The organism is Azospirillum sp. CT11-132, from assembly GCF_047302835.1.
Classification (GTDB): domain Bacteria; phylum Pseudomonadota; class Alphaproteobacteria; order Azospirillales; family Azospirillaceae; genus Azospirillum.
In genome coordinates this window covers 1-55,517 of sequence record NZ_JBGLZA010000008.1, presented here as the reverse complement: position 1 = coordinate 55,517, position 55,517 = coordinate 1, and the positions used below count along the sequence as shown (strand labels likewise).

Genomic DNA, 55,517 nt, shown 5'->3' with positions numbered 1-55,517 from the left:
CCGGTCAGCCGGGCGGTGGCGCGGGAGCGGGCGGTCCATCTGCTGGAGCGGGTCGGCATCACCGCCGCCTCCTCCCGCCTCGGACAATATCCGCACCAGCTGTCGGGCGGCCTGCGCCAGCGGGTGATGATCGCCATGGGGCTGATGTGCGAACCGGATCTGATCATCGCCGACGAGCCGACCACCGCGCTGGACGTGACGATCCAGGCGCAGATCCTGATGCTGCTGCGCGACATCCAGCGCGAGTTCGGCATGGGGCTGATCCTGGTCACCCACGATCTGGGCGTGGTGGCGCGCGTCGCCACCAAGGTGGCGGTGATGTATGCCGGCCGGCTGGTGGAGACCGGCCCTGTGGAGGCGGTGTTCGGCGCCCCCAGCCACCCCTACACCCAGGGTCTGCTGCGCGCCATCCCGGTCCCCGGCCGCACCCGGCCGGGCGAGCCGCTGGGCACCATTCCGGGGCAGGTGCCGAACCTGATCGGGCCGCTGGCCGGCTGCGCCTTCCGCAACCGCTGCGACCACGCCACCGACGCCTGCGCCGCCGACATTCCGGAGCGGGATCTCGGCCCCGGCCACCGCATGGCCTGCGTGCTCGACCCCGTCGCCACCGCCGCTTGACCGCCTTCCTTGACCGGAGACCGACCATGACCGTTCCGGTGCTCGAACTCGAAAACGTCACCAAGATCTATCCGGTGCCGCAGGGGATGTTCAAACCCCGGGCGATGCTGACCGCCGTCGGCGGGGTGTCGCTGACCGTCGCCCGCGGCGAGGTGCATGCGCTGGTCGGCGAAAGCGGATCGGGCAAATCGACGCTGGCGAAGATGCTGCTGGGGCTGACCAAGCCGACCTCCGGTGAGATCCGCATCGACGGCGTGCCCATCGCGAAGACCGACCGGCGCGAGGTGGCGCGCCGCATCCAGCCGGTGTTCCAGGATCCCTATTCCTCTCTGAACCCGCGCAAATCGGTGGCCGACCTGATCGCCCTGCCGCTGGTCGCCCACCGCATCGGCACGTCGGAAAGCCGGCAGAAGGCGGTGGCGGAGATGCTGGACGCCGTCGGGCTGCCGCGCCGGATGATCGACGCCTATCCCGGGCAGATGTCGGGCGGCCAGCGCCAGCGCGTCGCCATCGCCCGCGCGCTGGTGATGAAGCCGGACGTGCTGATCTGCGACGAGCCGACCTCGGCGCTCGACGTGTCGGTGCAGGCGCAGATCCTGAACCTGCTGATGGACCTGAAGCGCGAGTTCAAGCTGACCTACTTCTTCATCAGCCACAACCTTGCGGTGGTCGAGCATCTGGCCGACCGGGTGGCGGTGATGTATCTCGGCCGCATCGTCGAGGAACGCGGGCGCGAGGCGCTGTTCACCCACGCCAGCCATCCCTATTCCCGCGCGCTGCTCGACTGCGTGCTGACGCCCGATCCGACGTTGGGCATGCCCGACACGGTGATTTCCGGCTCCTTCCCCAACCCGATCGCGCCGCCGCCCGGCTGCGCCTTCCACCCGCGCTGTCCGCGCGCCACCGACCACTGCCACTCCGTGGCGCCCGGCCCGGTGCCGGTCGCCGACGGCGTCGCCGCCTGCCATTACGCCAATTGACGACCCATCCCCCACACCCGAGTTCCGCCATGACCCAACAGCCATCGCGTGACAGCGCCATTGCGCGCGCCGCCCATCATTTCGCGTCCGGCGCCTTCCTGGCCGACCTGACGCGGCGTGTCGCCATCAAGTCGGAAAGCCAGTCGTCCGACCGTGGGGCGGAGCTGCACGCCTATCTGGACGCGGAGATGATCCCGTCGCTGGGCAAGCTCGGCTTCACCGGCACCATCGTGGAGAACCCGGTGGCCGGGCGCGGGCCGTTCCTGATCGCCGAACGCCACGAGGCCGACCATCTGCCGACCGTGCTGATCTATGGCCATGGCGACGTGGTGCCGGGCCATGAGGGGCGCTGGCGCGACGGCATTGATCCGTGGACGGTGACGGTGCAGGGCGACCGCTGGTACGGCCGCGGCACCGCCGACAACAAGGGCCAGCATTCCGTCAACATCGCGGCGCTCGCCCAGGTGATGGAAGAGCGCGGCGGCAGCCTGGGCTTCAACGCCAAGTTCGTGATCGAGATGGGCGAGGAGGCGGGATCGCCCGGCCTGCGCGCGCTGGCCGAAAGCCGTGGCGAGGATCTCTCCGCCGACGTGCTGATCGCGTCGGACGGGCCGCGGGTGATCGCGGAGCGGCCGACCGTGTTCCTCGGCTCGCGCGGCGCCATCAATTTCGAACTGACGGTGGATCTGCGCAAGGGCGCCCACCATTCCGGCAACTGGGGCGGGCTGCTCGCCAATCCGGGCACCATCCTCGCCAACGCCATCGCCTCGCTGATCGACGGGCAGGGACGGATCAAGCTGGATGCCCTGAAGCCGGCCGGCATCCCGCCGGCGGTCAAGGCCGCCATCGCCGACCTGTCCGTCGGCGGCGGGCCGAACGATCCGGAGATCGACCGCGATTGGGGCGAGCCCGGCCTGACGCCGGAGGAACGGGTGTTCGGCTGGAACGCGCTGGAGGTGCTGGCCTTCGAGACCGGCAACCCGCGCGCGCCGGTCAATGCCGTGCCGGGCATCGCCAAGGCGACGCTGCAACTGCGTTTCGTCGTCGGCACCGATCCGGCGACGGTGATCGACGCCGTGCGCGGCCATCTCGCCACCAACGGCTTCGACCGGGTGCAGGTGACGCCCAGCCGCATGGAGGCCTTCACCGCCACCCGCCTCGATCCCAACGACCCCTGGGTGGGCTGGGCGCTGGACTCGCTGGCGCGGACCACGGGCAAGAAGCCGGCGCTGCTGCCCAACCTGGGCGGCTCGATCCCCAACGATGTCTTCTCCGAGATTCTGGGGCTGCCGACCATCTGGGTGCCGCATTCCTACCCCGCGTGCTCCCAGCATGCGCCCGACGAGCATCTGTTGGGCCCCGTCGTCGAGGAGGCCCTGCGGGTGATGGCCGGGCTGTTCTGGGACCTGGGCGAGACCGGCCCCGCCATCCGGGACGCTCGCAAGGAGGCCCGCCGCGCATGACCCCGCTCGCCCAACGCGCCAGCGACTGGCTGGCAACCCGCCGCGGGGAGATGGAGGACATGCTCCAGCGCATCGTCGACATCGATTCCGGCAGCCGCGACGGCGCCGGCATCGATGCGGTCGGCGACATCATGGCCGCGATGCTGGAGGCCGACGGCATCGCCGTGACGCGCATCCCCAACGAGACCTACGGCGCCGTGCTGAAGGCCAACATTCCCGGTGCCGAGGGCGGAGCGCCGGTGCTGGTGATGGGGCACCGCGACACCGTCTATCCCAAGGGGACGGTCGCCGCCCGGCCCTTCACCCGCGACGGCGACACTGCGCGCGGGCCGGGGGTGGCCGACATGAAGGGCGGGCTGGTCGTCGACGTCTTCGTGCTGCGGGCGCTGAAGGCGGCGGGCGGCACCGGCTTTCCGCTGATCGGCCTGTTCACCGCCGACGAGGAGATCGGTTCGCCCTCAGGCCGGAAGATCATCGAGGAGGTGGCGCGCGGGGCGCGGGCCGCCTTCAACGCCGAACCGGGGCGGGTGTCGGGCAATGTGGTCACCGCGCGCAAGGGCGGGCTGACGCTGGACATCACGGTGACCGGACGGGCGGCCCATTCCGGCGTCAACCACGCCGACGGGGCGAGCGCCATCGGCGCGCTGGCGGCGAAGATCACCGCGCTGCATGCGCTGACCGACTATGACAGCGGCATCACCACCAATGTCGGCGTCATCCGCGGCGGCCGGACCCACAACACCGTCGCCGACCATGCGGAGGCGGCGCTGGACATCCGCTTCCGCTCGGTCGAGCAACTCGACGGCATCCTGGCGCGGGTGGAGGCGATCCTGGCGGCGGAAGACGTGCCGGGCACCAGCGCGTCCTATCAGCGGGGACACCTGTTCATGCCGCTGGAGGAGCAGCATTCGGCCGATCTGTTCGCCCGCTACAAGGCGGCGGCGGCGGAGGTCGGTTTCGAGGTCGATGGCGAGTTCACCGGCGGCTGCGCCGACTCCGGCTTCACCGGGGCGCTGGGCGTGCCCTCGCTGTGCGGGCTGGGGCCGGTCGGCGGAGCGGCGCACACGGAGCGGGAATGGTGCCGGCTCGAAACGCTGGTGCCGCGCGCCCAGGCGCTGGCGGTCACCATTGCGGGGTTGGAGGGGTGAAATAATCGCCCTCTCCCGTCCCGGGAGAGGGAGGGGACCCACGAAGTGGGGAGGGTGAGGGGTGATCCAAAAATCCCAAACCTCATGGTTCCTTGGATCACCCCTCACCCTTCCCATGCTCCGCATGGGCCCCTTCCCTCTCCCGGGGCGGGAGAGGGAGCTTTGATTGCTCGACTTCTCAGCCGTTGCGATAGGTATAGCTGTAGCCGTTCAGCGCCGGGGCGCCGCCGAGGTGGGCGTAGAGGACCTTCGAGCCTTCAGGGAAATAGCCCTTCTTCACGAGGTCGATCATGCCCTGCATCGACTTGCCCTCATAGACCGGGTCGGTGATCATCGCCTCGGTGCGGGCGGCGAGGCGGATCGCCTCGTTGGTCTCGGCGCTTGGTACGCCGTAGGCGGGATAGGCGTAGTCTTCGAGGATGACGATCTCGTCGTCGCGGACCTTGCGGCCGAGTTCGACCAGTTCGGCGGTGTTGTCGACGATCTGGCGGACCTGGGCGCGGGTCTGCTCCGGCGTGCCGGAAGCGTCGATGCCGATCACGCGGTCGGCGCGGTCGTCGGCGGCGAAGCCGACGATCATCCCGCCCTGGGTCGAGCCGGTCACCACGCAGACCACGATGTAGTCGAACTTGAAGCCGAGGTCGGCCTCCTGCTTGCGGACCTCTTCGGCGAAGTTGACGTAGCCGAGACCGCCATACTTGTGGACCGAGGCGCCGGCCGGAATGCCGTAGGGCTTGCCGCCGGCATCCTTCACCGACTGGATGGCGTCCTCCCAGCTGCGGCGGATGCCGATGTCGAAGCCGTCCGGAACGATGCGGCTGTCGGCGCCCATCAGGCGGGTCAGCAGGATGTTGCCGACGCGGTCATAGACGGCGTCCTCGTGAGGGACCCAGCTTTCCTGGACCACCACGCACTTCATGCCGAGCTTCGCCGCGGTCGCCGCCACCATGCGGGTGTGGTTCGACTGCACGCCGCCGATCGACACCAGCGTGTCGGCGCCGGCCGCGATGGCGTCGGGAACGATGTATTCCAGCTTGCGCAGCTTGTTGCCGCCCATGGCGAGGCCCGAGTTGCAGTCGTCGCGCTTGGCGTAGATCTGGACCTTGCCGCCGAGCGCCTCGGTCAGGCGCGGCAGATGTTCGATGGGCGTCGGGCCGAAGGTGAGCGGATAACGTTCGAAGCGATCGAGGCGCAGCATGGCGGGGCTCCACTGTCTAGGTGAAGGGACGGTATCACCGCTGAAATGAAAGGTGCTCTCGAACTTCGCTGGAGAATTGCCGTCAAAAGCTTTTAAACTGCCATCGGATAAGGCATTTTTTGCAAAAAGCCGGGGCAAAATGAGAGAAACCGTCACCACAGATGAACTGAGCCCCACGGATCGCAAGATTCTCCAGCATCTTCAACGGGATGGCCGGATGACCAACGCCGATCTGGCGGCGGCGGTCAATCTCAGCCCGGCCACCTGCCACCGCCACACCCAGCGCCTGTTCGCCGAGGGCTACATCCGCTCCGTCCGGGCCGAGATCGAGCCGGCGAAGGTCGACCGCGGCACGCTGGTGATGGTCGGCGTCGAACTGGACCGCTCGACCCCGGAGAGCTTCGCCGAGTTCGAGCGGGCGATCCGCAAGCTGCCCTTCGTGCTCGATTGCCATCTGGTCGCCGGGGATTTCGATTTCTTTCTGAAGATCCGGGTCAGCGACATCGCGGACTTCAACCGCCTGCACGGGCAGGAGCTGATCGCGCTGCCCGGCGTGCGGCAGACGCGCACCTTCTTTGTCATGAAGGAGGTGATCGACAATGCGATGCTGGATTTCTGAGCGCGTCAGGACGAACGCGCCAGCAGTCCTTCGGCCAGGAAGCGGAATGCCTCGACGGCCTTGGCGAGGACATCCTGCGGATCGTCGCTGGCCGCCACCCAGAGGGCGGCGTTCAATGCCGCGCCATTCAACAGCCGGGCGGCCGCTTCAGGATCGAGAGGCCTGACGATTCCCTGCGCGATCAGCCGCTCCACCGCCAGCCGGGTGGTCTCCAGGCAGCGGTTCTGGCTTGGCCATTGCGAGGGATCGCCGAGGAAGGCCGGGCCGTCGAGCAGCACGATGCGCTGGACCTCGGGTTCGAGAGCCATCTCGATATAAGCGACGCCTTCCGCCAGCAGCCCATCCCAGTCATTTCCGGCTTGGGTTCCGATGTCGTGTGCGCGCGTCGCCATTTCCGCGTCGAGCTGGTCGACCACCGCCTGGAGAAGGCCGCGCTTGTCGCCGAAATTGTGATACAGGGCGCCGCGCGTCAGCCCGGCCTCGGCCGTCAGGTCATCCATCGATGCGGCGGCGAAACCCTTTTCGGCGAAGGCCTTGCGCGCGGACGCGATCAGCTTGGCGCGGGTTTCTTCCATCATTTCAGAGCGTCGCTTGCCAGCCATCGCCTTCTCCACTGATTTCGCATACGCCTCGTATATGAGTTGACATACGGAACGTATGTGTGTTGGCATTCACATACGTGGCGTATATCAACTCGCGCCCGCAGTGTGAAGCCCGAAGCCGGTCATCCCGGCGACCAAAGAGGAAGACGACCATGGCTCAACGCGAAGCGATCACTCCGGCCAATCGGCATGCGCTTTATGACAATCATCGCTATTCGGCGGCGATCCGCTCGGGCGACCTTCTGTTCGTGTCGGGACAGGTGGGCAGCCGTGACGACGGATCGCCGGAACCCGACTTTGAACGACAGGTTCAGTTGGCCTTCGACAATCTCACCAATGTGCTGAAAACTGCCGGCTGCACTTTCGGCGATATCGTCGACATCACCACCTTCCACACCGATCCGGCAAACCAGATCGAGACCGTCATGGCGGTCCGGGAAAAGGTGATCGGCGATTCTCCCTATCCGAACTGGACAGCGGTCGGGGTGACCTGGCTGGCGGGATTCGACTTCGAAATCAAGGTCATCGCCCGTATTCCGGAGGGGGCATCCGCCGCGTGACGGCGACTGCCTGAGAGCCTGACCACTTATCGGTTTTCGATCCTACCTGTGGTGTAGGCCACAGCGGGCGGCAGGCGGTTGCGGCAGGATGGGCGTCTTCCCGGCTCCGGCCCTTTTCGTCGAGGAAACGCCCGATGCGCCGCCTTGCCGCCGTCATGCTTTGCCTGTCCGTTCCCGCGGCGTTTTCCTCCGCCGTCCGTCCGGCCTCCGCGTTCGAGGTGCAGTCCGGCGGCATCCCGCTGTCGGCCGCCGCCGTCTCCATGCTGGCGAACCGGGTCGGCGCCGGGCAGCCGACCGCTGCCGGTGCCGGCGGTGCCTTTCCGCCCTGGATGGGCGGCGGCCGGAGCGAGGCTGCCGGCGCCGGGCTGCCGGGAATGAAGGGTGTCGGCTTGCCGCCGTCGGGCCGGGCGGCAGCTCCGGCGGGCGCCGACCGGGCGGCGATGAACGAGCAGCTGTTCGGGATCCGGCGCTGAGCGGCGATGGCCGCAATGATGGGGAAGGCGGCCGCATTTCTCCGCCAATTCGGAAGAAGGCGCCGCAGATCCGCTTCGTTTCGAACGGGATGGGATTACCCAATAATTCGGGGGGACCCTGCTTCCCGGCGGAAGACTAAGATCGACGTCATCGGACAAAGGGCAATGAAGAACACAGGGGGACATCATGCTGCGGACTGCCATGATCGCAGTCGGCGCCCTGCTGCTTCTGCCGCTGTTTCTGGCTGGGCAGGGATTGGCCGACCGGGCGAAAGCGCCCGAAGACGCGCGTGCCTACATCCTGTGGCCTCCCAACGGGGCGGTCATCAATGGCGGGAAGCTTTGGGTGCGCATGGGGCTCCAGAACATGGGGGTGGCGCCGGCCGGCATCAGCCATGCAGACACCGGACACCATCACCTGCTGGTCGACACCGACCTGACGAACCCGGACGAGCCGATCCCCAACGACAAGCAGCACCTGCATTTCGGCGCCGGCCAGACCGAGGCGCGGCTTGAGCTTCCGCCGGGAGTCCACACGCTGCAGATGGTGCTGGGCGACGCCGAGCATGTTCCGCACAACCCGCCGGTGATGTCGGACAAGGTGACCATCACCGTCCGCTGACCGGTCCCATCCGGTTCATGTCCGCCAGGGAGGGCATCATGAAGACAGGATTGCCAATTATTGCGACCGGTCCCGCACCGTGCGCCGCCCGGATGGCGGTGCTTTGGGCTGCGCTGGCGGTCGCACCGCTGGTCTGCGCGGCGACCCCGGCGGCTGCCGAAGAAGCGTCCGGCGCACACAGTGCCGATCATAAGGCCGATCAGAACGCCACCGCCACTCCGCAGCGGACGCCCGGCCGCAAGGATGCCTGGCTCTACATCGGCTGGCCCAACAACGGCGAGGTGGTGGGAACACGGTTCAAGGTGTGGTTCGGGCTGCGCAATTTCGGCGTCGCGCCGGCCGGCGTGCGCAAGGACGGCACCGGGCACCATCACCTGCTGGTCGACACCGACCTGAAGAACTTCGACGAACCGATTCCCAACGACAAGCAGCACCTGCATTTCGGCAAGGGCCAGACCGAAACGGTGCTGGAACTGCCGCCGGGACGGCACACGCTGCAGCTGGTCCTGGCCGACGCCGACCATGTGCCGCACGACCCGCCGATCATGTCGAAGAAGATCACCATCACGGTCCGGGCCGATCGCGGCCAGCAAGTGTCGGAGCGGTGACGGTCCGAAGCCGCAAAGCGTGAAACCCATGGCGGGGACCGGACGCACCAACCCAGAGGAGATAGCGCCGATGAGCATGGTCGGGTTCCTTGGTTCCGCCGTGGTTTCCGTCGGCCTGACGCTGACGCTGGGCGGCTGCTTCACCTCCGGCGAGATGGCGCGCGTGGTGCAGCAGCCGAAGACCCCGGCGGTCCGCACCATCAGCAGCTTCAGCGAGGCGCTGCGCTGCATGGACAGGCTGCTGTGGACCCACGGCAAGCGCGACATCTACATCACCGCCAACGGCCTGCCCGACGCCACCGGCCGGGTGGCCGGCGGCACCAAGGAGATGCTGATCACCGCCGTCTCCCGCATGTCGGAGACCTCCAACGCCTTCCGCTTCGTCGATTTCGAACCGGCGCTGGACGACGTCAATGCGCTGTACTGGATGATCGGCGTGCAGCCGAACTTCCGCGCGCCGTCCTACTACATCCGCGGCGCCATCACCCAACTGGATGACAATGTGGTCAGCGAGGCGGCGGGGGCTGGGCTGTCCCTGCCCAAGCTGGACATCGGCGTGTCGGCCGATCAGGTGGTGTCGATGGTCTCGGTCGACCTGAATGTCGGGGAGCTGGTGACCCGCCAGATCATCCCCGGCATGTCGGCGTCCAACACGCTGGCCGTGGTGTCGTCGGGGCGCGGGGCGGATGCCGGCGGGGTGATCGGCAAGGCCGGCCTGTCCTTCAACATCTCGCTGAACCGGTCGGAAGGGCTGCACCAGGGCGTGCGCACGCTGGTCGAACTCAGCACCATCGAGGTGCTGGGCAAGCTGACCCGCGTGCCCTACTGGCAATGCCTGGGCATCGACCAGACCAACCCCGCCTTCATGGCGGAGGCGCGTGGCTGGTTCGACGGCATGGCACCGGCGGAGCGGGTCACCTTCACCCAGCGCGCGCTGTCGGCGCAGGGCTATTACGATGGGCCGGTCAACGGGCAGCTCGACCAGCGGACCGCCGAAGCGGTCGGGCGTTTCCAGGCCGACCATGACCTGATCGCCACCGGCCGCATCGACTTCGACCTCTACCAGCGCCTGCTCGCCAAGCCGCCGGCCGAGGGCGGGGCGCCGCCGGCCCGGCTGCAAAGCGTCAGCAATGCCGGCGGCGAGGGGTTGCCGCGCGCCCAGCCGTCGCCGGCCCGGCTCGACCTGCTGTTGTCGTCGGACCGCGGGCCGGCACCGCGCTACCGCGCCGGGGAGGCGCTGGTGGTGCGGATGCAGCCGACGGCGGACGGCTTCGTCTATTGCTATTACCGCGATGCAGCCGGCACGGTCTCCCGCATTTTCCCCAACCGCTTCCAGCCCGACGCCTTCGTCGAGGCCGGCCGGCAGGTGGAGATCCCGCCCGGCGTGCAGAAGCCCTTCAACCTGCGCATGGACCGGCCGGGGGCGGAGGAGACGGTGGCCTGCGTTCTGTCCCATGACGAGATCGGCCTGCGCATCCCGGAAGCGTTCAAGAGCGAGGATCTGCAGCCCATTCCCGGCGCCGCCCTGGACGACGTCATCAACGCCTTCGCCACGGCGAAGGGCAGCGACGCCCGCGCCAAGCGGCTGACGGTGAAGGTGCTGCCCGGCACGCTGGCGCAGGGGGAGTGAAGCCCAGGCCATTTTGGAAAACGGGGCCGACTGTTGGCCGGCTCACAGCGCGGGGGAGGGGGTGGCGCTAGAACCAGGGGCAACGCCGTTCCTTCTCCTGCCCATGGAGCCTCAAATGACCAAATCCACTCTGTTCCATGCTGTGGCCGCCACCCTGCCGATGCTGGCCGTCTGGGCCGGTCCGGCATCCGCCCAGACGGTGGAGGGCTCCGGCCAGTCGAAGGTGATGATGTTCGACCGGCCGCCCAGCGTGGAGGAACTGCGCGAGGTGGTGGCACCGGAACCGAAGATCCGCACCCGCAGCATCGAGATCATCGGCGGTGCGGCCGGTGCCGCCGCCAAGCGCCCCCGCCCCATCGACGAGATCAATTACGGCACGGCCCCCCTGCCGACGGCGGCGCAGCCGGCCCCCCAGGCGGAGATGCAGCCGGCCACCCAGCCCGCTCCGCAGCCGGCACCGAGCCGTCCCGCGCACAAGCATCGCCGCCAGGAGGTGCGGATGGAGGCAGCCGCCGAACCCGCCCCGGCCCCGGCCGCCGAGCCGGAGGCGGCGCCGCAGGCCTTCGGCTTCCGCATCAACTTCGCCCTCAATTCGGCCGAGATCCCGGCGGAGTCCGCCTCCTACATCGACTCCGTCGGGGCGCTGATGAAGGAGGATCCGAGCCTGGGGCTGACGGTGGAGGGCCACACCGACGCCAGCGGCAGCCTCGCCTACAACATGCTGCTGTCGCAGCGCCGCGCGGTGTCGGTGGGCGAGTATCTGGTTCGCGTCCACCAGATCGATCCCAAGCGCATCACCGTCGACGGCAAGGGGCCGACCGCGCCGCTCGCCGCCAACCCCTATGACGGCCGCAACCGGCGCGTCGAATTCAAGCCGACGCATTGAGCGGCTGCCGGAACGGAGGGGATGCCATGAAACACGCCTTGCTCCTCGTGGTCTGTCTCGGTCTTGCTGCTTCCACCGGGGCCGATGCCACGGTGGTCCGCAAGAAGGATGGCGAAACCTCCGGAGCGGCGAGCGGCGGCGTCGATGTCGCCCCCGCCGGCAAAAAGGTCCGCGTCCAATGCTGGCAGGACGGCCACAAGATCATCGACGAAGCGGACCTTGCCGTCGTCTCGCTCAGCATCGCCAGCCAGATGAACGGGCTTCGCTTCCGTCGAAACGGCGCGACGGACGGGGCGGTGTCGGTGGTGACGCAGTCGCGCACCGCCTGCCTGCTCTCCCCCGACGACGGACGGGAGCGCAGCCGCGACTGATCTGCCCCCCAACCAGGCCCCCCAACCAGAAGGTGACAACCATGTTCAAGCGATCCATTTCCCATGCGTTCGGCGCCGCCGTTCTTGCGCTGGGCTGCGGCCATGCCGCCGGGGTGCGGGCGGAGGCCGTGGTCGTGTCGTCCAGCGCGCCCGGCTTCGTCCAGGGCCAGTTGGTCGCCGAAGGGCAGGCCTTGCGGCTCCCCGATGGGGCGAATGCCACGCTGCTGTTCGCCAATGGGCGGCTGCTGCGGCTGCGCGGTCCCTATGACGGTGTGCCCGACGACAGGGCCGACAGTGCGGTTTCGGCCCGTGCCGGCCCCGGCGACGACCGCTTCATGCAGAGCGACCTGGGGGCGGCACGCGCCCTTGGGAACCCGCTGGACGCGGCGCTGGAGCGGGCGCTGGCGATCGACCCGTCGGCGTCCGGCGTCCAGTGCGTCAAGGCGGGAAGCCCGCCCGCGCTGCGCCGCCCGGCCGAGCCGGGGCTGGACCGCCTGATCTTGCAGGACATGGCGGGTGGGGAGCGTGCGACGGTCAATTGGGCGAACGACGGTCCGGCGCCCTGGCCGCGGTCCCTGCCGCTGGCGGACGGGACCGACATCGGCGCGCTGCGGCCGGATGGAACCCTGGTCGGCACGGTGCGTGTCCGCATGGTCGGAGCGACGGGCGGGGCGGCGCTGGCGGTGGGCATGGCCTCGGCCGGCTGCGCCGGGCAGATCGCCGCGGCGATGGCGGCCCTGCGCGACGCGACTGTGCCGCTCGACCTCTTCCTCTCGACGGATCACGGCGGCGGACCCGCCTACCGGCCGGGCGAGGACATCCGCCTGCTGGTCCAGACCGACCGCGACGCCCATCTCTATTGCTATCTGCGCAACGCGCGCGCTCAACTGATCCCGATCTTCCCGGCCGGCGCCGCGATGAGCGCCCGGGTGGCGGGCAATGTGCCGCTCAGCCTGTCAGGCGACCGCATGCCGCTGCGCGCCGGGGAGGGGCCTGCCGATCTGGAGGTGCGCTGCATCGCCGCCAGCCGCAACCTGGACGACGAGATGCCCGGCCGCTCCGCCGCCTTCCGCCCGCTGTCCGAGGAGGCCGCCGTTCAGCTCGACCGTGCGGTGTCGCGCCTGCGCGAGACCGAAGTGGCCTCCGCCCAACTGTTCCTGAAGGTCCGGTGAGGGGCGCATGGACGGTGCGCCGGCGACACCGCGGGGAAGGCCGCAAGGGAGGCGGCAGTCCTCCCCTATCGCCGGGCCGGCGGCGGAGGATCGGCCGGCATCCGGCCGGCACCGCTGGCCGGGAGGCTGGCTGGCCCTGGCCATCGTGCTGGGCAGCGCCCTGCTGGCGCTCGCCGCCGCGCGGCTGGTGCCGCCGTTGCGCACCGCCGACGAGAGTTTGGCCGACCGGATGATTGCCACGGCGGCCCCGCCCCAGCCGCAGCATCCGGCCATCGCGCTGGTTCTGTTCGGGGAGGACAGTTTCGCCGGGCTTGCCTGCCGGTCGCCGGTGGATCGCGGCATGCTGGCCGACATCATCGGCGTGCTGGAGGCGGCCCGGGTGCGCGCCATCGGCATCGACGTGCTGTTCGACCAGCCGACACTGCCGGCCTTGGACGAGCGGCTGCGCCGCGCCATGCTGGGCGCGACGGTCCCGGTGGTGGCGATCACCGCACTCGACCAGACGCCGTTGACCGAGCGGCAGCGCCGCTTCCTCGGCGAGTTCACCGACGGGCTGCCGCGCGGCCACGCCAATCTGGCGAAGGACCGGCTGGACGCCGCCGTGCGCTGGCACGTTCCCTTCGGCGGCGACGGCACGCCCAGCCTGCCGGTGCAGCTCGCCCGCCTGGGCGGCGCGTCCGGGGTTCCGGCGGAGCCGTTCCGCATCGACTGGCACGGCCGGCCCGATGGCGCCACCACCCCGTTTCCGATCTATCCCGCCGAGGCGGTCGCCGTTCTGCCGAAGAGCTGGCTGACCGGGCGGACGGTGTTGGTGGGCACGGCGCTGGCCGGCATCGACCAGCACCGCACGCCGCTGTCGTCCGCCGGGGCCTCGACGCCGGGCGTGGAGATCGAGGCGCATGTGCTGGCCCAACTGCTGGACGGCCGGAGCAGCCCGCGGCTTCCCTTCACGGGGGAGGCGGCGCTGGCTCTGCTGATGGCGGCGGCGGGGGTGGCGCTGGCGATGGCCGGGTTGCCGCTGGGGCTGCTGGCGGGGGCTGGGCTGCTGGTGCCGGCCGGAGCCTGGGCCGGTGCGGCGGCGCTGTTCACGGCGGGCGGGCCGCTGGTGCCGCTGGTGGCACCGTCGCTGGCCTGGGGCGCCGGCATCGCCGCCATGACCGTGCAGATGTCGCTGCGCGAACGGGCCGACCGGCGCGTCATGATGCAGCTGTTCGCCAACCATGTCTCCCAGCCGGTGGCGGAGGAGATCTGGCGGGAGCGGGCGACCTTCATGGCCGGCAACCGCCCGCGCCCGCAGCAGCTGACCGCCACCGTGCTGTTCTCCGACATCGAAGGCTTCACCACCATCTGCGAAGCGCTGGAGCCCGAGCCGCTGATCCGCTGGCTGGAGGGCTATCTGGATGCCATGGTGCGCATCGTCACCGCCAACGAGGGGGTGGTGCTGCGTTTCGTCGGCGATGCGATCCTGGCGGTCTTCGGCGCGCCGGTGGCCCGCACCACCCAGGCGCAGATCGACGCCGACGCCGCCCGCGCCGTCCGCTGCGCCCTGCAGATGGGGCGGGAGCTGGTGGCGCTGAACCACCGGTGGCGGGCGGAAGGGCTGCCGCCGGTGGGGATCCGCGTCGGCCTGTATACCGGCCCCCTGGTGGCCGGCAGCCTGGGTGGGCTGCGGCACAGCGAATATTCGCTGCTGGGCGACACCGCCAACACCGCCGCCCGGCTGGAGGCCTATGGCAAGATGGTGGATGCCCGGTCCTCCCACCATGCCCGGATCATCGTCGGCGATCCGACGTGGCAGGCGGTGCGCGACCGCTGCAAAGCGCTGCCGGTGGGGGAGGTGGCGCTGAAAGGCAAGGTCAAGGCGGTGCGGATTTGGCTGTTGATCGACGATGAGGACGCCGATGGCTCCTAGTGATAATCGTCAGCATTACCCCTCGATACAGGAAGTAATCACTTCGGCCTGCTACCCCCTCTTTTGCCGGGTTTAGGCGGAAGGGGCGGATTGGCAATTGCCTCGTCCATGGGTATGCTTCTTCCAACCATGGCGGGCTGCCGGCAATTTCCGTAAATTCAGCCAAGTTCGTCCGCCATGCGTCGCAAGCCTTTCCGGCGGACCCCCGTGGTCGAGGGGGCCTCTTTGCTCGGGGACGGAGGCGGGGATGATGGGACCGGTCGGACCCTGCCGGACGCTTTTCGCGGTGCTGCTGCTCCTGCTGGTGGTCGCGGTGCCGGGTGGCTTTGCGCATGCGGCCCGTTCGGCGGGCGGCGGGCCAGGGCCGGGGTCCGGCGCGGCGGAAAGCCGGCTGGCGCTGGTGATCGGGGTCAGCAAATACAGCAACGCGCCGGAACTGCTGAACCCGCGCAACGACGCCCGGGCGATCGGCGAAGCGCTGCGAGGGCTGAATTTCACAGTGGACGAGGAGTACGACCTCGACGCCCGCGGCTTCGCCACCGCCCTTCGCCAGTTCGGCATCAAGGCATCGCAGGCCGACGTGGCGGTGATCTTCTATGCCGGGCACGGCATCCAGGTGAACGGCGTCAATTACCTGCTGCCCGCCGACGCCCAGTTGGAGCGCGAACGCGATCTGGTCTATGAGGCGATCCCGCTGAACCTGCCGATGGGGGAGCTGGCCGGGGCGCGCAAGCTGGGCATCCTCATCCTCGACGCCTGCCGCAACAATCCCTTCGTCGACCGCCTGACCCGCAGCGGATCCAATCGCAATCAGGCGCATCCCGGCTTCGGCAGCGTCGACGACACGCCGAGCGACACGCTGGTGGCGATGGCGACCCGCGCCGACCAGCTGGCGGAGGACGGCACCGGCGACCACAGCCCCTTCAGCGCGGCGCTGCTCCAGCATCTGCAGACGCCGGGACTGGAGCTGAGCCTGTTCTTCCGCAATGTGCGCGACACGGTGAAGCAGGCCACCAACGGCCGGCAGGAGCCGTTCGTCTATGGGTCGCTCGGCGCCACGCCCTTCTACTTCAACCCGCGCCCGCCCAACCGGCCGCCGGTGCTGGGCGAGTTGCGGGCGCTGACCGTACTCGACCACGCAGGGCCGGAGCCGCTGGGGGCCGGCAAGCCGACCGACCCTGACGACGACCAGATGTACGCCCGCGTCACCGGGCTGCCGCGCGGCGGCACCGTCCGCGTCGGGGAACGCAGCGTCTTGATCGGCGACTATCTGACGGTGGAGCAGCTGGCGGCGACCAGCTTCAAGCCCGACGGCAGCTTCCGCGGAGAGGCCGGCGCCTTCGAGTTCCTGGTGGCCGACGGCCGCGGCGGCATGGTCACCGGCACCATCCCGGTCACCATCAAGCCGAGCAACCAGCCGCCGGCCGTGGTGGCGGAGCGCAAGCTGCGCGTCGCCGGCAATCCGATGGGGATCGACGCCCCGGCCGACCCGGACGGCGACCCGCTGACCGTCACTGTCACCGCCGTGCCGGACCGCGGCAGCGTCCATGACGGCACGGCGGTGGTGAAGCCGGGCGACCGACTGACCGTCCAGGCGCTGACCGCGCTGACCTTCGACCCGGAGGCCGCGGCCCCCGGACCGGCCGGAACCCTGCGCTACAGCGTCGATGATGGGCGCGGCGGCACCGCCACGGCGAGTGTCAGCGTGGAGATCGCGCCGCCGGGTACACCGCCGGTGGCGGAACTGGAGGACAGCCTGTGGAAGCGCGTGCAGTCCAGCAGGGAGCCCGGCGATTACCAAGCCTTCCTGCAGTTGTTCGGCGGCAGCGGCTATGCCCCCATCGCCCGCCGCCAGCTGGAAACGCTGACCCTCGCCCGCAAGCGGGCGGAAGAGCCGCCGAAGGCGGAGACCAGGCAGGAGGCGGCGAAACAGGATGCGACGTTGGGACCCGGTCTGGAGCCGGCGGAACCCGGACGCTACACCGCCACGGTGGACGGCGTGCTGCGGGCGGCGCCGGCCAACAGTGGCGCGCGGGTCGGCCGGGTGGCGCGCGGATCGGCGGTGCAGGTGCTGGGCCGCGTGCCGGACGGCGGGTGGTATCGCATCGCGCTGGAGGACGGCACCCAGGGCTTTATTGCCGCCAGCCTGTTGAAACACGAACCGCTGCCGGCACAGGCGGCGGCACCTCCCCCGGCGGCACCGCCAGCGGAACCCGTGGTGGAGGCAGCCATCAAACCGCCACCGCCCGAGCCCTCCAAGGTCGAGCCGCAGGTGGCGGCCACCGCGCCGCCCGCACCGGCGCCGAGCAACGGCACGGCGCGCAACCATGGCAACGGCAACAGCTTCCAGGATTGCCCGACCTGTCCGGTGCTGGTGCGGGTGCCGGCGGGCAGCTTCATGATGGGGAACGACAAGGGCGACCCGTCGGAGCGGCCGGTCCACCGCGTCACCATCGCCAAGCCCTTCGCGCTCGGCATGTATGAGGTGACGGTCGGCGAATGGCGCGCCTGCATCCAGGAAGGCGGCTGCACCGACATGCCGCGCATGGTCAACCCCACCGACGGCACGCCCGTCCACAATCTGCATTGGCAGGATGCCCGGGCCTATGTGGCGTGGCTCAGCCGCAAGACCGGACAGCGCTACCGCCTGCCGAGCGAAGCGGAATGGGAGTTCGCCGCGCGCGCCGGCACAACGACGCCCTACTGGTGGGGAGGGGAGAGCGGGACCCATGCCGACTGCGACGGCTGCGGCGGCCCGCACGAGCATCTGACCCCGATCGCGGCCGGCAGCTACAAGGCGAACCCCTTCGGCCTGCACGACATGAACGGCGGCGTGGCGGAATGGGTGGAGGATTGCTGGAACAAGAGCTATCACGGCGCGCCGGACGACGGCAGCGCCTGGACCCGCGGCGACTGCCGCAAGCGGGTGCTGCGCGGCGGCTCCTGGCGGGACAAGCCGGAGGCGATCAACGGCACGGTGCGCAACAGCTACGACATCGACGTGCGCTATCTCACCAACGGCTTCCGGGTGGCGCGCGAGGTGAACTGACGGCGTTCAGCGCTGGACGGTGACGGTGGTCTGGGTCGCGCGGTTGCGCGTGCCGACCGCGGTGTTGGTCACGGTGTTCACGTTGTTGAACTGCACCCCGCCATGGGCCAGCGCCGTGGGCAGGTGCGGCAGTGGTCCGGCGGTGCTCATCAGCAGATCCAGCGTCGACGGGCCGGCGGGCTTGGCGGACGGCGCGGGAGCGGGGGCCGGGGCCGGTTCCGGCGCTGGCGCCGGCGAGGCGGGGGCGGCGGTCTCCACCGGGCCGGCGGCGGCGCCGTCGCCGAGCTGCTGCTGGCTGACGTTGCCGTCGCCGAAGGCGAAGTTCAGCGCGCTGTTGAAGTTGTTCACGATGAAGGGCGCGTCGATGATGGTGAAGCCGGGGTCGGGCTGCACCGGTGGCTGGCGGCTGGCGGCCAGCGGCTGGCCCTTGTTGAAGCCGGCGAGATAGCCGGCGTCGCCGCGGATGCGGGTGATCGCCTGCTGGTTCACGGAAGACCGGCGGACCGACGGGTTGGTCACCATCGCGCCGGGGGGTGCGCCACGGGGGGTCGGGTTCACCGACACCGGCAGGCGCGGCGCCTGGGAGAAGGCCTGCGCCATCGCGGCGCCGGGGATCGGGCCGGGCGGAAAGGCGATGCCGCCGGTGACCTGGGCTGCAGCCGTCCCGGCGGTCAGCAGCAGAGCGGCGACCGTGGGAAGAAGGGTGGTACGGGACGACATCGTCATGGGCTCCCTCCGGATCGGCTGCCGGCGCTGGTGGCCGGCTATGGGGAGCAGGGTAGGGCGGATATCTGGGCCGGCGCTGTGGCGCGGCTCACAGGATGGTGTCGATGGGGCGCTTCAGCCGCAGGATTCTCCGATCTCGTCCAGCGCGCGGGTATCGCGGATGACGATATGGCCGGCATCCATTTCGATCACGCCGGCACGCTGCCATTCGTTCAGCAGCTTGTTGACGCTCTCCCGCGACACGCCGACGAGGCAGCCGAGCTGCTGCTGCGACAGCTTGATGTCCAGCCGCAGCCCCTGCGGCCCCGGCTTGCCGAAGGCATCGCCCAGCCGTTTCAGCGCGCGGGCGAAGCGGGAGGACGCTTCCAGGAACAGCGTGTCCTCCAGATGCTCGCTGGTCGTGCGCAGCCGCTTGCACAGCACGCCGATGATGCGGAAGGCCAGATCGGGCCGCGCCGTCAGCACCGGCATCAGCTGCGACCGGTCAAGGACCAGCAGGTCGGTCTCCTCCAGCGCCACCGCGTCGGCGGTGCGCGGTTCGCCGTCCAGAAGCGCGATCTCGCCGAACAGGCCGCCCTTGTTGATGATGCTCAGAACCAGCTCCTTGCCGTCCATGGAGTGGCAGCAGATCTTCACCCGGCCGCGGATGACCGCCATCATGCTGTCGCCCGGGTCGCCCTTTTGGAAGATCATGGCGCCGCGCGGGTGGTGGGACAGCCGGGCGGTATTGGCCAGACGATGCCGTTCCTCCCGCTCCAGATGCTTGAGCAGGAAATGCCCGGCGAGGACGAGATCCTTGTCGAAGTTGATCCGTATCGCGGTCATGGCCGCCACCCCCTGGCTGACATCGTGGCTGACATCGCGGGCCGCTTCTCCAGCCAGGGAATGGTACGCCTGCAACCGGGCCGCCTTACTCCGTCAAAGGCGGTACGCCGTCGTTGGCGCTGCTGCTCCGTCCGTGCGTGGGACGGACACGAAAAGGGCGGCCGGCGCTGGCCGGTCGCCCTTTGGTTGGAAAGTCAGGGGTTAGCGGAAGATCGCCTTCGGCGGCAATGGCTGCGGGTTCAGAGCACGGTCGCCGCCATAGGTGGGACCCGGTGTGAACCCCGGCAGGATCCGCGTTCCGCAGGTCAGGCAGGGCGGCGGCTTCGGAATGCCGGGGGCCGGCTGGAGGATCAGCGGGCCGAGCGAGGTGGCCCGTGTGTAGGACAGGGTCGGCGTCGCGGCGAACGCCGGTGCCGTGGCGATGGTGGCAAGCGCCAGCGACAGGGTCAAAAGGCGGGACATGGCGGTGTCTCCGGTTCGGTTGCGGTGAAGATCAGTCGATGTCGGGGTCGTCTTCGTCATCCTGTTCGAGGGATCGGGCCTGATGGCCGAAGGGGAAGCCCCGGCGGTCGAAGAGGCCATGCAGGTCGGGGGCGACCGGGCGGGGGAGCAGAAGGGCTTCCGCATCGGGAACGACCTCCGACCGCGGGTCCGACGGCGTGGCGGAGCAACGGGTCAGGCCGTCGAGCGTCACGCAGCTCAGCGTTCCCGACCCCCGCATGCAGACGGTCTTGCCGTTGACCGTCTGGCAGGCGAGGGAGCCGGCCTGCACCGGGGCCGACAGGGCCGCGAACAGCAGGATGGGCGCGGTGATGGTCAGGATTGTCGGGAATTTGAGCGGGAGCTTCGGCATCGGTGGCCTCCCGGGTGAGAAGGTAGGGGGTGGGTGTGGGGGATCAGCGGCGCAGGCCGGTCAGCGATTGGCTGGCGCTGTTGCCGAGGCCGGCGGTGACGTTGGTGCCGACACCGACATTGGTGCTGACCAGAGGCCCGCGGCCGCTGAAATTCAGCCCGACCTGTACGCCGCTCCCTTGGGCATTGCCCTGGAAGCCGAGCAGCCTCTGGCCGGCACTGTTGCCGATGCCGGCGGCGACGTTGGTGGCGGTTCCGACATTGGTGCTGACCAGCGGGCTGACGCCGCGGATGGGCGCACCGCCGCCGCCCTGGAGGACGGCGCCCTGCTGCTGCGCCGAGTTGCCGATGCCGGCGCCGACATTGGTGGCGTTGGCGACGTTGGTGTTGACCAGTCCGGGAACGGCCATCATGGAGGGGAAGCCGGGGCCGGCAGCGGATTTGGGCTGCGCCAGGGCGGGGGTGGCGAGCAAGGCGGTGGCGAGAGCGCCCAGAACGATATTGCGGATCATGGCGTGGGTTCCTTCGATGGGGGGTGAGGCTTCGGGCTTCCGCGCCCCGGCTTTCTTGAAGGAAGCTTAGTGAAGTGCCCGGCAGGCTTCTGTGAGCTGACCCACAGTTGACCGGCGTTTTCCGGCAAGGCTCCGGCGGGGCCAAGCGGGCAAAAGAATGCTCCGGCCGGGAACCGGCCGGAGCGAGGTCTGGGGAGGAAGCCTGGAAGGAGTGGGTCCGTTGTCAGCGCTGCTTGACCAGGGCGCTCTGTCCGGCAAAGTTGCCGACGCCGGCCGACAGGTTCTGCATGGAGCTGTGGTTGAAGGGGCCGAGCAGCCCGCCGGAGCGCTGCAGCACGGTACCGTTCTGCAGGGCGGTGTTGCCGATGCCCGCCGCCGTGTTGCCGACATTGGCGACCGAGCCGCCGCTCAGCAGGCCGCCGCTGCGCTGCATCACCGTGGCCATCTGGCCTGCGTTGTTGCCGATGCCGGCGGCGGTATTGCCGATGGTCGCGGCCGAGCCGCCGCCCAACACGCCGCCGCTGCGCTGCTTCACGAAGGCGCCCTGGTTGGCCGTGTTGCCGATGCCGGCGGCGAGGTTCGACACGGTGGCGACGTTCGGCCCGGCGAAGGGACCCTTCGACTTCTGCATGACCAGCGCGCTCTGGTTGGCGGTGTTGCCGATGCCGGCCGCGGTGTTGGAGATGTCGGAGATGTTCTGAGCCATCGCCGGGGCGGCGAACAGGGCGAGCGAAGCGAAGCCGGTCAGCAGGGAGGTGCGGATCATGATCTGGTCTCCTGTCTCGGGGCCGCGGGATGCGGCGTGTTGCCGATGGACAGACCCTACCCAAGACCCGGATTCCGGGATGTGAGCCGCACCACAAACTGCGGACTTTTGTCGATCGGCGCCATTTTGCGTCTGGAGGCGCCGTCTTCGGGGCTCCGCAATCGCGATCCTCAGGCCGAAGCGAGCGCCACCGCGTCGGCACCGGCGGCAAGGCGCATCGGGCAGGACGGATCGGTCGCCGCGCGCCACACCGCTTCCGCGACATCTGAGGCGTTGGTGACCGGACCCGGCTGCTGCCATGCCGTGAAGACGCTTTGCGCCAGGGGCGCATAAGCCTCCGGAATGGCGTCGCGCATGCGGGACCGGGCATTCTCGCCGAAGGAGGTGTCCGGCGCCCGGCCGGGAAGGACCAGATGCGCCCGCACATGGAACGGCTCCAGTTCCAGGGCCAGCGATTCGGTGAAGGCGTTCACCGCCGCCTTGCTCGCCGTGTAGACCGAGAGCAGATGCAGCGGTTTCAGTGTCACGCTGGAGGTGACGTTGACGATGACCCCCGACTTCCGCGCCCTGAATTGCGGCAATAGCGCCTGCGTCATCGCCATGGTGCCGAAGGTGTTGGTCGCGAAGACCTCGCGTACGCTGTTCATCGTCACACCTTCCAGCGCGCCCAGCAGGCCGATGCCGGCATTGTTGACCAGCACATCGACCGATCCGGCCTCTTCCACCGCGCGGCCGATGCTGTCCGCATCGGTGACGTCGAGGCGGAGGATGCGCAGGCGGTCCGAGCGCGGCAGAACATCCTCGCACGGGGTGCGCATGGTGGCGATGACCGTCCAACCGCGGTCGAGGAAATGACGGGCCGTTTCCAGGCCGAAGCCGGACGAGCAGCCGGTGATGAGGATGGTTTTCATGGAATGGCTCCTGGCGAAATGGTGCGAAGCGGAAGATAGACCGCGACGGCTGGACCATCTACAATCGGAAATCCGGAATTCATTTGCAGGAGTCCGAACATGGTCGATCCCCTGGCGCAGGTGGTCAGCCTGCTCCGTCCGAGCGCCTCGTTTTCGAAGCTCACCTATGGGGCCGGCTGCTGGCGGGTCCGGCGGACGGAGGCCGGGCGGCCATTCTACTGTGTGGTCCTCGACGGCTCGTGCCGGCTGAGCCTTGGCGGAGGCGATCCGATCACCCTGGAGGCGGATGACTTCGTGCTGATCCCCGCCGCCAACGAGTTCACGGTGGCGAGCATCGAACCGATGCCGCCCGGGGCCGCCGATACCCGTCCGGTCGAACTGCGGCCGGGAGAGTATCTGCTGGGCAGTCCCGACCGGTCACCGGACGTCTGCAATCTGGTCGGTTACTGCGCCTTCGCGTCGCCCGACGCGGACCTGCTGGTGTCGCTGCTGCCACAACTGGTGCATGTCCGTGGCGAGAAGCGGTTGAGCGCGCTGGTGCGGATGGTGAACGAGGAATCGCGCGCGCTGCGGCCGGCACGCGAGATGATCCTGGCGCGCCTGCTGGAGATTCTGCTGATCGAGGCCCTGCGGTCCACGACGGTGTCCACGGGATCGCCGGGGCTGCTGCGGGGGCTGGGCGACGACCGGCTCGCCGTCGCTCTCCGGCACATCCATGAACGGCCGACCGCGCCCTGGACGGTCGCCCAACTGGCAAAGGAGGCGGCGCTGTCGCGTTCGACCTTCTTCGAGCGGTTCCGGCAGGCGGTCGGCGTCGCCCCCATGGAATATCTGCTGCAATGGCGCATGGCCCTGGCCAAGGACATGCTCCGCCGGCGCGACGGCGGGATCGCCGATGTCGCCGAGCGCGTCGGCTACAGCTCCGCCAGCACGTTCAGCGTCGCCTTCACCCGCCATGTCGGCGTGCCGCCGAAGGTCTATGCGCGCCGGCAGGAGGAGGGGGAGGCAACGCCTGCCGGGGCCGCGATGGCCGGCACTGTGCCGTGAGGATGGCGCCTTATGCCGGTGCGCCGTCGCGGGTCCGCAGCATGCGCAGGGGGTTGTAGGTCAGGACGACGGTTCCGTCCTGCCGCGTCACGCGATTGAGCGTGCGGATCAGGCCGCGGCCCGGCTTCGAGGTCGGGCGGGCTTCGATCACCTCGCAGGCGACATGGATGGTGTCGCCGACGAAGGTCGGCGCCTTCACGTCGATTTCCGCGTTGAGAAAGGCGAGGCCGGTGCGTTGCATGCTGGCGGTCAGCAGGCCTTCGGAAAAGGAATAGACCAGGGCTGCGGGCACGACCCGGCCGGCGATCGCCATATGCTCGCGGTCGGCGGTATTGGTGAACAGCTCCTCGGTGAACCAGCTGAGATTCACGAAAGCGGTGAGGTCGGATTCGGTGATCGTGCGGGCGACCGTGCGGAAGCGCGTGCCGACGGGCAGATCCTCGAAATGGAAGCCGAGCCCGATGGTGGGGCCTTCCGGATTTTGGCTGGCAGTCATGGTGTGTCCCCTTTTGCGGTGATGGCGGTTCCGGCCCGCAGCGGTGGCGGGGCCGGGATCGCTCCGGCAATCGCCGGGCTGAGAAGGAAGGGCAGGGGAGCCGCGCTGATGGCGGCGGCGGCCACCACCAGCGAGGCCCCATATCCCTGCGTGATGTCGTGCAGCAGACCGGAAAGCCATGCCCCCAGCGCCGCGCCGATCGACATGGTGGCGTAGATGCTCCCGAAGATGGTCGCCGAGCCGCCGACAAAAATCCGGCTGGTCAGGGTGGAGACGATGGGACCGCGTGCCCCCTGGGCGATGCCGAACAGCAGCGTGTAGCCGGCAAGCAGGATGGGGCTCGGCCGCCCATACAGCCCGATCAGACAGAGGATGCCGGCCAGCGTGCCGGCGAAGCTCGCCAGCGCCGTGGTGCGGAAGCCGATGCGGTCGCACAGGCCGCCGGCGGCGATCACCCCGGCGACCGACAGCATGCCGGCGGAGCCGAAGGCCGCCGCCGCCTCGATCGGCGGATAGCCGCTTTCCACCAGCATCGCCACGACCTGGACGATGACGATGTACATGCCGAAGGCGGTGAAGAACAGGACATGGACCAGCCCCCAGAAGGGCAGGGTGCGCATGGCCTCCGGCAGGCGCCATCCGGTCCCGGCGCGGCGGACGGGGGTGGCGCCGCCATTCTCCTGCTCCGCCGGACGGCCGTCGGCCAGCCGGCGCCACGGCAGCAGAAGCACCGGCAGGGCGAGCGCGGCGAGCAGCAGGCCCATCGCCTGATAGGCGCCGCGCCAGCCGAGCCTGTCGATCAGCAGCTGCGCCAGCGGCGCGATCACCAGGATGCCCGACCCGAAACCGGCATAGGCGATGGCGATGGCTGTGCCGAGATGCCGGCGGTGCCAGCGGCCGATCAGCGCCGCCGCCGGAATCATGCCGATGGCGGCGACCCCGAGCCCGGTGACGATGCCGAGACAGAGATAGAGCTGCCAGCGCGCCTCCAGCATGCTGCCGCCCAGCGTGGCCAGCGCCAGCAGGACGAGACCCGCCGGGTAGACGACGCGCGGGCCGAACCGTTCGAAGGCCATGCCGCTGATGGGAGCGGCGAGGCCCTGCACCAGCATGTAGAGCGCATAGACGCTGGTCAGGGTGCTGCGCGGCCAGCCGGTTTCCTGTTCGATGGGAACCAGGAAGACCGTGTAGGCATCGGCAACCCCCCGCGCCACGAAATTGAAGAGGAAGGCGAACAGGACGACGAGCAGCGCCGGCACCAGCGTCGGGCTCCGTCGCGGACCCCCGCCGATCCGGTTGCCGAAGGGCAAGGCTCAACCCTCCGCCGCGGTGGCGGCCGGAGAGGGGGATACCGCTGCGGGGCTTCGCGTGATGCCGCGCGCCAGAAGGTCGGCGATCCGCTCCTCGTCGTATCCGGCTTCGCGCAGCAGTTCCACGCTGTGTTCGCCCAGGCGCGGGGCTTGGCGGACGGGTTCCGGACGGCGGCCGGACCAGCGGGTCGGCACGCCGATGGAGCGCACCGTCCCCTCATGGGGATGCTCGACCGTCCGCAGGAAGCCGGTCGCCGCATGGTGGCTGTCGTCGATCAGGCTGTCGGGCGTGTGCAGCGGCATGACCGGGATGTCGGCCTTCGTCAGATCAGCCAGCCAGTCCGCCGTGCTGCGGGTGGCGATGGCGTCGGCGACCAGCCCGTACAGCTCGTTGATGTGGCGGGTGCGGCTGCCGATGTCGGCGAAGCGGGGATCGCTGTCGAGTTCCCCCTCCCGCCCGATCAGCGTGAAGAAATTGCGCCATTGCTTGTCGTTGTAGATCACCACGCAGATGTGGCCGTCGCTGGTGCGGTAGGGGCGGCGGTGGCGGGCGAGCAGCCGGGGATAGCCGGTGGGACCGAGCGGCGGTTCGAAGGTCATGCCGCCCATATGGTCGCCGAGGACGAACTCGGTCATCGCCTCGAACATCGGAATTTCGATCTCCTGCCCCTCGCCGGTGCGCTCGCGGTGGAACAGGGCGGCGGCGACCGCATAGACGGCGTGCAGCCCGACGGTGCGGTCGGCCATGGTCGCCGGCACATAGCGCGGATCGCCGCCGGAGGAGTCGGCGATCAGGGTGGGAATCGCCGCCGCGCCCTGGATCAGGTCGTCGTAGGCCGGCTTTTCCGCATAGGGGCCGTCCTGGCCGAACCCGGTGACCGCCGCGTAGATGATCGACGGGTTGACCGCGGCGAGGTCGTCGTAGGACAACCCGAGCCGTGCCATCGCGCGCGGCCGGACATTGTGGATGAGGACGTCGGCGTTACGGGCCAGATCGAGCAGTGCCTGCCGCCCGTCCGGCGCCTTCAGGTCCAGCACGATGCTGCGCTTGGAGCGGTTGGCGTGCAGGAAGATGGCCCCCATGCCGGGATGGCGCATCGGCCCGATGCCGCGGACATTGTCGCCGGCCGGGGATTCGACCTTGAGGACATCGGCGCCGAGATCGCCCAGGATCTGCGTCGCATAGGGACCCACCAGAACCGAGGTGAGATCGAGGATCCGAACGCCGTTCAGCGGGCCGTTCATGCCGGGCCTCCGTGAGGGGGGAATTTGGACGGGGTCGGAGCGGCAGCGCCGGCTCCGATTTCCGCCAGGATGGCTTCGGCGTCGCCGTTCAGGGCCGGCGCCGGTGCATGCAGGGGAGAGGTCCGCCCGGCGGCGCGGACGGGAAAGCCGACCTGCCGCCCGTCGGGACCGGTGACCGACAGGCCCAGCGCCTCCGCCTGGGGAGAGGCGGCGGCCTCATGCGGAAGGCGGCAGATGTCGGCCGGCACGTCGGCCTCGGTCAGCCTTGCGATCCAGCGGTCGGCGCTGTCGCCGGCAATCACCTCCGCCAGGAGGGTGGCGAGCCGGTCGCCATGCTCCTGACGGCCGGAATGGCTGTCGAATGCCGGCTCGGAAAGCGCCTCCGCAGCTTGGCCGGACGGCTGGGTCGCCACCGCGGCGCGGAAGCGTCGCCAGAAATGGTCCTCCATCAGGCCGAGCGCGATCCAGCGGCCGTCGGCGGTCCGGTAGATGTCGTTGGCCGGGCTGAGATGGGCGCGCGGATCCTGCTGCGGCTCGGTGCCATGGCGCAGGCCGGCGCAATAGAGCACGGCGCCGAACAGGCTGGCGTCGAGATGCCGGCCGTGTCCGGTGCGGTCGCGCTCCGCCAGCGCCGCGGTGATGGAGGCGGCGGCCAGCGCCCCCGCCGCGAAGTCGCCGACGGGAATGCTGGGGCGGGACGGCGGGCGGCTCCAATGTCCGGGAAGCCCGAGCGCGCCGGCTGCCGCCATGATGTTGATGTCGTGGGCCGGACGGTCCCGCGCCGGTCCCGACTGGCCGAAGCTGGAGACGGAGCAGTAGACGATCCGCGGGTTCAGGGCGCTGAGCGTCGCATAGCCGATGCCCAGCCGGTCGGCGACGCCGGGCCGGCTGGATTCGATCACCACGTCGGCCCAGCCCGCCAGCCGCGCCACGATGGGCTCGGCTGACGGGTTCTTGAGGTCGAGGGCCAGGCTACGCTTGCCGCGGTTGACCGCCGCGAACATCGCCGGCTGATAGCTGCGGGCGCTGTCGCCGCCGGGCGGCTCGACCTTCACGACGCTGGCGCCCAGATCGGCCAGCACCGTGGAGATGAAGGGACCCGGCAGCAGGGCTGAGAAATCGACCACCCTGGTGCCGGCCAGCGGACACCAGATTCGGGACGACTGGTCGGATGTCATCGGCTTTCCTGTGAAGCGGGGCGGGGATCAGGTCCAGGGCAATCGCATTCGAGATCACAGGTTCCCGGACAGGGACTTCCGTCATCCCCGCGAAGGAGGGGATCCAGAAAACGCTTTTGGAAAGCGGCTTAGATGGCTGGATTCCCGCCTTCGCGGGAATGGCGGGCTTCCCTGGACAGGATCGGGTTTCCCAAATGCGATTGCCGTGGGATCAGGTCCGGGCGATTATTTCCCGTCCTTCAGCGCCTGCTGGAAGGCGGCAAGCACCTCGCTGCCGGGCAGGCGGCGCTTGTCCAGGTTGGCCGCCCATTCCTTGCTGACCGACGACAGCATGTCCTTCAGCTTCGCGCTTTCCGCTTCCGGCAGATGGACCATGGTCACCCCGGCCTTCTTCAGCCGTTCGATGTCGTTGGCCTCGTCGTGGTCGGTCTTTTCGCAGGCGTTGTGGTTGATGGTCTCGGCGGCCTTGTCCATGGCGTCGCGGACGTCGGCGGGCAGCTGGTCCCATTTGCGCTTGCTGATCATGTAGGTGATGACGAAGCTGCCCAGATTCTCGCCGACGGTCGCCGACTTCACCGTGTTCTGCAGGTCGTATGACAGCACGCTGGAATGGGGGAACAGCATCCCGTCGACGGTGCCGCGCGACAGCGCCTCCATCACGTCGGGGGTCGGGATCTGCACCGGCACGGCGCCCATCTTGCGGATCGCCAGTTCCTTCGCGGCGCCGGTGGTGCGGATCTTCTTGCCCTTGACGACGTCGATGCCCTCGATCCCGGTCTTGCCCATGTAAAGCTGGTAGGGCGGCAGAACCATCGTCCACAGCACCCGCATGCCCGCCGGCCCGATCTCGCGCTTGTCGAGGATGCCGCCGGGCTTGACCAGCTGCCAGTAGGCGTTGGTGCCGGCGCAGGACGAGCTGAAGGCCTCCGGCAACTCGGCCACGGTGGACAGCGGCAGCTTGTCGGTCACGAAGGCCGGCGCGACATAGCCGATGTCGGCCACGCCGTTCTGCGTCAGGGACAGCAGGTCCTTGGCCTTGCCCAGCTGTTCGGCCGGGTAGTATTCGAAATCGACCTTGCCGTTGGTCAGGCGCTTGATCTCGTCCATCCAGGGCTTGGTGCCGTATTCGACGACATAATGGCCGGCGGGGAAGGAATCGGCGACGCGCAGCTTCGTCTGCTGTGCCGCCGCGGGCGCCGCCGAGACGGCAAGCGCGACGGCGGAGACCATGGGAAGGGCCAGGGGAAGGGTGCGCGCGAACAGGGCCGTGACGGTGGTCGGCTTCATGGGTTTCCTCCGGAATTTCAGCGGGTTGTTGTCGTTTGGCCGCGGGTCAGTAGCGCATGGTGGACGGCAGCCATGTGATGATCTGCGGAAAGGCGGTCAGCACCGCGATCAGGATCAGGTGCGCCACCACATGGGGCATCACGCCGGCGAAGATCTCCTCCAGCGGCCGGCCGGTGTAGCGGGCGACGACGAAGACGTTCAGTCCCATCGGCGGGGTCACCATGCCGACCTCCGCGGTGATGACGACGATCACGCCGAACCAGACCGGGTCGAAGCCCAGCGACAGGATGACCGGCAACACCACCGGCACGGTCAGGATCAGGATGGCGATCTGGTCCATGACGCAGCCCAGCAGCACATAGCCGAACAGGATCAGCGCCATGATCACCCACGGCGACACGTCGAGCGACCCGACCCAGTGGACCAGGTCCTGGGTGATCTGCGTCAGGGTGAAGAAGGTCCCGAACACATGGGCACCCAGCATGATCATGAGGATCATCGCGGTGGCATGGACCGCGCGGACCAGGGCGGCGCGCAGGGTCGCGGCGGTCAGGTTGCCCGAGCGCAGCGCCAGCAGGAACGCGCCGAAGGCGCCGATGCCCGCCGCCTCGGTCGGGGTGGCGATGCCGGCATAGATCGTCCCGGTGACGCCGGAGAACAGCAGGATCATCGCGCCGCACACCTTGAGCGAGGCGATCTTCTCGCGCAGGGTATAGCTGCGGCCTGCGGGAGCGCGGCTGCGGTCCTGGATGACCAGCAGATAGACGGTCAGCACGATGGTCAGCGTCACCAGGATGCCGGGGATGATGCCGCCGACCAGCAGCGCGCCGATGCTGACGTCGGCGATGATGCCGTAGAGCACCAGCGCGATGCTGGGCGGGATCAGCATCGCCAGCGTGCCGGAGATCGCCACCACGCCGCCGGCCAGCTTCGGCTCGTAGCCCTGTGCCAGCATGGCCGGGATCGAGGTGGAGGACAGCGTTGCCGCCGACGCCGTGCTGGAGCCGGAGATGGCGCCGAAGCCGGCCCCGGCCACCGCCGTCGCCATGCCCAGCCCGCCCGGCACCCGGCCGACCCATTTGGCCGCGGCGGCGAACAGGTCGTTGGCGACCCCGCTGAGGATCACGAACTCCGCCATCAGGATGAACATCGGGATGGTGATCATCTCGTAGGAGTTGGCGGTGGAGAAGGGCACCGTTTCGAGGATGCCCATCACCATGTCGACGCCGCCGATCATCAGCAGCCCGGCCGCGCCGGACACCGCCATGGCGAACGCCACCGGCAGCCCGAAGGCCAGCATCAGGAAGAGGATGGAGATTCCGCCGAGCGCCACCATCAGATGCGTTCCTCCAGATTGGGTGTGGAAACGTGCTCGGCGCCCTGGGCGCCGCCGAAGGCGTCCCGGAGGTGGGTCGCGGTCAGCAGAAGATTGCGGAGCGTCAGCAGAACGCCGCCGATGACGACCGGCACCAGCGCGATCCAGGTCGGCCACAGATAGGCGCCGGACAGCGCCTCGTCGTTCTGCCAGGCGGAGAGGGAGCGCTGGAAGGCAAGCCAGCCGATCGCCGCCGTGACCATGGCGGACAGCAGGAAACCGGCGGCCTCGCCGATATGGCGCATTGGGGCCGGCATGCTGCGCTGGAGGATGTCGATGCCGATATGGCCGTTCTCGCGCAGGGTGTCCGACACGCCGAAGAAGAACATCCCGACCATGAGGTACAGGGAGATCACGTCGTAGGACCATGCCAGCGGCATGGCGAAGAAATACCTCAGGACCACGTCGGCCACGACGACCAGCATGATCAGCATCATGCAGGCCGCTGCGACCAGAGAGAAGACGTGGTCGACGGCGTCGAGGATGCCCGTCGGTCCGCGTGTCTTGTTCATGGCTGGCACCTCCCTCGATGTTTTATCGGCCGCCGTCCTGGACGAGCAGCACCGTTTTTCCCTTGTGCCGGCGGGCCAACAGGTCCGCGGCGGCGGCCGGCATTTCCGCCCACGGGCGCCGGACGGCGATCTCCGCCGCCAGCCGCCCCTCGGCGACCAGAGCCAGCAGCAGGGACAGGCCGCGGGCGGCCGGCTCGCCGCTCTTGATCTCTTCGAAGACCGCGAGGCCGGTCACGGTCCGCGATCCGCTCATGTAGAAGGCGCGGGCGTCGATGGTGGTCTCGGCGCCGCCGGTGACGCCGAAGACGACGCAGAGGCCGCCGGGCGCCAGCATGCCGAGCGACCGCGCCAGGGATGGTCCGCCGACGGATTCGACGATCAGGTCGAACGGTCCGAGGTTTGCGGCCTCGCCCTGATCCTCCTCCATCACCGCGGCATGGTGGGCACCGAAGCCGAGCGCCCGCGGCACGTCCCCGGCGGTGCGGACGATCGCGGTGACCCGCGCTCCGGCCTGCCGGGCCAGTTGGCAGGCGAAATGCCCGACGCCGCCGGTGGCGCCGGTGACCAGCACGCGCTTGCCCAGCAGGTCGCCGCCCCGCTTCAGCGCATACAGTGCCGTCAATCCGGCGACCGGCAGGCAGGCGGCCTGTTCCGTCGCCACCCCGTCGGGGATCGCCGCCAACTGGCGGACCGGCACGGCGGCCAGTTCGGACCATGCGCCCGACGCCAGCAGCCCGGCGACCCTGGTCCCGGCGGCGGGGCCGGAGCCGTCGGCCGCCTGCCGTTCCACCACGCCGGCAAGATCCCAGCCCGGCCTCGTGCCCGCCCGGGCGGACAGCGCCCGCGTCGCCTCGCCACGGTTGAGCGAGATCGCCTCCACCCGCACCAGCGCCTCCGAGGGCTTCGGTTCGGGGGGCGGCACGTCGTGCAATGCGAAGACCCCTCCCGCCTCCATGACGATCGCTTGCATGGCCCTATCCTCCCGTTCGGCGGTTTCCGGTGCGCAAGGGTGCGGGTCAGCGGCCGGTGAAGTGCGGGTCCCGCCGCTCCAGCAGGCTCGCCACGGCCTCGCGGTGATCGTCCGTCGCATGGGCGAGCGCCTGCATCGCGGCCGACATCTCCAGCAGGCTGTCCAGGTCGGCGTTGCGGCCCTGGCGCAGCAGGCGCCGCGTCATCCGAACGGCATGCGGCGGGTTGGCGGCGATGCGGGCGGCGAGCGCCCGCGCCTCCGCCAGCAGGTCGGTATCGGGCACGACGCGGGAGACCAGCCCACAGGCCAGCGCCTCCCGCGCGTCGATGGCGTCGCCGGTCAGCGCCATCTCGCAGGCCTTGGAGAAGCCGACGACCCGCGGCAGGAACCAGGCGCCGCCATCGCCGGGCACGATGCCGACCTTGACGAAGCTTTCGGCGAAGCGGGCGCTTTCCCCGGCGATGCGCAGATCGCACATGCAGGCGAGGTCGCAGCCGGCACCGACGGCCGGCCCGTTCACCGCGGCGATGGTCGGCACCTCCATCGCCTCGATCAGCAGGGGAAGGCGCTGGATGCCGCGGCGGTAGTTCAGCCGGGTCTGCGCCGGCAGCGGATCGTTGAGTCCACCGGACGCCCCCATCTTCTTGAGGTTCCCGCCGGAGGAGAAGGCGGAGCCTGCACCGGTGATGATGATCGCGCGGGTGGCGTTGTCGGCGTCGAGCCGGGCCAGCGCGGCGATCAGCGTTTCCAGCACATCGTCGTCGGAGATGGGATTGCGCTGTTCCGGCCGGTTCAGGGTCAGCGTGACGATGCCGTCCGCATTCTCTTCAAGCACCGCGTCGGTCATGGCGGTCGGGTCCTTCCTGTTGTGTTTTCTCCGGCCCTGCGTGTTCGCGCCGACAGTGGGTCAGCGCAGGCCGAGGCCGCGGGCGATGATGCCGCGCAGGATCTCGCGGGTGCCGCCGCGCAGCGAAAAGGCCGGGGCGTTGAGGATGGTGTGAGCCAGGACGGCGGCCAGTTCGGTGTCGGCCTGCAACGACGGTTCCACCGACACGACGCCGCGGACGATCTCGGGGATCTCCTGCTCCACCAGGGCGCCGAGATCCTTGACCAGCGCCGCCTGCAGCGCCGGGTTCTCGCCGTTCTGGAGCATGCCGGCCACCGAGCGGGACAGCCGCCGCAGCGTGACGATGTGCGCGGTCAGCCGGCCGACGGCTTCCCTGGCGCGATCCGACGGGTCGTCGCCCAGCGCGCGCACCAGTTCCACCAGCAGGGTGAAGGAGGACAGGAAACGCTCCGGCCCGCTGCGTTCGAAGGCCAGCTCGCCCATCACCTGAGTCCAGCCGTCGCCCATCCGGCCGATCAGGGCGCTGTCCGGGATGAAGGCGTCCTCGAACACCACCTCGTTGAAGTGATGCTCGCCCGACAAATCGGCGATCGGGCGGACGGTGATCCCCGGCGTGTTCAGATCGACCAGCAGCTGGCTGGTGCCGCCCTGCCGTTCTTCCTGGCTGCCGGTGCGGCAGAACAGGATCATGTAGTGGGACTTGTGGGCGTAGGTGGTCCACAGTTTCGTGCCGGTGACGCGGAATCCGCCCTCGACCGGGGTGGCGCGGGTGCGCACCGCGGCAAGGTCGGACCCGGAATCAGGCTCGCTCATGCCGATGCAGAAGAAGCATTCGCCGGCGGCGATGCGCGGCAGGATCGTGTGGCGCTGCTCCTCGGTCCCGACCTTCAGCAGCAGCGGGCCGCTCTGGCGGTCGGCGATCCAGTGGGCCGCCACCGGCGCTCCGGCCGCGAGCATCTCCTCCAGCACGACATAGCGTTCGAGCGCGCTGCGTTCGTGGCCGCCATAGGCCTTCGGCCAGTTCATGCCGATCCAGCCGCGCTCGCCCAGCTTGCGGCTGAAGTCCGCGTCGAAGCCGCTCCAGGAGCGGGCACGGTCGCGCGGCTTGCGGGCGGCCAGTTCGGTGGCGAGGAAGTCGCGGACTTCGGCGCGCAGCCCCTCCACATCGGCGGGCGGAGGCGCGGGGAAGGTGAATGCGGTCATCGTCGGGTGTCTCCGCTGCTCAGGCCGCCGTGATCATCGGCCACAAGCCGTCGGCGCCCGCGGCAATGGCGGCGTGTCCCAGGCGGCGGGACCATTCGGCGTCGTTGCCGAACTCGTCGCGCCAGGACCACAGGCGCCGGGTGAGGTGGTGGAGGCTGTGTTCGTGGGTGAAGCCGATGGCGCCATGGACCTGATGGGCGATGGCCGCCGCCACGCTTGCGGCCTCGCCGGTGCGCGCCTTGGCGACGGCGATGCGATGGTCGCCGGCGGGCGCGGTGATGGCCTCCGCGGCGAGATCGGCGGCGGCAGAGGCGGCGGCCGTCTGGCCGGCCAGCACCGCGAGGGATTGCTGGATCGCCTGGAACTTGCCGATGGGCCGGCCGAACTGCGACCGCTCGTTGGCGTACTGCACCGTCATCTCCAGAACCCGCGCCAGCGCCCCGGCGATCTGGATGCTGCGCAGGGCGGCGCCGGCGGCGTGGAGGCCTTCCGGCGTGACACCGGCGGCGGGCGCCACCTGCGACGGCTCCAGGATGCAGTCGAAGGACAGGTCGTCGCGCGGCTCTCCGGCGAGGTTGGTGCCGGGCGCCACGTCGAAGCGGCCGGCGGGAACCAGCGCGACATGCGGCACGCCGGCGGCCTCGGCGACCACCACCACGCCGGACACCTTGCTGCCCCAGGGCACGCGGCGCGCCACCCCGGTCAGCCGCCAGCCGCCGTTATCCGGCACAAGGGCGAGGGGATGGGCCGTCCGGCCGGCGGTGGTGGTCGGTGCGACCGACAGCGCACCGCCCGGCGCGTCGATGCCGGCACCGGCCAGCAGGCGGTTCGCCAGCATCGTCTCGCCCAGCGGAAGCGGCAGCGCGAAAGCGGCGGCGACGCGGACCGCCGCCAGCGCTTCCACCGGGTCGATGCCGAAGCCGCCCTGGTCCTCCGGGACCAGCGCCAGCGGCAGGCCAAGCTCCTCCACCGCGTTCCAGATGTCGCCCGGCCACTCACCCGCTTCGGCGCGGGCCAGTTCATTGGGCGTGACGATGTTCTGGAACAGTCTGGTTGCCGTATCGACGAGGATCCGACCGGTTTCGCTCATCTTCGTCCCCCCAGCTTTGCCGGTTCAAGATCGTTTCACTGTATGAAACGCCTTTTCATTACCAAAACCGTACAGGGGGATGGTTTGGTTGGCAACCAAATTTGTTAGGGTCACCACCAATTGCCTGGGGCAGGCGGAGGCTGGGTGCTGCATATCCGAGCATGCAGGTGGCGGCATGCAGGCAAGGGGAGGCCTGCCCGACTGGACTGATAAGCCGGTGGAAAAGGGCGGGCCGGATCAGCCCTGGGCGCGGAAAACCTCGGCGAGGCGGGCGGCGGTCGCCTTCAGCGGCTCCAGCAGGCGGTCCACCGCCATTTCGTAGGACATGGCGTTGCGCAGCATCAGGATGTTCACCGATGCGCAGGCGCGCTCGCCGTTCATCACCGGGACGGCGATGGCCCAGACGAGGCCCTCATACTCGCGGTCGCTGTAGGTGCTGTCCATCACGGAGAATCCGCGCTCCCGCACCTCCGCCAGTATGGCGTCGGCCTTGCTCAGATCGACGCTCTCCGCATTCGGGCGGGCGGCGATCTGGGCAAGGATGGCCTGCCGCTCCTCGTCCGGGCAGAAGGCCAGATAAGCGCGGCCGAGCGAAGTCGACAGGATCGGCGCCTGATAACCGGGCCGGCGGTTCAGGGACAGCGGCCCCTGTTCGCGGCTGGTCTGGACGACGATCATGGCGCCGCGATCGCAGATCGCCAGATCGGACGGCCAGCCGATGGACTTGCGGAAGTCCGTCAGGATCGGTTCCGCCGCCGCCCCCAAACTGCGCTGCAGGTCGTAGCCCTGGCTGAGCTGCAGGGTGCGCCAGGAGGGAACATAGGCCGGCCGGCCGGCGACGCGCACGATGTAGCCGGCATGTTCCAGTGTTTCCAGCATCCGCACCACGGTCGCCTTGTCGAGCCCGGTCGCGGCATGGACCGATCCGACCGTCGCCTCCCGCGATGCATTCACCGCCTGGAGGACGTCCAGACCACGCAGCAGGGCGACCACGGGCTTAAAGGACGGCATCTCGGTTCCTCCAACTCATGGGCGATGACGAATCATGGCCATCCGTGCGGCCCGGCGGGGGCCGGGGACGTTAGCCGGACCGCGCGGGATTGTACAGGCGGCCGATTGCCTTTCCGTTGAGCATTGTAACCCAGCCGACGGCACGCTACCATCAATATGAAAAGCCATTTCGCACAGTGAAACGATAGGCGCCGGAGTGGCGCCTGCCGACCAGACGGCGACCATCGGACAGCATTCAAGCCGGGACGATCATGAGCACAGAAAACCACGAGGAGTCGCATGGTGGCGCCGGAGCCGGAGCAGAAGGCGGCGGGGCGCTGGCCGGCATCCGCGTCCTCGACCTCAGCCGGGTGCTGGCGGGTCCCTGGGCGTCGCAGGCGCTGGGCGACCTCGGCGCCGACGTCATCAAGGTGGAGCATCCCGGCCATGGCGACGACACCCGCGCCTGGGGACCGCCGTTTCTTTCGGCGGATGGGGCGGCGGACGGGGCGGATGGCGACGTGGAGCGGCTGAGCGCCTATTACCTGTCCTGCAACCGCAACAAGCGGTCGATCGCCATCGACATCGCCAAACCGGACGGGGCCGACATCATCCGCCGGCTTGCCGCGGACTGCGACGTGGTGATCGAGAATTTCAAGGTCGGCGGCCTTGCCCGCTATGGGCTGGATTATGCCGCCTTGTCAGGCATCAACCCGCGTCTGGTCTATTGCTCCATCACCGGCTTCGGCCAGACCGGGCCGCTGGCTCCGCGTCCCGGCTATGATTTCCTGATCCAGGGAATGAGCGGGCTGATGAGCATCACCGGCCAGACCGAGGGAGAGCCGGGCAGCGAGCCGCTGAAGGTCGGCGTCGCCGTGTCGGACGTCTTCACCGGGCTTTACGCCACGATCTCGATCCTGGCCGCGCTGCGTCATCGCGACCGCACCGGGCAGGGCCAGCACATCGACTGCGCGTTGCTCGACACCCAGGTGTCGGTCCTCGCCAATCAGGCGATGAACTGGCTGGTCGGGGGGATGGTTCCCGGACTGATGGGCAACAAGCACCCGAACGTCGTGCCATACCGCACCTTCAAGGCCCGCGACGGACATGTGATCGTCGCCACCGGCAATGACGGCCAATTCCGGGCGCTGTGCCGGCTGCTGGGGTTGGAGGAGGTGGCGGCGAGCCCGCGTTTCGCCGACAATGCCAGCCGGCTCGCCCTGCGCGACGAGCTGGAGGGGCTGCTGGCCGACGCCATCGCCAAATGGGATCAGGCGGCGCTGCTTGCCGCCATGGCGGAGGCCGGCGTGCCCGGCGGGCCGATCAACCGGATCGATCAGGTCTTCGCCGAGCCCCATCTGGCCGAACGCGGGCTGGTGCGGGAGATGACGCTGGAGGACGGGCGCAAGGTGCCGGTGGTGGGCTACCCGGCCCGGCTGTCGAACTCCCCCGCGACCTACCGCCGCCCGCCGCCCCGGCTGGGACAGCAGACCGCGGAGGTTCTGGAGGAGATGCTGGGCTACAGTCCCGACCGGGTCGAGCAGTTGCGGTCGTCCGGCGTGCTGGGCGGATAAGGCCAGAGGGGCCCCGATCACCCCGCCGCCGTCACATCATCCCGGATGCACGACACCGAATGCCCCGGCGCCACCTGCCGCAGTGCCCGGGCCTCCGGCTCAGCACAGGCTGGCAGGGCGAAGGGGCAGCGGGTGCGGAAGACGCAGCCGGACGGCGGGTTCATCGGGCTCGGCACGTCGCCGTCCAGCAGCATGCGTGACTTCGGCGCGTCGGGATCGGGGTCGGGGGCGGCCGACAGCAGGGCCATGGTGTAGGGATGGCGCGGGCGCTCGTAGAGGGAGTCGCTCGGCGCGATCTCCATCAGGCGGCCGAGATACATCACCGCCACCCGGTCGCTGATGTAGCGCACCACCGCCAAATCATGGGCGATGAACAGCACCGCCAGCCCCAGCTCGCGCTGCAGGTCGCCCAGCAGATTGACCACCTGCGCCTGGACCGAGACGTCGAGCGCCGACACCGGCTCGTCCGCCACGATGAAGTCGGGCTCCACCGCCAGGGCGCGGGCGATGCCGATGCGCTGGCGCTGGCCGCCGGAGAATTCGTGCGGGAAGCGGTCCATGGCGTCGGCGGTCAGGCCGACCTTCTCCAAAAGCGCGGCCACGCGGTCGCGGCGGTCGGCGCGGCTGCCGATGTCGTGGATCACCAGAGCTTCGCCGATAACGTCGCGCACGCGCTGGCGCGGGTCGAGGCTGGCATAGGGGTCCTGGAAGACGATCTGCATGCGGCGGCGCTGCGCCCGCATCTCGGCCGTCGGCAGACCGGTGATCTCCTGTCCGTCGAAGCGGATGGAGCCGCCGGTCGGCTCGATCAGCCGCAGGATGCTGCGCCCGGCGGTGGTCTTGCCCGATCCGGATTCGCCGACCAGCCCCAGCACCTCGCCGCGGTTCAGGTCGAAGGACAGATCGTCCACCGCCTTGACCCAGCCGACCGGCCGTTGCAGCAGCCCGCCGCGCACGGGAAAGCGCTTTTCCAGATTGCGGACGCTCAGAAGGGGCTGTTCGGTCGAAACATCGGAAGTCATGGCAACGGCGCTCATTGCACGTCTCTCCAGCGGCGGCAGCGGGCGGAATGGTCGGGGCCGACCGGCTCCAGCACGGGTTCGGCGGCGGTGCAGGCCGGCTCGGCCAGCGGGCAGCGCGGGGCGAAGGTGCACCCCAACGGGCGGTTCACCGGGCTGGGCACGCTGCCGGGGATGGCGTGCAGCCGGCCGCCGTCGCCGCGGCGCTGGCCCAGATGCGGCATACAGGCCAGAAGCCCGCGGGTGTAGGGGTGCTTCGGCGATTTCAGCAGGGAGCGCACATCGCCTTCCTCGACGATGCGGCCGGCATACATCACCACCACCCGGTGCGCCACCTCTGCCACCACGCCCAGATTGTGGGTGATGAACAGGATCGAGGTGCCGGTCTCCTCCTGAAGCCGCCGCATCAGGTCGAGGATCTGCGCCTGGATGGTCACGTCGAGCGCCGTGGTCGGCTCGTCGGCGATCAGCAGGGTGGGGCGGCAGGCCAGCGCCATGGCGATCATCACGCGCTGGCGCATGCCGCCCGACATCTGGTGCGGATACTCGTCCAGCCGACGCTCGGCCGCCGGGATGCCGACCTTCTTCAGCATGGCCAGCGCCTCCGCCCGCGCCGCCCGGCGGTCGAGACCCTGGTGGTAGCGCAGCGCCTCGCCGATCTGGTCGCCGACGGTGTAGACCGGATTCAGCGAGGTCATCGGCTCCTGGAAGATCATGCCGATTTCGTTGCCGCGGACGCTGCGCATGGCGCGCTCGCTGAGGCGGGCGAGGTCGCGCACCTGGCCGTCGCGGCCGCGGAACAGGATCTCGCCGCCGGCGATGATGCCCGGCGGCGACGGGATCAGCCGCATCGCCGACAGGCTGGTCACCGATTTGCCGCTGCCGGATTCGCCGACGACGGCCAGCGTCTCGTTGCGGCGCACGGCGAAGGACACGCCATCCACCGCCTTCGACACGCCGGGATCGGCGGTGAAGTGGGTTTGCAGGTTGCGGATGTCGAGCGTGAGGTCAGCGTCCATGACGGGATCCTGGATTTGCCGATAATCGCCCTCTCCCGCCCCGGGAGAGGGAGGGGACCCACGAAGTGGGGCGGGTGAGGGGTGGTTCGAGAATCCCGAACCGCATGGCTTCGTGCCCGACCCCTCACCCTTCCCATGCTCCGCATGGGCCCCTTCCCTCTCCCGGGGCGGGAGAGGGAGCTGAACGCGATTGCCCGGAGGGGCAGGTCAGCGGGTGCAGCCGCGCGCCGGCACCGGCCAGTCGCCGACGACCTCGCCGTTGCGGGTGATCGCCATGCGGTCGTGCAGGTTGGTCACCACGCAGACATGGTTGGGCAGGATCATCACGCGGTCGCCGATCTCCGGCCGCTCCGTGCATTTGCTGAGGTCGACCACCGCATGCTCCTCGTTCACGCGGACGATCACCGCGTCGGGGTAGTCGAGGATCAGGCCATAGCCTTCGCCGACCGATGGGGCGACGCGGTCGCTCGACAGCGTCTTGCTGCCGCAGTCCAGAACGGCGCGGTCGGCGGTGGGGCGGCTGACCACGGTGGCGTGGACATGCACGGCGCACTCGTCCAGCGTCGCCACCCCGGCGCCGACGGTGGCGCGGTCGTGGTAGATGTAGGTGCCGACGCGCAACTCGGTCACGCCGGGAAGCTCATGGGTGTCCCAGCAGCCGGGGGTGCCGCCGACCGACACCGTCTCCACCGCGATGCCGGCGCCGTCCAGCAGGGCGCGGGTCTCGGTGACGAAGGGCACGGTGCGGGGACCACGCGGGTAGGTCATCAGGCCGCGGAAGCGGGTCAGCCCGTTGCCGGCGGCGCGGCGGGCCAGCGTCAGCACCTCGTCGGGGGTCTGCACGCCGCAACGGCCGTCGCCGCTGTCGAACTCCACCAGGATGCCGATTTCGACGCCGGCCTCGGCAGCGGCGGCGGCCACGGTGTCGAGGGCGACGGCGTTGTCCAGCGCCACCGTCAGCTTGGTCTTGCCGGCCAGCTCCGCCAGCGGCTTCACCTTGGCGGCGCCGACGATGGGGTAGGTCAGCAGGATGTCTTTGCAGCCGGCTTCGGCCATCACCATGGCTTCGCTGATCTTCTGGCAGGTGATGCCGACGGCGCCCAGCTCGATCTGGCGGAGCGCGAATTGGGGAAGCTTGTGGGTCTTGATGTGCGGGCGCAGCGCCAACCCGTGCCGGTCGCAATAGGCCTGCATCTTGGTCAGGTTATGCTCGACCCGGTCAAGGTCGATGACGGGGACGGGGGTGTCGAGTTCGTCGACGCGCATGGGACCGCTCCGGAACGCAGATTTGGGAAAGAGGCCGATCCCGGCGGTGAAGCGGCGGGATCGGCCATGTACTTAGGATCTTACGCCGTCGGCAGGACGGCGATGCAGTCGATTTCGACCTGGATGTTGTTCAGCTGGCAGCCGATGGTGGTGCGGGCCGGCGGCTCGTTGGGGAAGAACTCCGAATAGAGCGCGTTGTATTCCTGAAAGCGGCCGAGGTCGCTGAGGTAGCTGTTGACCTTCACCACATGGGCGAGGTCGGTACCGGCGGCCTTCAGGATGATCTCCAGGTTGCGCAGGGTCTGGCGCACTTCGCCGGCGAAATCCTCGGGCAGCGCGCCGGTCTCCGGATGGTGCGGCCCCTGGCCCGACACATAGACGAAGCCGTTCGCGACGATGGCGTGGCTGTACTGGCCGGCGGGCTTCGCACCCTTTTCGGCGAAGATCGGCTTGCGGTTGCTCATCGGGTCCTCACTGGTTTTGAAACTGTGTTCTTGACGGATCAGGCGCGGGCCAGGGCCTTGCCCGGACGCGCGCCGGTGTGCCCGCCGTCGCGCTGGACGAACTGTCCGGCGACGAGCACGTCGGTGATGCCGTGGGGCGGGCGCGTCGGATCCTGGAAGGTCGCGCGATCCGCCACGTCGGCGGTGAACAGGGTCAGGTCGGCCATCATGCCCGGCCGGATCAGCCCGCGGTCGGACAGGCCGAAACGCTGCGCCGGGACGGCTGTCATGTGGCGCACGGCATCCTCCAGCCCCAGCCCGCCTTCGCCCCTGATCGCGCGGCCGAGATAGCGCGGGAAGCTGCCGAAGGCGCGGGGATGCGGCTTGCCGGTCTCGCGCGGCAGCCCGTCGGAGCCCAGCATGTGCAGCGGGTGCGACAGCGCGGTCTCCAGATCGGCCTCGGCCAGCTGGAACATGACGATGTTGGTGCGGCCACGGTCGGCGCGGATCAGGCGGACCAGCGTGTCGAAGGGCTGCTCCTTCGCCACCCCGGCAATCTCGGTCAGCGACAGCCCTTCCAAGTCGCGCAGGTCGTCCGCCGAAACGCCGCCGATGCGGACATTCTCCCAGCCGATCAGGCGGATCTTGGATTCCCAGCCGGCATCGTTCGGCGCCTCGCCGTCCTCCACCGCGCAGCGCAGAGCGGCCAGCCCGTCGGCATCGGCCATGCGCGCCAGCAGGGCCTCCACCCCGCCGGCCAGCGCCGACGGCGGCAGAAGCTGCAGGATGGTGCTGGAGCCGGCCGGGTAGGGGTACATGTCGAAACTGACGTCGGTGCCGCCCTTGCGGGCGATCTCCAGCCGCTCCACCGCGCGCGGCAGGCTGCCCCAATAGGGCTTTCCGGCGGCTTGCAGGTGGGAGAGCAGGCCGCTCGCCCCGCCGGCCTTCAGCAGATCGAGGAACTCGTCCACCGAGGCGATCAGCCCGCCCTCGTAGGAACGCACATGGGCGGTCAGCAGCGCGCCATGCTCCGCCACCACCTCCGCCAGCCGCACCAGCTCGGCGCGGTCGGCCCAGGCGCTGGGCGGATAGACGAGGCCGAGCGACAGGCCGTGCGCGCCCTGGCGAAGCTGCTCCGCCAGCAGGGCCGCCATCGCCTCGCGTTCCTCGGCGGTGGCGGCGCGGTTCTGCCAGCCCATGACGGCGAGGCGCAGGGCCGCATGACCGACCAGCGAGACGAGGTTGATCGCGGTGCCGCGACCGTCGAGCGCGGCGCGGTAGCCGGTGAAATCGGCGAAGGTCTCCTGATCGGACACTGTGCCCAGCAGATTGCCGAAATGCTCGCGCAGAGGGCCGCTGCTGTCCGGGTTCTGCGGGTAGAGGCCGAAGGAGCAGTTGCCGACCACCACGGTGGTGACGCCCTGCGCCACCTTCTCCGGCCGGCCGGGCTGGCGCAGCTGGATCAGATCGTCGTGGCAATGGGCGTCGATGAAGCCGGGGGCGAGGAAGCGGCCCGCCGCCTCCAGCGGCTCGGCGTCCGGCGCGTCCAGCATCGGGCCGACGGCGGCGATGCGTCCGCGTTCCACCAGCACGTCGGCCGGGAACCAGGGGGCGCCGGTGCCGTCGATGACGCGGGCGCCTTTGATGAGGAAGGTGGCACTCATCTCATTTCGCCTTCTGGAGCCGGGGGTCGAGCGCGTCGCGCAGCCCGTCGCCGACGATCTGCAGCGACAGCACGGTCAGGACGATGGCGCAGCCGGGGAACAGGATCAGCCAGTCGGCCTGCTGGAAATACTGCTGGGCGCTGGCGATCATGTTGCCCCATGTCGGGGTGGTCGGCGGCACGCCGACGCCGAGGAAGGACAAGGCCGCCTCCGTCAGGATGGCGTAGGCGAAGATGAAGGTGGCCTGCACCAGGATGGGCGACATCAGGTTGGGCAGGATGTGCAGGAAGACGATGCGCGGGGTCGAGGCGCCGAGAGCCGTTGCCGCCTCGATGAAGGGCATCTCGCGCACCACGAGGCAGGCGGCGCGCACCACGCGGGCGACGCGCGGCGTGTAGACGATGCCGAGCGCCAGCACGACATTGTAGAGCGACGGCCCCAGCGCCGCCATGAAGGCGATGGCGAGCAGGATGTCCGGGAAGGCCATCAGCGCGTCGGTCAGCCGCATCAGCAGGCCGTCCAGCGGGCGGATATAGCCGGCGGCCAGCCCAAGCAGCGTGCCGAGCAGCGTCGCCACCACCACCACCAGCAGGCCGACCAGCAGCGACAGCCGGGCGCCCAGCATCACGCGGGACAGCACGTCGCGGCCATACTCGTCGGTGCCGAACCAGTGGGCGGCGGTCGGCGGCTTCAGCCGGCCGAGGATGTCCATCTTCATCGGGTTGAAGGGGGTGATCCACGGCGCCAGCAGCGCCACTGCCAGGATTGCCAGCATGATCAGGAAGGACAGCACCACCAGCCGGCGGCGGAACAGCTGGCGCATCAGCAGGGCGGCCGGCGACCGGCTGTTCCTGGCCTTGGCGGAGGAGGGAAGGGGGACGCTGCCGTGACCGGCGGGGACGCTTGCCATGGAAACCCTCCCTCTCAATAACGGACCCGCGGATCGACCACGGCATAGAGCAGGTCGACCGTCAGGTTGATCAGCACATAGATGGCGGACACCACCAGCAGGGCGCCCTGGATCACCGGATAGTCGCGGCGCAGAACGGCGGAGACGATCAGGTTGCCGACGCCGGGCAGGCCGAACACGGTTTCCGTCACGATGGCGCCGGCGATCATCACCGCGGTGGTCAGGCCGATCACCGTCAGGATCGGGATCATCGCGTTGCGCAGCGCATGCTTCAGCACGACGACCAGCGGCGGCAGACCCTTGGCCCGCGCGGTGCGGACGTAATCATGGCTCATCACGTCCAGCATGCTGGTTCGGGTGAAGCGCAGGATCAGCGCCGAGTTCGGGATGCCGAGCGCGATGGCCGGCAACACCAGATGACGCATGCGCTCCAGCAGATCGGCTTCGGGAGGACCATAGCCGGCAACCGGGAACCAGGCATGGTCGACCGCCAGATACTTGATCAGGGTCAGCCCGATCCAGAAGCTGGGAATGCTGGCCGCCAGCATGGCGAGCCCGACCGCGATCTGGTCGATCAGCCCGCCGCGCTTGGCCGCCGACAGGATGCCGACCGGCACGCCGATCAGCATGGCGATTCCCACCGACATCATGGTCAGCAGCCCGGTCAGCTCCGACCGTTCGGCCAGCGCCTGCGCCACCGGACGATTGAGGAAGATGGACTCGCCCAGGTCGAAGCGGATGATCTGCCCGAGATAGAGCAGGAACTGCGTCAGCAGCGGTTCGTCGAGCCCGAGCCGACCGCGCAACGCCGCGATGTCCTCCGGCGTGGCGGCGGATCCCAGCATGACGGCGGCGGGATCGCCCGGCACCACGCGGGCGATCACGAAGACCACCATGGCGACGAGCAGCATGACGACCATCATGCCGGCAAACCGGCGGACGATGTAAACGAGCATGGTTGCGGTCCCGGACCGTGGAGATATCCCAAAGAAACGATCCCCTCTCCCCCCTGGGGAGAGGGTTAGGGTGAGGGGGGCGCGCGTCGTGAATTTACAAGAATTGCGACGCTCTGATCGTCCCCCGATCCACCCTATGCATCCCCCTCACCCCGGCCCTCTCCCCGGGGGGAGAGGGGGTATAACGGGGAGGTGTCGTAACTCCACCCTCTCAACCCTTCAGGTCGGTGTTCCAGAAGAAGGGCCAGGGCGTCGGCGTGTAGCCGGTCAGCTTGTCGCTGCTGGCGGCGAGGTTGTAGAAATCGCCGACCTTGATGCTCGGCACCTCGCTGTAGAACAACGTCTGCAAGGTCACCCACTTCGCCTTGCGGGCGGCCGGGTCCATCTCGCGGTTGAAGGCGGCCAGCGCCTCCCGCTTGGCCGGGCTGTCCCACCAGCCGGGATAGCTGGGGTTCAGCACGGTGATCAGCGACGGTTCCGGAACGAAGGTGTGATAGGTGAAGAAGGCGTCCCACGCCTTTTCGTCGCCGCGGCGCTGCAGCAGTGTCGCCCAGTCCAGCACCTGCAGATCGACCTTGAAGCCGGCCATTTCGAGCTGGGCCTGCGCCACCATGCTCATCTTGTACAGGAACTCGTACTGCACCGAGGTCATGATGCGGATCGGCTCGCCCTTGTAACCGGCGGCCTTCAGCAGGTCCGCCGCCTTGCCGGCGGCATGGTCGCTGTAGGGCTTGGCGCTGGCCGCGTCGTAATAGGGCGTGCCCTGGGCGTAGATCGACCCCTCCGCCTGGACGAAGGCGGGGTCGCCGAAGCCGGCCAGCAGCATGTCGTTCGGCTCCAGCGCCGCCAGCACCGCCTGACGGATCTTCTGGTTCGCCATGACACCGGTCTTGGTGTTCATGATCATCAGCGGGAAGCCGAAGGGCTTCACGATCACCGGCTTGACGCCGGCCGCGTCCTTGATGCGCGGCAGGGTTTCGGCCGGCAGGCTGTCGGCGAACTGGTACTGGCCGGCCAGCACGCCCGACACCCGGGTGGCGGCGTTCGGCACCGGGACGAAGCGCACCTCGCCGATGACGGCCTTGCGGCTGCCGGCATAGCCGCTGGGAGCGCCGGCGGGGGAGGCGTAGCCGTCATGGCGGACCAGCCGGATATACTGGTCGGGCTTGTGCTCCAGCAGCTTGTAGGGGCCGGTGCCGATCAGCGACTTCAGCGCGCCCGGCCCGTCGATCACCGATTTCGGCACGATGGCGGCGGCGCCGTTGTTCATAGCGAGCAGCGCAGTCAGCGGGGCGAACGGCTCCTTCAGCGCGATGACGACGGCGTCCGAGCCCTTGGCGGCGATGCTCTCCACCAGCGGGGCGACGGTCTTGCCGCGCGGCGAGGCCTTGGTCCAGTGGTCGAGCGAGGCGACCACGTCGTCGGCCGTGACGGTGCTGCCGTCATGGAAGGTGACGCCGCTGCGCAGCGGGATCGTGTAGGTCTTGCCGTCCGCCGACACCTGCGGCAGGGCCGACGCCACCAGCGGGGCCAGCTTCCACTCGCCGTCAAAGGTGAACAGCGTCTCGAACATATGCTGGGTGATGATGCTGACGAGGTCGGACGTGGTGCCGACCGGGTCCAGCGTCGGCGGCTCGCCGATGGTGGCGACGGTGACGACCGATGCGCCGCCCTGCTGGGCCTGCGCCGGCGTGGTCCAGGTTCCGAGGATTCCGGAGGAAAGCCCGCCGGCGGCCAGTGTCGTGCCGAGGGCGGTGTTGAACAGACGTCGCGTGATCCCTGTCATTTCTGCCTCCCCGACCGTTTGTCCGAAATATCGGACATCGGTCTTGTATTCCAGACAAGCAAACGGTATATCGGACAAACACCACTGGCAAGCTGAAAATCCGCGTGGTAATCGGTTGTGGGACGGCAGGGAGCGCGGATCGGATGAAGAGCGGCGGCGTGTTGGAAAAGCAGACAGAAGAGAAGTCGACGGGCCGCGCCCGCGGCATCGACCGCGTCATCGCGCTGATGGACCATCTGCACAGCCGGCGCGCCCCGACGCGCATCGCCGACATCGCGCGCGACACCGGCACCCCGCGCTCCACCATGTACGAGCTGGTCAACACGCTGGTCGAGGCGCGCTGGCTGGAACTGCGCGACGGCGACGGCACGGTCTATTTCGGGCCGGCGATGCATTATTACGGCAGCGATTACCTTGACAGCGTCGACCTGATCCGCAAGGCGCGGGTGGAGGTCGCCCACATCGCCGAGACGGTGGGGGAGACGGCGCAGTTCTGCACGCTGGACGGCGACAAATATCTGGTCGTGCTGAATGAACCGGGCCGGCGCATGTTCCGCATCAGTTCCGAGATCGGCATCAAGGTGCCGATACCCTGGACGGCGTCCGGCCGGCTGCTGGTCGACCACATGGATGCGGACGAGATCCGGCGCTTCATCCCGTCCGACGATTTCGTCCTGCCCGACGGCCGCCGCATCGCCGAGGACGAGTTCCTGGAGGACATCGGCCGCGCCCGCACCCAGGGCTATGTCCGCACCACGGCGCTGGTCGACCGCTTCACCACCTGCCTCGCCGCGCCGGTCCGCGATCCGGCCGGCCGCTGCATCGCCACCATCTGCTTCGTCGTCCCGGCCGACACGACGGAGGAGGCGCAGCAGGTGATGATCGACACGCTGAAGGCCAGCGCGGAGAGGCTGTCGCCCGGTCGTCCGTGACCGGTCGTCCGCCGAGACCCTTGTCCGCTCGGACGGTATCGTTCGGCTTGCCGTGACTCCGTGATCCCCGGTGTGGAATTTGTCGTTCGGCCGCGTGCTGGTGACGAAAATGTTCTAGACTGTATTGGCAGGGGAACCCCCTTGGATGGTGATCTGCGCATCCCGATGATTCCCGGGCTGTTTCATCACCCTTGAGGCGCCCGCCAAACCTTCTGAACGCGAGGCCGCAATGGACGCTCCGATCAATTCTGACTTCCCTCTCCGGCCAATCGGCACCGCGGAGGAACTCATGGATGTCGCCGTCGGGATGGAGCACGAGGCGGCTCTGCGCTACGAGCAGCTTGCCGCGATGGTCGCTCGGCAGGGGAAAACGGAACTCGCCACCCTCTTCGGGCGTCTGGCCGAATTGGAAAAGACCCATGAGGACCAGTTGTCCCGCTGGGCTCAGCGCGATGGCCTGCGCGCACCGCAGCCGGTGCAGTTTTCCTGGCGGATGCCGGAGACCTTCGATCAGGCGGAGGGTGCCCAAGTGTTCGGCCCCTACGAGGCCCTGGCGGTTGCCGTGCGCAATGAGGAGCGGGCCTTTGCGTTCTACACCTACGTCGCCGCGTCGGCACTGAACGAAGAGGTCCGCCGCCGCGCCGAGTCGATGGCGCGTGAAGAGTTGGAGCACGTAAGCCTGTTGCGCCGGTGGCGCCGCGAAGCCTTCCACGCTTCCCGGCAACCCAGACGTCGCAACCCGCGCACGCTGGAGGAACTGTTTGCGCTGTCCGCGGCCATGGAGGTCGCATCGGCCGAGGTCAACGATGCGGCCGCTGCCGCCGTCGGGGCCTCCGGTGCCGTGGAGGCGGCGGCCGTGCTGCGCCGGCTGGCCGACAAGGCCCGCGGTCACGCCGGTGGGGCCGCGCCCAATGTTCCGGGAAGCGATGCCGCCGAGGGCGCTCGGGCTGCCGGACTGCTTCGTCCGGGCTCGCTGACCGCGGAGAAGGCCGTGCGCCTGTCGATCCAGGACGCCGAGGAGATCCTCGACACCTATCTCGCCGCAGCCGAGCATGCCACCGAGGAGACCCTGCTCAACGAAGCCCAGAAATTGGCCGAGCAGTCGTTGGGCCGCCTTGCACTTACCCGGTCTCTGCTGGCGAATCCGGACAGGGCCTGAAGGAACGCCGAAGTTGCGCGCCGGCGGCTGGTGTCAGGTGGATCCTGGCACCGGCGCCCCCGGTCCGTCGGGTGACTATTCGCCCTTCGGCTCGAAGCGGTAGCGGAAGTCGCAATGGTCGGCGCCCTGCATGATGGTCTGCGTCCGCTCCATCGTGATGCGGGGATCGTAGCCGGTGCAGAAGGCGGCGTCGCGGTTGCAGGACAGCAGGTGCCCGATCGACCCCAGCCCCATCTCCCGGTACATCTCGGCGTAGCGGCAGCGCGTGACGTTGTAGTCGAAATGGGTTTCGTCCTGCCGCTTCACCTCCAGCCGCAGGGCGTCGTCCTTGGTCCACAGCGGCTGAAGATCGGCGAAGCTTTTCAGGCTGGTCCCCTCCGGCTCGGTCGCGGCGAAGGATTGGGCGGCGGCCAGGGCGGCCTTGGTGATCGCGGCGCCCAGGATCTCCTGTGCCGTGGCCTCGCCCAGCCGGGCGACCATCTCCTCATAGACCGGCTTCAGGATTTCCGCCTCGATGCGGCGGCGTTCCAGAATGCCCAGGGTTTGGGTCCCCTTGGTTTCGGTCATGACAGGCTTCCTTCTCTGAGGTGGCGTCAATGGGCATGGCCGCCGAGGTAGGCCTCGGCGATGCGCGGGTCGTCCCGCAGCTGGGCGGCCGGACCGGCCAGCACGATGCGGCCGTCCTCCAGAACCGCGGCGTGGTCGGCGATGCGCAGGGCGGCGCGGGCGTTCTGCTCGACCAGCAGGATCGACACCCCCTCCGCCCGGATGCGGCCGATCAGGTCGAAGATCTGCGCGACGATCTTCGGCGCCAGCCCAAGAGAGGGCTCGTCGAGCAGAAGCAGCGTCGGCTTTCGCATCAGGGCGCGGGCGATGCACAGCATCTGTTGTTCGCCGCCGGACAGCGAACCGGCATTCTGGCGCAGCCGCTCGCTCAAGATCGGGAACATCGCCAGCACGCGGTCCAGCTCGCCCAGCCCGACGTCGCCGCCGCCGAGCACCAGATTCTCGCGGACATTCATGTTGGAGAAGATCTGCCGCCCTTCCGGCGCCTGGGACAGGCCGAGTTGGACGATGCGGTGGGCCGGCATGTTGGTGATCGGATGGCCGCGGAAGGTGATGCAGCCTTGGCGGGCCCGGTAGATGCCGGACACGGTGCGCATCAGCGTGGTCTTGCCGACGCCGTTGGAGCCGAGCACGGCGACGATGGCGCCCTCCGGCACCTCCAGGCGGACGCCGTGCAGGATCTCCTGCGGCCCCATGGCGACATGCAGGTCCGCGATCGAGAGCAGTGGGGCTGTCATTGGCGGCGCGGTCATTCATCCACCCCAAGATAGGCTTCGAGGACGGCCGCGTCGTTGCGGATCGCGTCGGGCGTGCCGTCGGCGATCTTGCGGCCGGAGGCCAGCACCAGGATGCGCTGGCAGATGCCCATGACCAGCGTCATGTCGTGTTCGACCAGCATGATGGTCAGGCCCTGTCCGTGCAGCCGCTTGATGAAAGCTGCCAGATCGCGCGTTTCGGTGTCGTTCAGCCCGGCGGCCGGCTCGTCCAGGATCAGGAAGCGCGGCCGCATGGCGAGCGCGCGGGCGATCTCCAGATATTTGCGCTGGCCGTAGGGCAGGTTGGCCGCCAGCTCCGCCGCGACGTGGGTCAGGCCGACCGCCTCCAGCGCCTCCCAGGTGCGGTGGCTGATCTCGGCGGAGTGGGCTCTGCCGCCCCTGGAAAAGGGGCCGAACAGGGCGCCGAACGCCCCCTGCGGCAGCGCGCCCACCGCGCCGACCGACACGTTGTCGAAGACCGACATGTTGGGGAAGATGCGCAGGTTCTGGAAGGTGCGGCTGATGCCCAGCCGCGCCACCTGATTGGGCTTCAAGCCGCTGATGGTCCTGCCGGCGAAGGCGACGGTTCCGCCGGACAGCGGGGTGAAGCCGGAAATCAGGTTGAACAGCGTGGTCTTGCCGGCACCGTTCGGTCCGATCAGGCCGACCAGTTCGCCCTCGTCGACATGGGCGGTCACGTCGCCGACCGCCTGCACGCCGCCGAACCGGCGGCTGACGTTGCGGATTTCAAGAAGATGGGTCATCGCCAGCCGATCCCTTCGCCCTTCCGTTCACCGTCGCCGCTGTTGCGCCACGCCGCGCCCAGCTGCCGGCGCACCAGCCGCAGGGCGGAAACCTCACCCAGCAGCCCCTTCGGCAGCAGCAGGATGGAGAGGAACATCACCAGCCCGACCATGATGTTGCGGAAATCGCCCAAGGCCCGCAGGCCCTCCGGCAGCAGGATCAGCAGCAGTGCGCCGATGATCGCCCCCGGCAGGCTGCCGAGGCCGCCTACCACCACCATCGCCAGGATCAGGATCGATTCCGAGAATTTGAAGTCGCCCGGCGAGATGTAGCCGGTCATGTGCGCCCACAGGCTGCCCGCCACCCCGGCGAAGAAGGCCGACAGGGTGAAGGCCTCCATCTTCAGCCGCACGGTGCGCACGCCCATGGCGTCGGCGCACTGGTCGTCCTCGCGGATCGAGCGCAGCGCGTTGCCGTAATAGGAATGGCTGAGCCGGCTGATCGCGACGACCGACAGCGTCACCACCGCCGCCACGGTGTAGTAGGTGGCGAGACGGCCGGACAGGCTGAACCCGAACAGCTCGAACCCCTTGGTGACGATGATGCCGTTCGGTCCCTTGGTGAAATCCACCCAGTTCAGCATGACCAGATACAGCATCTGCCCGATGGCGAGCGTCGCCACGGCGAAATAGATGCTGACCAGCCGCATCGTCGGCAGCGCCACCAGGAAGGCGACCAGCGCCGCCACCAGACCGGACAGCGGCAGCGTGACGGTGAAGCCCAGCCCCAGTTTCGAGGTCAGCAGCGCCGCCGTATAGGCGCCGACGCCGTAGAAGGCGGCGTGCCCCAGATGCAGCAGCCCCGCCACCCCCGTCACCAGATGCATGGAGGCCGAGAGCAGGACGAAGATCAGCGCCAGATTGGCGATCTGGTAGAAATAGCCCCGGTCGAAGCCGGCCAGCAGCGCCGGCAGGGCGGCGAAGACCAGCAGCAGGATCAGCGCCGGAACCAGCAGGCCCCGGCGCCGGGTCAGGCCATCGGCGGGGGCCACAGTCTCAAACGCGTTCACGGCGCGCTCCGAACAAGCCGTTGGGGAAGAAGATCAGGGTCAGGATTAAGAACCCGTAGGCCACCATGTCCGACCAGCCCGACGAGACGAAGGTCGTCGCCATGCTTTCCGAAATGCCGAGGATCAGCGCGCAGATCACGGCACCGGGGATGGAGGACAGGCCACCCATCACCATGGCGACGAAGGCCTTGATGCCGGGGGTGAAGCCCATGGCGGGGAAAACCGCGCCGTAATAGAGCCCCATCAGGATGCCGGCCGCCGCCCCCATCATCGACCCGACGACGAAGGTGGTGATGATGGTGCGGTCGGTGTCGATGCCGACATATTTGGCGCCCAGCGGGTTGTTGGACACCGCGCGGATGGCCAGCCCGACGCGGGTGCGCGTCAGCAGATACTGCAGGCCGATCAGCATGGCGGCGGCGACGCCGAAGATGATGAAGTCGCCGGTCACCAGGATCACCGGGCCGACGCGCACCGGCGTGTTGATCAGATACTCGAAGGGGATGGAGCGCATCTGCGACCCGAAGACGATCTCCAGCGCCTCGCGCACCACGATGGACACCGCCAGCGAGGAGAGCAGCGTCGATTCCCGCATCGCCCGCGACTTCAGCGACGCCTCGTCGGTGAAGCGGCGGAACGGCTTGAAGGCCAGCCGCTCCAGCGAGAAGCCTGCCAGCGCCCCGATCGCCAGCGCGCCCAGGATCACCGCCACGATGGGCGGCGCCGTGGCCGAGATCAGGACCAGCCCGGCGAAGGCGCCCAGCGTGTAGATCTCGCCGTGGGCGAAGTTGACGACGTTCAACACGCCGAAGATCAGCGTGAAGCCGATCGCCATCAGCGCATAGGTCATGCCCAGCGACAGGCCGATGGCGAGCTGCTGGAGGTAATAGGGATCGAACATGCGGGCTCTGTCGCTAGAGATCGGGGCGCTGGGGGAAAGGGCGCTGGAGATCGGGTGCCGGGGTCCTTAGTCGGCGACCGGAACGAAGGCGCCGCCCTTGACCTGGACCTTCACCAGCTCCTTTTCGGCCTCGCGGTCGGCGCTGAAGCTGGTCTTGCCGGTCACGCCGGGGAAGTCCTTGGTCTGGGCCAGCGCGTCGCGCACCTTCTCGCGGGTCGGGTTGGGCGAGGCCTTCTCGACTGCCGCCAGCATGATGCGCACCGCGTCATAGGCCTGGGCCGGGAACTGGCCGGGGACGGCACCGTCCGAGCGCTTCTTCCATTCCTCGACGAAATGCTGGACGTTCGGCGACGGGTCGGTCGGCAGGAAGTTGGAGGTCAGGTGCATGCCCTCCGCCGCCTCGCCGGCCAGTTCGATCAGCTTCGGACTGTAGGCAGCCGAGGTCGAATAGACCGGCGTCTTGACGCCGAGCTGGTGCAGCTGCTTCAGGAACTGCGCCCCGTCTTCATAGAAGAAGCCGGTGTAGATCGCGTCGGGCTTCGCACGCTCCAGCTTGCTGATCAGCGAGCGGTAATCCTTCAGGCCGCGGTTGAAGAACTCCGAAAAGACGACCTTGCCGCCGTCGGCCTTCACCGCGTCGGAGAAGCCGCTGACCACCGACTGGCCCCAATCGGTCTGCTCGGCGATCACCGCGACGTTCTTGAGGCCCTTGGACGCCATCCATTTGGCGTTGTAGGGGCCTTCCTGCGCCTGGGTGGCGATGTTGCGGAACTGGTACTTGGAGATCTTGGTGTAGTCGGGGTGCGAGGCGGTCTGCGACAGCTGAGGCATGCCGGCCTCCTTGTAGACCTGCGCCGCGGCCATCGACACGCCCGAGGTGAAGTCGCCAAGAACGCCGACGATCTCCTTGTCGTCCACGAACTTGCGGGCGATGTTCGTGCCTTCCTTGGCGTCGGACCGGCTGTCCTCGAAAACGATCTCGACCTTGAACGGCTTGCCGGCGGCGTTGAACTCGGTCAGCGCGATCTCGGCGGCCTTGCGGAAATCCTGGCCGTACTGCGCGGTGTCGCCGGTCAGCGGCAGCTGGTAGCCGAGCTTGACCGTATCGGCGGCGAAAGCCGAACCGGCGATCCCGGCAGCGGCAAGCGTCGTGAGCGTGAGGAGGCGGAGTTTCATGGCGGAGACACCCTCTTCTTCCGTTTGGCTTCTTATGCTTTGCAGCGCGTGGACTTATTCGGCGGCTTTGGCGCCCGGCAGGACCTTCAGCCGGCAGCAGCCCTCGTCGCCCGGCTTCCAGGTTTCGCCCTTGAAGACGAAGCCGGCCGCTTCGAACAGCCCGCCGTCGATGGCGCCTGCCATCTTGCAGAGCAGTTCCAGATCGGTGTCGGAGCGACCCTGCGCCTGCCAGGCTTCCTTCAGCGGGCAGCGGTGGAAGTGGATTTCCAGCGCCTCGCCGTCGCACCGCTTGATCTCGGGCGCGAACATGCTGTCGCGGTTGGGAATGCCGTCGAGGAAGGCATGGCAGAGGCCGGTCAGGTCGTCCGGACCATGGCCGGCATACTTCGCGCCCATCGCCTCGCCGAGGCGGCGGGTGGCTTCCTGGCCGACCTCCAGCGCCGTTTCGGTGCCGAACCGCTCGCGCAGCACGTCGAACATATGGGCGTAGGACGCCGCGCGCATCGCATAGGCGTTGCGCAGAAGGGTGGGGTAATCGGGGGTATCCGACATGCCGGGCGTCTCCTTGATTAGATTTCGCGGGCGTCGTTCCAGCGGTATTGCAGGATCTTCAGCGGACCGACGCGTTGCAGCAGGGCATTGAAGGGCAGGGGAGTCGGCGGGGTGAAGGGCAGGGCGAGGTCCTTCGGATCCTGGCCGATCGCCGCCCGCGCCAGTTCCCGACCGAGCGAGATCGATAGCGCCACGCCGCGCCCGTTGCATCCGGCCCAGGCGAAGCCGTTCGGCCCCAGCCGGTGGACGCGGGGAAAGTAATCGGTGGTCATGGCGATTCGCCCATTCCACACGTAATCGAAGCTGACGCCGCTCAGCGCCGGGAACATCCCGGCCAGACGGTCGCCGACGATGCGCTTCAGCCGTTCCGCCCCGTTCACCGGGATCAGCAGCGCGCCGCCGGTCACCAGCCGGTTGTCGGCGGTGTAGCGCATGAAGCGCAGATCGCCATGGGTGTCCGACATCGCCTGACGGCCCGGCAGGATGGTTTTGCGGACATTGTCGCCCAACGGCGCGGTTGCCATCTGCCAGGACAGCACCGGCACCACCTCCGTCCGGACATCATGGAAGACGGCGGCGGCATAGCCGTTGGTGCCCAGCACCAGCGCGTCGGCGGTCACCAATCCCTGCGGCGTGCGGGCGACCCACATGTCGCCGCGGCGTTCCACCGACAATGCCGGGGAGTTGACGTAGACCGCCGCCCCGGCCTCGACGGCCTTGGCGGCAAGCCCGCGCACCAGCGCCAGCGGGTTGATGTGCCCGCCGGTCCGGTTCATCCAGCCGCCGTAATAGGCATCGGTGCCGAGAAGGGCGGAGACCGCGGCGCGGTCCAGCAGTTCCACGTCGGCGCCGTACCGGCCCCATTGGGCGGCCCGGCGCTCGGCGATCTTGATGCGGCCCGGCGAATGCACCGGCTGAACCCAGCCGGTCTGCTCCGCCGCGCAGTCGATGCCGAGACGGCGCACCAGATCG

Annotated in this window: 56 protein-coding genes (1 of these 56 running past the window's edge); 19 read left to right on the top strand and 37 right to left on the bottom strand. The window is 69.0% G+C overall.

Features of this window, described 5'->3' with window-relative positions:
* The 4 genes in view from ACCD06_RS28915 to ACCD06_RS28900 are tightly spaced (at most 29 nt apart) and all read left to right on the top strand, a layout consistent with a single transcriptional unit that may run on beyond the window.
* A protein-coding gene (locus ACCD06_RS28915) for an ABC transporter ATP-binding protein (protein ID WP_413345379.1) crosses the window boundary here: on the top strand, positions 1-618 show its 3' portion. The gene continues 360 nt to the left of window position 1, outside the view; the window shows 618 of its 978 coding nt (coding positions 361-978); its start codon lies off the left edge, out of view; its stop codon occupies positions 616-618.
* 26 nt (positions 619-644) lie between these two features.
* Complete coding sequence (locus tag ACCD06_RS28910; protein ID WP_413345377.1) at positions 645-1,598, top strand: ABC transporter ATP-binding protein; 954 nt, start codon at positions 645-647, stop codon at positions 1,596-1,598.
* A 29-nt stretch (positions 1,599-1,627) separates the two neighbouring features.
* The gene (locus ACCD06_RS28905) at positions 1,628-3,061 is read left to right on the top strand and encodes a M20 family metallopeptidase (RefSeq protein ID WP_413345375.1); all 1,434 of its coding nucleotides are present in this window, start codon (positions 1,628-1,630) and stop codon (positions 3,059-3,061) included.
* Positions 3,058-4,209: a M20 family metallopeptidase gene (locus tag ACCD06_RS28900; RefSeq protein WP_413345373.1), complete on the top strand. Its 1,152-nt coding sequence runs from the start codon at positions 3,058-3,060 to the stop codon at positions 4,207-4,209. The genes ACCD06_RS28905 and ACCD06_RS28900 overlap by 4 nt, the downstream gene beginning before the upstream one ends.
* Before the next feature lie 178 nt (positions 4,210-4,387).
* On the opposite strand, the gene ACCD06_RS28895 is transcribed toward ACCD06_RS28900, so the two are convergent.
* Positions 4,388-5,407 carry a 1-aminocyclopropane-1-carboxylate deaminase gene (locus ACCD06_RS28895; protein ID WP_413345371.1) on the bottom strand — a complete coding sequence of 340 codons (1,020 nt, stop codon included), beginning with the start codon at positions 5,405-5,407 and terminating at the stop codon, positions 4,388-4,390.
* Between the two features lie 139 nt (positions 5,408-5,546).
* Here ACCD06_RS28895 and ACCD06_RS28890 point away from each other — a divergent pair, with 139 nt between their 5' ends.
* The gene (locus ACCD06_RS28890; protein ID WP_109156830.1) at positions 5,547-6,026 is read left to right on the top strand and encodes an Lrp/AsnC family transcriptional regulator; all 480 of its coding nucleotides are present in this window, start codon (positions 5,547-5,549) and stop codon (positions 6,024-6,026) included.
* Positions 6,027-6,031: 5 nt separating this feature from the next.
* On the opposite strand, the gene ACCD06_RS28885 is transcribed toward ACCD06_RS28890, so the two are convergent.
* Entirely contained in the window at positions 6,032-6,640 is a 609-nt protein-coding gene (locus ACCD06_RS28885) for a TetR/AcrR family transcriptional regulator (RefSeq protein WP_413345369.1), read from the bottom strand.
* Positions 6,641-6,780: 140 nt separating this feature from the next.
* On the opposite strand from ACCD06_RS28885, the gene ACCD06_RS28880 reads away from it, so the two are divergent.
* The 10 genes from ACCD06_RS28880 to ACCD06_RS28835 all read left to right on the top strand — a co-directional run bounded on the left by ACCD06_RS28880 (position 6,781) and on the right by ACCD06_RS28835 (position 17,911).
* On the top strand, positions 6,781-7,188 hold the full coding sequence (locus ACCD06_RS28880) for a RidA family protein (protein WP_413345367.1): 408 nt from the start codon (positions 6,781-6,783) through the stop codon (positions 7,186-7,188).
* A gap of 134 nt (positions 7,189-7,322) precedes the next feature.
* Complete coding sequence (locus ACCD06_RS28875; RefSeq protein ID WP_413345365.1) at positions 7,323-7,661, top strand: hypothetical protein; 339 nt, start codon at positions 7,323-7,325, stop codon at positions 7,659-7,661.
* Between the two features lie 187 nt (positions 7,662-7,848).
* Positions 7,849-8,283: a DUF4399 domain-containing protein gene (locus tag ACCD06_RS28870; protein WP_109156834.1), complete on the top strand. Its 435-nt coding sequence runs from the start codon at positions 7,849-7,851 to the stop codon at positions 8,281-8,283.
* A gap of 38 nt (positions 8,284-8,321) precedes the next feature.
* On the top strand, positions 8,322-8,891 hold the full coding sequence (locus ACCD06_RS28865; protein WP_413345363.1) for a DUF4399 domain-containing protein: 570 nt from the start codon (positions 8,322-8,324) through the stop codon (positions 8,889-8,891).
* A 70-nt stretch (positions 8,892-8,961) separates the two neighbouring features.
* Positions 8,962-10,521 carry a DUF4384 domain-containing protein gene (locus tag ACCD06_RS28860; protein ID WP_109156836.1) on the top strand — a complete coding sequence of 520 codons (1,560 nt, stop codon included), beginning with the start codon at positions 8,962-8,964 and terminating at the stop codon, positions 10,519-10,521.
* 115 nt (positions 10,522-10,636) lie between these two features.
* The gene (locus ACCD06_RS28855) at positions 10,637-11,407 is read left to right on the top strand and encodes an OmpA family protein (protein ID WP_413345361.1); all 771 of its coding nucleotides are present in this window, start codon (positions 10,637-10,639) and stop codon (positions 11,405-11,407) included.
* A 26-nt stretch (positions 11,408-11,433) separates the two neighbouring features.
* A complete protein-coding gene (locus ACCD06_RS28850) occupies positions 11,434-11,778 on the top strand; it encodes a hypothetical protein (protein WP_413345359.1) in 345 nt (114 codons plus the stop codon).
* Between the two features lie 41 nt (positions 11,779-11,819).
* Positions 11,820-12,950 carry a DUF4384 domain-containing protein gene (locus tag ACCD06_RS28845; protein ID WP_413345357.1) on the top strand — a complete coding sequence of 377 codons (1,131 nt, stop codon included), beginning with the start codon at positions 11,820-11,822 and terminating at the stop codon, positions 12,948-12,950.
* Between the two features lie 7 nt (positions 12,951-12,957).
* Entirely contained in the window at positions 12,958-14,862 is a 1,905-nt protein-coding gene (locus ACCD06_RS28840; RefSeq protein WP_413345355.1) for a CHASE2 domain-containing protein, read from the top strand.
* 247 nt (positions 14,863-15,109) lie between these two features.
* Positions 15,110-17,911 carry an SUMF1/EgtB/PvdO family nonheme iron enzyme gene (locus ACCD06_RS28835; RefSeq protein ID WP_413345353.1) on the top strand — a complete coding sequence of 934 codons (2,802 nt, stop codon included), beginning with the start codon at positions 15,110-15,112 and terminating at the stop codon, positions 17,909-17,911.
* 6 nt (positions 17,912-17,917) lie between these two features.
* On the opposite strand, the gene ACCD06_RS28830 is transcribed toward ACCD06_RS28835, so the two are convergent.
* The 7 genes from ACCD06_RS28830 to ACCD06_RS28800 all read right to left on the bottom strand — a co-directional run bounded on the left by ACCD06_RS28830 (position 17,918) and on the right by ACCD06_RS28800 (position 22,503).
* Positions 17,918-18,637, bottom strand: coding sequence for a hypothetical protein (locus tag ACCD06_RS28830; RefSeq protein WP_413345351.1), 720 nt, complete (start codon positions 18,635-18,637; stop codon positions 17,918-17,920).
* Positions 18,638-18,751: 114 nt separating this feature from the next.
* Positions 18,752-19,462, bottom strand: coding sequence for a Crp/Fnr family transcriptional regulator (locus ACCD06_RS28825; RefSeq protein ID WP_146205409.1), 711 nt, complete (start codon positions 19,460-19,462; stop codon positions 18,752-18,754).
* Between the two features lie 201 nt (positions 19,463-19,663).
* Complete coding sequence (locus tag ACCD06_RS28820; RefSeq protein WP_109156844.1) at positions 19,664-19,924, bottom strand: hypothetical protein; 261 nt, start codon at positions 19,922-19,924, stop codon at positions 19,664-19,666.
* A 31-nt stretch (positions 19,925-19,955) separates the two neighbouring features.
* Positions 19,956-20,315, bottom strand: a complete 360-nt coding sequence (locus ACCD06_RS28815) for a hypothetical protein (protein WP_413345348.1) — start codon at positions 20,313-20,315, stop codon at positions 19,956-19,958.
* 43 nt (positions 20,316-20,358) lie between these two features.
* A complete protein-coding gene (locus tag ACCD06_RS28810) occupies positions 20,359-20,826 on the bottom strand; it encodes a hypothetical protein (protein ID WP_109156846.1) in 468 nt (155 codons plus the stop codon).
* Between the two features lie 223 nt (positions 20,827-21,049).
* Complete coding sequence (locus ACCD06_RS28805; protein ID WP_109156847.1) at positions 21,050-21,592, bottom strand: hypothetical protein; 543 nt, start codon at positions 21,590-21,592, stop codon at positions 21,050-21,052.
* A 170-nt stretch (positions 21,593-21,762) separates the two neighbouring features.
* Positions 21,763-22,503, bottom strand: coding sequence for an SDR family oxidoreductase (locus ACCD06_RS28800; RefSeq protein WP_109156848.1), 741 nt, complete (start codon positions 22,501-22,503; stop codon positions 21,763-21,765).
* A 99-nt stretch (positions 22,504-22,602) separates the two neighbouring features.
* On the opposite strand from ACCD06_RS28800, the gene ACCD06_RS28795 reads away from it, so the two are divergent.
* Positions 22,603-23,550 (top strand): AraC family transcriptional regulator, encoded by a 948-nt coding sequence (locus tag ACCD06_RS28795; RefSeq protein ID WP_109156849.1) that lies wholly within the window; start codon positions 22,603-22,605, stop codon positions 23,548-23,550.
* Positions 23,551-23,560: 10 nt separating this feature from the next.
* Here ACCD06_RS28795 and ACCD06_RS28790 read toward each other — a convergent pair whose 3' ends face one another.
* The 12 genes from ACCD06_RS28790 to ACCD06_RS28735 form a co-directional block, all read right to left on the bottom strand.
* Positions 23,561-24,046, bottom strand: coding sequence for an acyl dehydratase (locus ACCD06_RS28790; protein ID WP_109156850.1), 486 nt, complete (start codon positions 24,044-24,046; stop codon positions 23,561-23,563).
* Positions 24,043-25,356, bottom strand: a complete 1,314-nt coding sequence (locus ACCD06_RS28785) for an MFS transporter (protein ID WP_109156851.1) — start codon at positions 25,354-25,356, stop codon at positions 24,043-24,045. The genes ACCD06_RS28790 and ACCD06_RS28785 overlap by 4 nt, the downstream gene beginning before the upstream one ends.
* Positions 25,357-25,359: 3 nt before the next feature.
* A complete protein-coding gene (locus tag ACCD06_RS28780) occupies positions 25,360-26,601 on the bottom strand; it encodes a CaiB/BaiF CoA transferase family protein (RefSeq protein WP_109156852.1) in 1,242 nt (413 codons plus the stop codon).
* Positions 26,598-27,779: a CaiB/BaiF CoA transferase family protein gene (locus ACCD06_RS28775; RefSeq protein WP_413345344.1), complete on the bottom strand. Its 1,182-nt coding sequence runs from the start codon at positions 27,777-27,779 to the stop codon at positions 26,598-26,600. The genes ACCD06_RS28780 and ACCD06_RS28775 overlap by 4 nt, the downstream gene beginning before the upstream one ends.
* Before the next feature lie 225 nt (positions 27,780-28,004).
* Positions 28,005-29,066, bottom strand: a complete 1,062-nt coding sequence (dctP, locus tag ACCD06_RS28770) for a TRAP transporter substrate-binding protein DctP (RefSeq protein WP_109156854.1) — start codon at positions 29,064-29,066, stop codon at positions 28,005-28,007.
* Between the two features lie 46 nt (positions 29,067-29,112).
* Positions 29,113-30,402, bottom strand: coding sequence for a TRAP transporter large permease (locus ACCD06_RS28765; RefSeq protein ID WP_109156855.1), 1,290 nt, complete (start codon positions 30,400-30,402; stop codon positions 29,113-29,115).
* Positions 30,402-30,953 (bottom strand): TRAP transporter small permease, encoded by a 552-nt coding sequence (locus ACCD06_RS28760; RefSeq protein ID WP_109156856.1) that lies wholly within the window; start codon positions 30,951-30,953, stop codon positions 30,402-30,404. The genes ACCD06_RS28765 and ACCD06_RS28760 overlap by 1 nt, the downstream gene beginning before the upstream one ends.
* A gap of 22 nt (positions 30,954-30,975) precedes the next feature.
* Complete coding sequence (locus tag ACCD06_RS28755) at positions 30,976-31,923, bottom strand: zinc-binding dehydrogenase (protein WP_109156857.1); 948 nt, start codon at positions 31,921-31,923, stop codon at positions 30,976-30,978.
* Between the two features lie 46 nt (positions 31,924-31,969).
* Positions 31,970-32,770, bottom strand: a complete 801-nt coding sequence (locus ACCD06_RS28750) for a crotonase/enoyl-CoA hydratase family protein (protein ID WP_109156858.1) — start codon at positions 32,768-32,770, stop codon at positions 31,970-31,972.
* A 60-nt stretch (positions 32,771-32,830) separates the two neighbouring features.
* On the bottom strand, positions 32,831-33,973 hold the full coding sequence (locus ACCD06_RS28745; protein ID WP_109156859.1) for an acyl-CoA dehydrogenase family protein: 1,143 nt from the start codon (positions 33,971-33,973) through the stop codon (positions 32,831-32,833).
* A 19-nt stretch (positions 33,974-33,992) separates the two neighbouring features.
* Complete coding sequence (locus tag ACCD06_RS28740; RefSeq protein WP_109156860.1) at positions 33,993-35,063, bottom strand: acyl-CoA dehydrogenase family protein; 1,071 nt, start codon at positions 35,061-35,063, stop codon at positions 33,993-33,995.
* 237 nt (positions 35,064-35,300) lie between these two features.
* Positions 35,301-36,074 (bottom strand): helix-turn-helix domain-containing protein, encoded by a 774-nt coding sequence (locus tag ACCD06_RS28735; RefSeq protein WP_109156861.1) that lies wholly within the window; start codon positions 36,072-36,074, stop codon positions 35,301-35,303.
* 251 nt (positions 36,075-36,325) lie between these two features.
* On the opposite strand from ACCD06_RS28735, the gene ACCD06_RS28730 reads away from it, so the two are divergent.
* Entirely contained in the window at positions 36,326-37,627 is a 1,302-nt protein-coding gene (locus tag ACCD06_RS28730; protein WP_109156862.1) for a CaiB/BaiF CoA transferase family protein, read from the top strand.
* Between the two features lie 17 nt (positions 37,628-37,644).
* Here ACCD06_RS28730 and ACCD06_RS28725 read toward each other — a convergent pair whose 3' ends face one another.
* The 8 genes from ACCD06_RS28725 to ACCD06_RS28690 all read right to left on the bottom strand — a co-directional run bounded on the left by ACCD06_RS28725 (position 37,645) and on the right by ACCD06_RS28690 (position 46,690).
* Positions 37,645-38,649 carry an ABC transporter ATP-binding protein gene (locus ACCD06_RS28725; RefSeq protein WP_109156888.1) on the bottom strand — a complete coding sequence of 335 codons (1,005 nt, stop codon included), beginning with the start codon at positions 38,647-38,649 and terminating at the stop codon, positions 37,645-37,647.
* Positions 38,650-38,660: 11 nt separating this feature from the next.
* Entirely contained in the window at positions 38,661-39,665 is a 1,005-nt protein-coding gene (locus ACCD06_RS28720; RefSeq protein ID WP_109156863.1) for an ABC transporter ATP-binding protein, read from the bottom strand.
* Positions 39,666-39,872: 207 nt separating this feature from the next.
* A complete protein-coding gene (locus tag ACCD06_RS28715) occupies positions 39,873-40,931 on the bottom strand; it encodes an alanine racemase (protein WP_109156864.1) in 1,059 nt (352 codons plus the stop codon).
* A gap of 80 nt (positions 40,932-41,011) precedes the next feature.
* On the bottom strand, positions 41,012-41,395 hold the full coding sequence (locus tag ACCD06_RS28710) for a RidA family protein (protein ID WP_109156865.1): 384 nt from the start codon (positions 41,393-41,395) through the stop codon (positions 41,012-41,014).
* A gap of 38 nt (positions 41,396-41,433) precedes the next feature.
* Positions 41,434-43,038 (bottom strand): N-acyl-D-amino-acid deacylase family protein, encoded by a 1,605-nt coding sequence (locus ACCD06_RS28705; protein ID WP_109156866.1) that lies wholly within the window; start codon positions 43,036-43,038, stop codon positions 41,434-41,436.
* 1 nt (position 43,039) lies between these two features.
* Positions 43,040-43,948, bottom strand: a complete 909-nt coding sequence (locus tag ACCD06_RS28700) for an ABC transporter permease (RefSeq protein ID WP_109156867.1) — start codon at positions 43,946-43,948, stop codon at positions 43,040-43,042.
* A gap of 14 nt (positions 43,949-43,962) precedes the next feature.
* Positions 43,963-44,904, bottom strand: coding sequence for an ABC transporter permease (locus tag ACCD06_RS28695; protein ID WP_109156868.1), 942 nt, complete (start codon positions 44,902-44,904; stop codon positions 43,963-43,965).
* 211 nt (positions 44,905-45,115) lie between these two features.
* Entirely contained in the window at positions 45,116-46,690 is a 1,575-nt protein-coding gene (locus ACCD06_RS28690) for an ABC transporter substrate-binding protein (protein WP_109156869.1), read from the bottom strand.
* 143 nt (positions 46,691-46,833) lie between these two features.
* Between ACCD06_RS28690 and ACCD06_RS28685 the strand changes: the two genes are divergently transcribed.
* The gene (locus ACCD06_RS28685) at positions 46,834-47,622 is read left to right on the top strand and encodes an IclR family transcriptional regulator (RefSeq protein ID WP_109156870.1); all 789 of its coding nucleotides are present in this window, start codon (positions 46,834-46,836) and stop codon (positions 47,620-47,622) included.
* Positions 47,623-47,911: 289 nt separating this feature from the next.
* Positions 47,912-48,781, top strand: coding sequence for a ferritin-like domain-containing protein (locus ACCD06_RS28680; protein WP_413345337.1), 870 nt, complete (start codon positions 47,912-47,914; stop codon positions 48,779-48,781).
* 75 nt (positions 48,782-48,856) lie between these two features.
* Here ACCD06_RS28680 and ACCD06_RS28675 read toward each other — a convergent pair whose 3' ends face one another.
* The 8 genes from ACCD06_RS28675 to ACCD06_RS28640 all read right to left on the bottom strand — a co-directional run.
* Positions 48,857-49,348 carry an L-2-amino-thiazoline-4-carboxylic acid hydrolase gene (locus tag ACCD06_RS28675; RefSeq protein ID WP_136701738.1) on the bottom strand — a complete coding sequence of 164 codons (492 nt, stop codon included), beginning with the start codon at positions 49,346-49,348 and terminating at the stop codon, positions 48,857-48,859.
* A 26-nt stretch (positions 49,349-49,374) separates the two neighbouring features.
* On the bottom strand, positions 49,375-50,085 hold the full coding sequence (locus ACCD06_RS28670; RefSeq protein WP_413345333.1) for an ABC transporter ATP-binding protein: 711 nt from the start codon (positions 50,083-50,085) through the stop codon (positions 49,375-49,377).
* Between the two features lie 11 nt (positions 50,086-50,096).
* Positions 50,097-50,867, bottom strand: coding sequence for an ABC transporter ATP-binding protein (locus ACCD06_RS28665; protein ID WP_109156874.1), 771 nt, complete (start codon positions 50,865-50,867; stop codon positions 50,097-50,099).
* Positions 50,864-51,916: a branched-chain amino acid ABC transporter permease gene (locus tag ACCD06_RS28660; protein ID WP_199232053.1), complete on the bottom strand. Its 1,053-nt coding sequence runs from the start codon at positions 51,914-51,916 to the stop codon at positions 50,864-50,866. Before ACCD06_RS28660 ends, ACCD06_RS28665 begins: the two co-directional genes overlap by 4 nt.
* On the bottom strand, positions 51,903-52,817 hold the full coding sequence (locus ACCD06_RS28655; RefSeq protein WP_085082531.1) for a branched-chain amino acid ABC transporter permease: 915 nt from the start codon (positions 52,815-52,817) through the stop codon (positions 51,903-51,905). The genes ACCD06_RS28660 and ACCD06_RS28655 overlap by 14 nt, the downstream gene beginning before the upstream one ends.
* A 66-nt stretch (positions 52,818-52,883) precedes the next feature.
* Positions 52,884-53,993, bottom strand: coding sequence for an ABC transporter substrate-binding protein (locus ACCD06_RS28650; protein ID WP_413345330.1), 1,110 nt, complete (start codon positions 53,991-53,993; stop codon positions 52,884-52,886).
* A 54-nt stretch (positions 53,994-54,047) separates the two neighbouring features.
* Positions 54,048-54,545: an L-2-amino-thiazoline-4-carboxylic acid hydrolase gene (locus tag ACCD06_RS28645; RefSeq protein WP_252140759.1), complete on the bottom strand. Its 498-nt coding sequence runs from the start codon at positions 54,543-54,545 to the stop codon at positions 54,048-54,050.
* Between the two features lie 17 nt (positions 54,546-54,562).
* A partial coding sequence (locus tag ACCD06_RS28640) for an NAD(P)/FAD-dependent oxidoreductase (RefSeq protein ID WP_413345328.1) occupies positions 54,563-55,517 on the bottom strand: 955 nt, incomplete at its 5' end.

Bases quoted from the DNA above. Each gene is read 5' to 3' on its own strand.
- ACCD06_RS28780 (WP_109156852.1), bottom strand. From the start codon at position 26,601: ATGAACGGCCCGCTGAACGGCGTTCGGATCCTCGATCTCACCTCGGTT.
- ACCD06_RS28715 (WP_109156864.1), bottom strand. From the start codon at position 40,931: ATGCGCGTCGACGAACTCGACACCCCCGTCCCCGTCATCGACCTTGAC.
- ACCD06_RS28900 (WP_413345373.1), top strand. From the start codon at position 3,058: ATGACCCCGCTCGCCCAACGCGCCAGCGACTGGCTGGCAACCCGCCGC.
- ACCD06_RS28880 (WP_413345367.1), top strand. From the start codon at position 6,781: ATGGCTCAACGCGAAGCGATCACTCCGGCCAATCGGCATGCGCTTTAT.
- ACCD06_RS28790 (WP_109156850.1), bottom strand. From the start codon at position 24,046: ATGACTGCCAGCCAAAATCCGGAAGGCCCCACCATCGGGCTCGGCTTC.
- ACCD06_RS28740 (WP_109156860.1), bottom strand. From the start codon at position 35,063: ATGAGCGAAACCGGTCGGATCCTCGTCGATACGGCAACCAGACTGTTC.
- ACCD06_RS28695 (WP_109156868.1), bottom strand. From the start codon at position 44,904: ATGCTCGTTTACATCGTCCGCCGGTTTGCCGGCATGATGGTCGTCATG.
- ACCD06_RS28805 (WP_109156847.1), bottom strand. From the start codon at position 21,592: ATGATCCGCACCTCCCTGCTGACCGGCTTCGCTTCGCTCGCCCTGTTC.
- dctP (WP_109156854.1), bottom strand. From the start codon at position 29,066: ATGAAGCCGACCACCGTCACGGCCCTGTTCGCGCGCACCCTTCCCCTG.
- ACCD06_RS28750 (WP_109156858.1), bottom strand. From the start codon at position 32,770: ATGACCGACGCGGTGCTTGAAGAGAATGCGGACGGCATCGTCACGCTG.
- ACCD06_RS28645 (WP_252140759.1), bottom strand. From the start codon at position 54,545: ATGTCGGATACCCCCGATTACCCCACCCTTCTGCGCAACGCCTATGCG.
- ACCD06_RS28795 (WP_109156849.1), top strand. From the start codon at position 22,603: ATGGTCGATCCCCTGGCGCAGGTGGTCAGCCTGCTCCGTCCGAGCGCC.
- ACCD06_RS28720 (WP_109156863.1), bottom strand. From the start codon at position 39,665: ATGGACGCTGACCTCACGCTCGACATCCGCAACCTGCAAACCCACTTC.
- ACCD06_RS28650 (WP_413345330.1), bottom strand. From the start codon at position 53,993: ATGAAACTCCGCCTCCTCACGCTCACGACGCTTGCCGCTGCCGGGATC.
- ACCD06_RS28675 (WP_136701738.1), bottom strand. From the start codon at position 49,348: ATGACCGAAACCAAGGGGACCCAAACCCTGGGCATTCTGGAACGCCGC.
- ACCD06_RS28855 (WP_413345361.1), top strand. From the start codon at position 10,637: ATGACCAAATCCACTCTGTTCCATGCTGTGGCCGCCACCCTGCCGATG.
- ACCD06_RS28860 (WP_109156836.1), top strand. From the start codon at position 8,962: ATGAGCATGGTCGGGTTCCTTGGTTCCGCCGTGGTTTCCGTCGGCCTG.
- ACCD06_RS28870 (WP_109156834.1), top strand. From the start codon at position 7,849: ATGCTGCGGACTGCCATGATCGCAGTCGGCGCCCTGCTGCTTCTGCCG.
- ACCD06_RS28890 (WP_109156830.1), top strand. From the start codon at position 5,547: ATGAGAGAAACCGTCACCACAGATGAACTGAGCCCCACGGATCGCAAG.
- ACCD06_RS28775 (WP_413345344.1), bottom strand. From the start codon at position 27,779: ATGACATCCGACCAGTCGTCCCGAATCTGGTGTCCGCTGGCCGGCACC.
- ACCD06_RS28690 (WP_109156869.1), bottom strand. From the start codon at position 46,690: ATGACAGGGATCACGCGACGTCTGTTCAACACCGCCCTCGGCACGACA.
- ACCD06_RS28680 (WP_413345337.1), top strand. From the start codon at position 47,912: ATGGATGTCGCCGTCGGGATGGAGCACGAGGCGGCTCTGCGCTACGAG.
- ACCD06_RS28745 (WP_109156859.1), bottom strand. From the start codon at position 33,973: ATGACCGCATTCACCTTCCCCGCGCCTCCGCCCGCCGATGTGGAGGGG.
- ACCD06_RS28840 (WP_413345355.1), top strand. From the start codon at position 12,958: ATGGACGGTGCGCCGGCGACACCGCGGGGAAGGCCGCAAGGGAGGCGG.
- ACCD06_RS28910 (WP_413345377.1), top strand. From the start codon at position 645: ATGACCGTTCCGGTGCTCGAACTCGAAAACGTCACCAAGATCTATCCG.
- ACCD06_RS28705 (WP_109156866.1), bottom strand. From the start codon at position 43,038: ATGAGTGCCACCTTCCTCATCAAAGGCGCCCGCGTCATCGACGGCACC.
- ACCD06_RS28865 (WP_413345363.1), top strand. From the start codon at position 8,322: ATGAAGACAGGATTGCCAATTATTGCGACCGGTCCCGCACCGTGCGCC.
- ACCD06_RS28685 (WP_109156870.1), top strand. From the start codon at position 46,834: ATGAAGAGCGGCGGCGTGTTGGAAAAGCAGACAGAAGAGAAGTCGACG.
- ACCD06_RS28765 (WP_109156855.1), bottom strand. From the start codon at position 30,402: ATGGTGGCGCTCGGCGGAATCTCCATCCTCTTCCTGATGCTGGCCTTC.
- ACCD06_RS28820 (WP_109156844.1), bottom strand. From the start codon at position 19,924: ATGTCCCGCCTTTTGACCCTGTCGCTGGCGCTTGCCACCATCGCCACG.
- ACCD06_RS28700 (WP_109156867.1), bottom strand. From the start codon at position 43,948: ATGGCAAGCGTCCCCGCCGGTCACGGCAGCGTCCCCCTTCCCTCCTCC.
- ACCD06_RS28670 (WP_413345333.1), bottom strand. From the start codon at position 50,085: ATGACAGCCCCACTGCTCTCGATCGCGGACCTGCATGTCGCCATGGGG.
- ACCD06_RS28665 (WP_109156874.1), bottom strand. From the start codon at position 50,867: ATGACCCATCTTCTTGAAATCCGCAACGTCAGCCGCCGGTTCGGCGGC.
- ACCD06_RS28735 (WP_109156861.1), bottom strand. From the start codon at position 36,074: ATGCCGTCCTTTAAGCCCGTGGTCGCCCTGCTGCGTGGTCTGGACGTC.
- ACCD06_RS28810 (WP_109156846.1), bottom strand. From the start codon at position 20,826: ATGATCCGCAATATCGTTCTGGGCGCTCTCGCCACCGCCTTGCTCGCC.
- ACCD06_RS28725 (WP_109156888.1), bottom strand. From the start codon at position 38,649: ATGACTTCCGATGTTTCGACCGAACAGCCCCTTCTGAGCGTCCGCAAT.
- ACCD06_RS28655 (WP_085082531.1), bottom strand. From the start codon at position 52,817: ATGTTCGATCCCTATTACCTCCAGCAGCTCGCCATCGGCCTGTCGCTG.
- ACCD06_RS28845 (WP_413345357.1), top strand. From the start codon at position 11,820: ATGTTCAAGCGATCCATTTCCCATGCGTTCGGCGCCGCCGTTCTTGCG.
- ACCD06_RS28830 (WP_413345351.1), bottom strand. From the start codon at position 18,637: ATGACGATGTCGTCCCGTACCACCCTTCTTCCCACGGTCGCCGCTCTG.
- ACCD06_RS28815 (WP_413345348.1), bottom strand. From the start codon at position 20,315: ATGCCGAAGCTCCCGCTCAAATTCCCGACAATCCTGACCATCACCGCG.
- ACCD06_RS28905 (WP_413345375.1), top strand. From the start codon at position 1,628: ATGACCCAACAGCCATCGCGTGACAGCGCCATTGCGCGCGCCGCCCAT.
- ACCD06_RS28800 (WP_109156848.1), bottom strand. From the start codon at position 22,503: ATGAAAACCATCCTCATCACCGGCTGCTCGTCCGGCTTCGGCCTGGAA.
- ACCD06_RS28825 (WP_146205409.1), bottom strand. From the start codon at position 19,462: ATGACCGCGATACGGATCAACTTCGACAAGGATCTCGTCCTCGCCGGG.
- ACCD06_RS28760 (WP_109156856.1), bottom strand. From the start codon at position 30,953: ATGAACAAGACACGCGGACCGACGGGCATCCTCGACGCCGTCGACCAC.
- ACCD06_RS28710 (WP_109156865.1), bottom strand. From the start codon at position 41,395: ATGAGCAACCGCAAGCCGATCTTCGCCGAAAAGGGTGCGAAGCCCGCC.
- ACCD06_RS28850 (WP_413345359.1), top strand. From the start codon at position 11,434: ATGAAACACGCCTTGCTCCTCGTGGTCTGTCTCGGTCTTGCTGCTTCC.
- ACCD06_RS28835 (WP_413345353.1), top strand. From the start codon at position 15,110: ATGATGGGACCGGTCGGACCCTGCCGGACGCTTTTCGCGGTGCTGCTG.
- ACCD06_RS28755 (WP_109156857.1), bottom strand. From the start codon at position 31,923: ATGCAAGCGATCGTCATGGAGGCGGGAGGGGTCTTCGCATTGCACGAC.
- ACCD06_RS28875 (WP_413345365.1), top strand. From the start codon at position 7,323: ATGCGCCGCCTTGCCGCCGTCATGCTTTGCCTGTCCGTTCCCGCGGCG.
- ACCD06_RS28730 (WP_109156862.1), top strand. From the start codon at position 36,326: ATGAGCACAGAAAACCACGAGGAGTCGCATGGTGGCGCCGGAGCCGGA.
- ACCD06_RS28895 (WP_413345371.1), bottom strand. From the start codon at position 5,407: ATGCTGCGCCTCGATCGCTTCGAACGTTATCCGCTCACCTTCGGCCCG.